We start from the raw sequence: 54917 nt of genomic DNA on the forward strand, positions 1-54917 counted from the left end.
GCGCCGGGTGAAGTGGTCGCCATCATCGGCCCCAGCGGCTCGGGGAAAACCACCCTGTTGCGCTGCCTGAACCTGCTGGAAGAGCCCAGCGGCGGCAGCATTCGCGTCGGCGATATTTTGATCGACGGTAGCCGCCCCCTGACTAAACAGAAGGAGCTGATCCGCGCACTGCGCCAGCATGTGGGCTTCGTCTTCCAAAGCTTCAATCTGTTCCCCCACCGCACAGCACTGGAGAACGTCATAGAAGGCCCCATCGTGGTCAAGAAAGAGTCGCGCAGCGTCGCCGTGGAGCGGGCGCGCAAATTGCTGGCCAAGGTGGGACTGGCGGGCAAGGAGGATGCATACCCCAGGCGGCTCTCCGGCGGCCAGCAACAACGTGTCGCTATCGCCCGCGCCTTGGCAATGGAGCCGGACGTAATCCTCTTCGATGAGCCGACTTCAGCGCTCGATCCGGAGCTGGTCGGAGAGGTGCTGGCCACCATCCGCAGCCTGGCGGAAGAGAAACGCACCATGATCATTGTCACCCACGAAATGGGCTTCGCCCGCGATGTGGCCAACCGGGTGATCTTTATCGACAAGGGTGTAATCGTCGAGCAAGGCGAAGCCAAGGCACTGTTTGCCAACCCGCGCGAAGAGCGCACCAAGCAGTTTCTCAGCAAATTTCTCTCGCAATCAGGATCTCAGCCCCGCGAGCCGGCTAGCCCCTAAGCCACACGGAGCAGGAAGAGCGCGTCGCACCGCTCATGAATATCTGCGATCGGCTCAGACAACGCGTCGGGCCCCACATAGGTTGAGCCTGCCCCAGGCTAAGGGCGGGCCCTAGGCATTAGACTAACGGCAGCACAAAGGCTCGCACTTACCGGGCAAACCGCGTATGGTGTTGCGACTGTGCTGCATGTGTCACCGCGAATCGCAATTGATGTTAGATCTCGATCCAACCATCTCGACTCCTTTTACTCTTTGCACTCAGTCTCGGCTTGGGCTCTTCCAGGACCGTAGTTAACTTTGTTCAAGGAGATACACCATGTCCAATCGCCAAACTGGTACCGTCAAGTGGTTCAACGATGAGAAAGGCTTCGGCTTCATCACTCCACAATCTGGCGGCGACGACCTGTTCGTGCACTTCAAAGCCATCCAGAGCGACGGCTTCAAGAGCCTGAAAGAAGGCCAGACTGTTTCCTTCGTGGCTGCCAAAGGCCAAAAAGGTATGCAAGCTGAAGAAGTTCAGGTGGTCTAACCCCCCCTGTCCTGATCAAAAAGCCCCGCCCCATGGCGGGGCTTTTTTGTGCCCGGACTTTACCAAACAGCCCAAGGACCCAGTATCCGAACGGAGTTTTAGCTCTACCTGACACCTCCGCCCCGTATCCAGAAGCTGACCTATCGGTTACAATGCGCTCGTTAGTACCAAGCTGAAAGTCAATTAGGCCGCTCACCTCCTCCAGCAAATCCGCTCACTAAGAGCGCCCTGCTGACACCAAGGATCCGGCCCCTCGATGGCTCCCAGGTAAAGACTTCTGCCAGCCTCTTTCCAACTCGAAAGACTGCGGCGAAGGCCATTTACTCTGCCCCAGCCAACCTGTCGATTGATCAGGATTGCCACCCAGGATCTCTAACCATCCTGGGTACCGCCTGCCCTCCGAAGTACCTACCTGCCAGCCTAAGCGCCGCGATACTGCGGAACTTTATCTTGCGGCCCTGCTCCGATTAGATTAATTCCGTCTGTCCATTTGGTCAGCGACATCGGAGCTTTTAATTTTCGCGGTCACATAACCGTAATTTGTAGGAAACACCTAATAAATATGTCCACCCAACACCAAGTTCAGGATGCTATTCGCACCCTATCTACCGCCTTCGCCCCATTCGATTGCCAGATCCAAGCTGTTCGCAAGGGCTGCTTCAGTTTCACCATCGTCAACGAACGCGGCATTGCCCGTCATAGCGAACGCTTGTATCCAGAACAGTACTCCTCCGGATCACTGCAGTTGGTAATCGATCGAACACGTCAAGTATTGGCCACCAAGGGCTTTACTGCGTGAACCCAACTGCTCCATGACGGTCACAACTAACCACTCTTGCGATGGAGCGCCGTCATGCAACACATCAATATCGGTCTACTTGAAAAAACGTTTCACCCGCTCCGCGTCTCCCTCGGCAACCGCCGACCTGATGGCGGCATAGTGCTCACCTTGGCGGACACGACCAATGTACCGGTTTATAGCCGTGTTATCAGCTCAAAAGAAGTGAATAGCCCTGATGTATTTGGTCGAGTGATAGAAGATGTTCGCCGCGAGCTTTCCATCCGCTCAGGGTCTTTATCCACAGAAATAAAAAAACAACTGGCAGAGAATGCAGGTGTTATGCCCTACATACCTGCCTGATAGTGAGCAAGCCCAAGCCCCACAAGCTATGGGCCGTCGACTTGCAAGTGCCTTGCCCTCGATAATTCGGCCACTTCGACAAACGGAGCACCAGCACAGACTCTTTAAGTTCCGCTTCTGCGCTTTAAGAAAGGTCGATAACAACTACAGGATTAATAATCCGTGTATTGGCATAACCGGCCGCACAACCTTCCCTCAGCGAAAAACTAAGCAGAACTCGAACCCTAGGCCGCTCCACAGAGCAAAATGCGCTAGACGCTTACTCGAGATACTGCCTTCTACATGCATTCTGTATCTGATTAACAGCCATGCTGTTTTCGACACCAGGTATGTTTTTTAGCAAGCACTCATAATATGCCTTTTCTTTACCCAAGAGAAAAGCGCCCTCTTGATAAGTCTTCCTACATGCATATTCAATCAAGTACGCAGATAGATTTGTTTTTGCATCTTTTTGATACTGCAACAAGCAGGCATTATATTCATCGTCATCAGCGAACGCGCCAGACGAAAAAGCCATCACAAGAAAACATATAGCGCTGACTTTATAACTCATTACTTTCTCGCTAAGAGCATATACTTCTTGTCGTAAAGATATGCGAATTTAAAGCGTGTAGAGCACCCTCAACATCACAGCCTCGGCCCACTAGCACTTCAAACTATAGCGCTGGCGCTGGCGCTGGCCATAGCCACAAGCAGCCAGACTCATTATTCGCCACGCTATCCGCGACACCGCTTACGGGAAATCACTCCGAAACTCTCGACCGCTTCGTTAGCCCTCTCTCGGCGCCGCCACGCCTAAACGTCGAGGGCAAACCTGCCAGATGGATAACGGTAGCGACGAGCGGCAGTAGGCGTGGGACTCTTACGATGAGGTTCTTTCGGCGACCTAGCCCTGGCTTTGCCGGTCCGCTGACCGACAGCAACTGTCTTGCAACCTGACAACCGTCATCATCAACCTAGAGCGATTACTTGCAGATAACGACCAGGTTCCGGTTAGCGAACTTACCCGGCTCAACACCGAGCAGACGGTCAGCCGGGTCGGTATCCGGGCGACCTTTCTTGCCGATAGTCTCATAGCCGCTACCAGCACATACCTGGGTCGCCTTCTCGTAGCAGTGCTGCCACTTTAAAGCCTGACCAGAGCAGTCAATGCTGAGGGCCTCACCGCCATCTTTTGTGGTTGTTTTATTCACCGTCGCGCACCCGCCGATGGTCAGCAGGGTGGTCAGTACGATAAGCCGGATCATGTGTTTACCTGAGCCAATGTGTTGCATCCCGCACCACCTCGAATGTCCCAGCTTAGCGACAGATAACGATCATGTTGCGACTAGAGAAGCCATCCGGGTTTAAACCAAACGGGTAATTTTCCGCATAGTCACCTTCACCGACCCCCGACTTCGCCATGACTTTATAACCCGCTAAGCCGCATGCCATGGCCGCTTCTTCGTCGCACTTTTCCCATGAGGAGGTTAGACCGGAACAGTTGATATGCAGACCCTTTCTGCCGTATTTCTTGTGTGCCGTGGAGGTCGCGGAGCAGCCAGCAATTACCAGAACGGTAAACAACACCAACAGACGCTTCATGCAGTTTCCTTATGCGGCGCCTCTTTTTATGCGGCCAGTCGCAGATTGTCATTACCACTCAGCTGGAACTCGTCAGCAGAGCTGCCCCCGATATGCCAGCCTACTAGAAGCCTTATGTTCATTCGCCGCCACCTAAGCAGTACCCATTATTACCCGAGACTCATGCAAACGAGCGGCAGCTACTCGCGAGATCTGCTCACGCAGCCATCTAGCAGCGAGCACATTGAATGCCGCGCTGAAGAGTGCGTCAAGACTGTCTACCCCCCCCGAGTAGATACGCACCCCATCAAGCAGTTGAGCTGACAGCTGAACGAGAAGAAAGCGTCCTGAGGAAAACACTAGGCACAAATGAAAAAGCCCCGTAAATCCAAACAACAGATTTACGAGGCTTTCTTAATGAGTGGCGGGGAGATAGGGATTCGAACCCTAGGTGCTATCGCTAACACAACGGATTTCGAATCCGTCCCGTTCGGCCACTCCGGCATCTCCCCAGCGGCGCGCATGATAACAGCTCGAAAGCCTTGGGCGAAGCCCCAGGGAAAGACTTTTTCGCATGCTATCAGGCGCTTGCGTTAGCAATGTCCCAGCCACTCGCCAGGTAAGCTCCTACAACGAAAAAGAGAAGCCGTTGGCTCCTCTTTTCATTTCACGCTCAACAGCATTCAAGCCATCAGCTTGGTCAGCGCTTCGCGGTACTTGTCGGCGGTTTTTTGCGCCACTTCAAGCGGTACAGCAGGTGCCGGCGGCTCTTTGTTCCAACCAGTAGACTCCAGCCAATCACGCACGAACTGCTTGTCGAAGCTGGGCGGATTCTGCCCTTCGACATAACTCTCGGTCGGCCAGAAACGGCTGGAGTCCGGCGTCAGCACTTCGTCCATCAAGGTCAGCGTGCCGTCTTCGTCCAGGCCGAATTCGAACTTGGTGTCAGCGATGATGATCCCGCGGGTGGCCGCATATTCGACTGCCGCGCTATACAAGGCGATAGCGGTGTCACGCACCTTCGCCGCCAGTTCTTTACCTATGATCGCCTCGCACTGCTCGAACGCGATATTCTCATCGTGATCGCCCACTGCCGCCTTGGTCGACGGCGTGAAGATCGGCTGCGGCAGCTTGGAGGCTTCTTTCAGCCCGGCCGGCAGTTGGATACCACAGACCGTGCCGCTCTTTTGGTACTCCTTCCAACCCGAACCGGCGATGTAGCCTCGCACAATGGCTTCCACCGCAATCGGCTGCAAACGCTTGGCCACCACTGCACGGCCTTCCACCAACGGTAATTCGGCAGCAGGCACGACGTCTTCCACCTTGTCGCCGGTGAAGTGGTTCGGCACCACGTCCGCGAGCTTATCGAACCAGAAGTTGGAGATGGCGGTGAGGATCTTGCCCTTGTCCGGAATCGGCTCAGCGAGGATCACATCGAACGCCGACAGGCGATCGGTGGCCACCATCAGCATGCGCTTGGCGTCAATTTCGTACAGGTCCCGAACTTTGCCAGAGTAGATTTTCTTCAGGCTCAAGGTGGAGGGAGTGGTCATGTCAGGATTTCCGCCTTTGTTAAACGAAACAGGCGAAACCGAATGGGTTTCGCCTATCGGCTTCTCATAGAACTGCATTTAGGGTTTTGGCTCACTCCAGAGCAGTGTCACCCTAGCAGACAGCTGGCAAGGCCATGGCAGCCGTTTCCACAGCTGCCTACCTACCGCCTAGAACATCGAAGCGTAATTTAGCCAAGGTGTTCCTGGATCAGGCTCAACACGCGACGCGCCACATCAGCCGGCGCGACAGTATTGAGGTCCTTCTCCACGGTCACCTGCACGCCATCGCCAACCTTGGTCAAGCGTACTTGATAGCGCTCAGCGCGCGCGTCGATGTCTTCTTTGCTCGGCGCACTGCCCCACAACGTGCCCCAGAAACCAGGCTCTTTGTTCTTGGTCTCGGCGCCTTCGGCGAGGTTGATGTAATACACGCCCAAGGTGCGATTGAGGTCATCGACCCGCACGTCAGCCGTCTCCAGGGAACGACCAACGCTGGACCAGGCGCGATCGAAATCAGCGCCAAGGTTCAAGATCGGGTTGCCGTTACCATCCTCGGACAGACTGACCCGACTCGGTGCGTCGAAGTCGCGCGCGGCCAGCAGCGAGACGGAGCCGCCCTGCTCGGCGCTGCGCGCCAGGCTGGCGAGCATCTCGTCGAGCAGCGCAGCTTCCAGACTGGCGTTCGCAGACTTGCTGGGGAAATCGACATTGGCGGTGCTGCCAGCCGGCCGTTCAGCGCTCACAACGAAAATCTCGCTGGTATTGCGCTGCACACCGGGCTCGATGCGCACCCGCACACGGGCCTGACTCTCTGGGTCTACCCCCGCCACACGGCTGCTCAGACGCCGCGCCATGGACGCAGAGAGCTCGTCGAAACGCTGCCAGTCAGTGCTAAATTCGCCCGTCTGCGCGCGCTCTTCGGCAATCCGGAAGCCGTTATCTTCGAAAAACTGACGAGCCACCGGCCAGACTTCTGCCGGCGCACGCCGTGCCATCACCCAACGCGCCTCGCCACTTTTTTGCAGGCTGAACTCGCTCGAGTCAGCCTGCACTGGCAAGGCCTGTGGGCGCGGTACTTCGAACTCACCCTTGACGGTCGAGTCAGCCACATTGCGCGGCACCGGCAGCAGCGGGTCGAGGCGCTTGGTATCGACACCCGCTGGAATCTGCATCGGTGCAGTCTGGCGCTCTGTTAGGTAATCACTGCCACGATCGCGGAAATAGCCATCTTCACCCCAGATCCAGCCGCAACCGCTGGTACTAGAGATGATCATGGCAAGTGCGGAGAGTCCGGCCAGTCGCTTCATGCGTAGTATTTCCTCGATTAAACCAATACGCCGGACTGGCGCAAGGCCTGACGCAGCGGTTCATGACAACGCGGACTGAGCCAAGTCAGAGGCAAACGGATACCCTCCTGCATCAGACCCATTTCATGCAGGGCCCATTTCACAGGAATCGGGTTGGACTCGATAAACAGCGACTTGTGCAGCGGCATCAAACGATCGTTAATCGCCCGAGCCGTGACAGCATCACCACGCATGGCCGCAGCGCAAAGCTCGCTCATGGCGCGTGGGGCAACGTTAGCGGTGACGGAGATATTGCCTTTACCGCCCATCAACATCAGCTCGACGGCGGTCGCGTCGTCGCCGGAATACACCAGAAAGTCTTTGCTGACGCGATCCAGCACTTCTTGGCCGCGCTGCAGATCACCCGTAGCTTCCTTGATGCCGATGATGTTCGATACTTTCGACAAACGCTCAACAGTCTCCGGCAGCATGTCGCAAACCGTACGGCCTGGCACGTTGTAGAGGATCTGCGGAATTGCCACCGCCTCGGCGATATGCCGGAAGTGTTGATACAAACCGTCTTGAGTCGGCTTGTTGTAGTACGGCGTGACTAGCAAGCAAGCGTCGGCGCCGGCGCTTTTAGCGTTTGCAGTCAATTCCACCGCTTCCCGCGTGGAGTTGGCGCCAGTACCGGCGATAACCGGAATACGCCCCGCGACCTGATCCACCACACGACGGATCACTTCGATGTGTTCGTTGACGTCTAGCGTGGCCGACTCACCTGTGGTGCCGACCGCGACAATGGCGTTGGTGCCTTCTTGCAGGTGGAAATCCACCAGTTTGCTCAGACTGTCCCAATCCAGACGACCCTGCGCATCCATGGGCGTGACCAGTGCCACCATACTGCCCGCAATCATGCAACCGCTCCTGCCGGAAAAAGAGAGCCGTAATGGTACTGGCGCTACCTGCCTTGCACAAGCGAAGTACCGTGCTATGAGCATTCCCCTCAGCGACGCTTTTCGCTAACCTTCCGGCTTTGATCGGCAGTTTAACTGCCGACCGCTCATCGCTTTAGGAATGCTGCATGTCCACCCCCATAGTCCGCGAACAGTTCCTTGTTATCAGTGCCCTCGGCACCAACCCCATGGAGCTGACTAATGTGCTGTGCCGCACCAGCCATGAGAACCGCTGCGCCGTAATCAGCACCCGTTTGAGCCGCCACGGCGAGTTCAGCGCGCTGGTCTTGCAGGTATCGGGTAGCTGGGACGCGCTAGCACGCCTGGAAGCCGGTCTGCCAACCCTAGCCAAGAAGCACACCTTCACCGTCAGCGTGGTGCGCAGCGCAGCCTCGGAGAACCGCCCGCAAGCATTGCCCTACGTTGCCTATGTCAGCTCGGTGTACCGCCCAGACATTCTCAATGAGCTGTGCCAGTTCTTCATCGATCACAACGTCGAGCTGGAAAACCTCACCTGCGATACCTACCAAGCCCCGCAAACCGGCGGCACCATGCTCAACGCCACGCTCACGGTGACCTTACCGGCCGGCACTCAAATCAGCTGGCTGCGCGACCAGTTTCTCGACTTTGCCGACGCCTTGAATCTGGATGCCCTGATCGAACCTTGGCGCCCACAGACTCCTGCTTAAGGAAAACCCTTCATGGCCATTGCACTCGACCAGCCCGTCGCTAACTTCCACGCTCAGGCCACCAGCGGCCAGCAGATCGAACTGTCCGCTCTCAAGGGTCAGCAAGTGGTGATCTATTTCTATCCGAAGGACAGCACCCCAGGCTGCACCACCGAAGGCCAAGGCTTTCGCGATCAGTACAGCGCGTTCCAGGCCGCCAACACCCAGGTGTTTGGCGTTTCCAGGGACAGCCTGAAGTCGCACGAGAACTTCAAGTGCAAGCAGGAGTTCCCCTTCGAGCTGATTTCCGACAAGGACGAAGCGCTGTGCCAGTTGTTCGAGGTGATCAAGCTAAAGAAGCTTTATGGCAAGGAATACCTGGGCATCGACCGCAGCACCTTTCTCCTCGACAAGGCTGGAGTGCTCCGGCAGGAATGGCGTGGTGTTAAGGTTCCCGGCCATGTCGATGCAGTATTGGCAACTGCACAAGCCTTGAACAAGGGTTGAGCTCAGCCCAATAGAAAGGCCGCTTAATGCGGCCTTTCTATTGCACCCGCATTCTTACATCAACGGCGCCACTACAGGCTCTTGCCGTGGCCAGGCATCTAGCACCGCCTTGAACAGGGTCGCCAGCGGAATCGCAAAGAAGATCCCCCAGAACCCCCAGAGCCCGCCAAACAACAGCACCGCACAGATGATCGCCACTGGATGCAAGTTCACCGCCTCGGCGAATAGCAGCGGTACCAGAACGTTACCGTCCAGCGCCTGGATAACCCCGTACACGACCATCAAGTAGATGAACTGATCACCCCAGCCCCACTGAAACAACGCGATCAGGGCCACCGGCACCGTCACCACCACGGCACCGACATAGGGCACCACCACCGACAGGCCGACCAGCAGGGCGAGCAACGCCGCATAGTTCAGACCGAGCGCGATAAAGGCCACGTAGGTCACGCCACCACAGATGATGATCTCAATCACCTTGCCACGGATGTAATTGGCGATCTGCTGGTTCATCTCCTGAGCCACCCGGGTAATCAACGTGCGCTCACGGGGCAGGTAACCGCGGAACCAGCGACTAATCACCTGGCGATCCTTGAGAAAGAAGAACACCAGGATCGGCACCAGCACCAGATAAATCATGATGTTCACCAGCAGTGGCAAGCTGGATAACGAGAAGGTCAGCGCCAACTGGCCAAACTTACCGATTTCGCTGCCCACCACCTCGATCGCTTGCAGCACTTGCTCATCCGACACCAGATGCGGGTAGCGCTCCGGCAACAGCAAGAGCAAGGACTGCCACTTGCCGAGCATGCCCGGCAATTCGTTGAACAGCGTAATCAGTTGCTGCCACAGCAACGGCACCAACACTAATAAAAACACCCCCAGCAGCCCGATAAACAAGGCGAACACCAGCCACACCGCCCCTATTCGCGGCAGCCGCAGACGCACCAGCATGCGGACCAGCCCCTGCATCAAGAAGGCCAGCACCAGACCCGCCAGTACCGGTGCGAGCATGCCGCCGAGCGTCAGCACTGCGGTAAAGCCGAGCACCAACAAAACCGCCAGCACTACCGCCTCCTCATCGGAGAAATAGCGCTGAACCCAATCGCGTAGCACCTTAAACATCAGATTTCCTTCGATACACCCAACCACTGAGCCAGGTAGAGATACGCGTCAAGCCTTGCGCAGCCAATAGCGGTAGACACCGTCCTCACTCTCTTCATGTAGCAAGGTATGCCCGGCCAAACTTGCGAAGGCGCGAAAATCGCGCTGCGAGCCGGCATCGGTAGCCGTCACCTTGAGCACGGCGCCACTTGGCAGGCGATTCAGCTCGAGTTTGGCCTTCAGCAAAGGTAGCGGGCAATTCAGGCCGCTGGTGTCCAGTTCGGCATCGCAGACGGGAGCCTGCCATCCAGCGTCGGTCATTAATCAGTCTCCAGGGAAGTACGTTAGGATACCGAAGGCGGCACAGCCCTGGCCAGCCGACCGGCATGGCGGCTACAGTAGCTACTTTGCCGCCAAGAGCTTCGTGCATGAATCTTCTGCGCCCTACTCTGCTGACGCTTGCTTGCTTGCTTGCCTCTCCCGCCATCGCCGACGACCTGCCGTCACTGGGCGACTCCAGCTCATCGATCGTTTCGCCGGAACAGGAATATCAACTCGGCCGCGCCTGGCTGAGCATGCTGCGCGGGCAAGTCAGCCAACTGAACGATCCGCAGCTTAAAGACTTCGTCGAAAGCAGCGTCTATCGCCTGGCAGAAACCAGCGACCTGCATGACCACCGGCTGGTGTTCATCCTGATCAGGGACCCACAGATCAACGCCTTCGCCGCCCCTGGGGGGATTATCGGCGTCAACGGCGGCCTGTTCCTCTATGCGCAGAGCGAAGCCGAGTACGCCGGGGTACTCGCACACGAACTTGGCCACTTGACCCAGCGCCACTTCGCCCGCGGCATCGAAGCCCAACAGAAAATGCAGGTGCCGATGATGGCCGCCATGCTCGCCGGGATCATTGCCGCCGCGGCCGGTGCTGGCGACGCCGGCATGGCCACGATCATGAGCACCCAGGCCGCCGCCATCCAGAGCCAGTTGCGCTTCTCCCGACAGAACGAACAGGAAGCCGACCGCGTCGGTGTGGTCAATCTGGAACGCGCCGGTTACGACCCGCGCGCCATGCCGAACATGTTCGAGCGCATGGCCAGGCAATATCGCTACAACAAGCGCCCGCCTGAATTCCTCCTCACGCACCCGGTCACCGAGTCGCGTATCGCCGACACCCGCAACCGCGCCGAACAATTCCCCCAGGGCGGGCGCGTAGACACGCTGCGCTATCAATTGATGCGCGCGCGCGTGCAACTGACCTTCGAGGAAACCCCCGGCATCGCCGGCAAGCGTTTCCGCGCCATGCTCGACGACGACCCCACACTGGACGCCGCCCGTTACGGCCTGGCATTGGCACAGATCAAGAACGGCCAACTCAACGAAGCCCGGACAAGCCTGCAAACGCTACTGGGGAAAGCCCCCAACGACGTCTCCTATAACTTGGCGCAGATCGACCTGGACATCACCTCCAATCGCCTGCCGGACGCGCAACAGCGCGCCCAACGGCTACTCAAGGTTTATCCGGACAACTACCCCCTGAAGCAGAGCCGCATCGACCTGCTCCTCAAGCAGAACCAGGCAGCCGAGGCGCAGAAGGCTCTCGAAGAGCTGCTGAAGAGTCGCCCGAATGATCCGGATGTCTGGTATCAGGTCGCGGAAACCCGCGGCCTGTCCGGCGATATCATCGGCCTGCACCAAGCCCGCGCCGAGTACTTTGCCTTGGTCGCCGATTATGACCAAGCGATCGAACAGCTGGACTTCGCCAAACGTCGTGCCATCAACAATTTCCCTCTAGCCTCACGCATCGATACCCGCCAGAAGGAAATGCTGGAACAGCAGCGCATGCTCAAACAGCTGATGCGCTAAGCCAGACAGAAAAAAGCCCGGTCTCAGCCGGGCTTTTTTCTACCTAACGATTTAAGCGTTACCGGCCACTTTAAGCCGTGCGGCCTGAGTGAAATCCAACATGCGCTTGAGGGGTTGTAACGCCCGCGGGATTAGCGCCGGATCAACGAAGATCTCGTTGCTGCCCTCACGCAGGCATTGCAGCGTGCGCTCCAGGGTGTTCATCGCCATCCACGGGCAATGCGCGCAACTGCGGCAGGTCGCACCATTGCCGGCGGTGGGCGCCTCGATGAAAATCTTGTCCGGACACAGCTGCTGCATCTTGTAGAAGATGCCGCGATCGGTGGCAACGATGAAAGTCTTGTTCGGCAGCGTCTGCGCCGCTTTGATCAACTGACTGGTGGAGCCAACCGCATCTGCCAGGTCGATCACCGCCTCCGGCGACTCCGGATGCACCAGGATCGCCGCCTCCGGATACAGCGCCTTCATGTCTTCCAGTTGCCGGGACTTGAACTCTTCATGAACGATGCAGGCACCATCCCAGAGCAGCATGTCAGCGCCAGTTTCACGCTGGATATAGCGGCCCAGGTGCTTGTCCGGCGCCCAGATGATCTTTTCACCGTTATCCATCAGGCTTTCGACGATCTCCAGTGCACAACTGGACGTCACTACCCAATCAGCCCGCGCCTTAACCGCTGCCGAGGTATTGGCATAGACCACCACGGTACGCTCTGGATGCTGATCGCAAAACGCCGAGAACTCCTCAATCGGACAGCCCAGATCAAGCGAGCAAGTCGCTTCCAGCGTCGGCATCAGCACGCGCTTTTCCGGGTTGAGGATTTTAGCGGTCTCGCCCATGAACTTCACACCCGCCACCAGCACGGTTCGCGCCGGGTGCTGGTTACCAAAACGGGCCATTTCCAGGGAGTCGGAAACGCAGCCGCCGGTTTCTTCAGCCAAAGCCTGAATCAGCGGATCGCAATAGTAATGAGCAACCAGCACGGCATTTTGTGCTTTGAGCTCAGCAGCAATCGCCGCACGATAGTGAGCCTCCTCCGCAGCAGTCAGCGGTTTGGGCTGCTTGGCATCGAGGTGAGCTTGAACCAGAAGGCGTTCGGAAATCTGCGTCATATTCGCTAGACCTGCAGGCGCTTGAGCGCGTAAGTCGAGTATACCACCCGCATCAATTGGATTAGATCGGGTAAGACGGATAACAGGCAGGAGGGGTAAAGCAGGAAAGGATGGTGGGTCGTGCGGGATTCGAACCTGCGACCAATTGGTTAAAAGCCAACTGCTCTACCAACTGAGCTAACGACCCAACGGGTGTGCATAATACTGATTTAATTCACAAAATCAACACCATGCGATAAAAATTTAGAAATATCGAGTCGGGTCCGTTACACCCGCGGCGGCAAAGCCAGCAGCCCGCAGACGGCAGCTGTCGCACTTGCCACACGCCCGACCATCGTCATCGGCCTGATAGCAGGAAACGGTCAAAGCGTAATCGACCCCATGCCGCAGACCAGCCTGCACGATCTCAGCCTTGCTCATGTGCTGCAACGGCGCACAGATGCGAAAACCCTGCCCTTCTACCCCAGCTTTGGTTGCCAGATTAGCCATGCGCTCGAAGGCCTCGACGAACTCCGGACGGCAATCAGGGTAACCGGAATAGTCCACCGCATTGACCCCAATAAAGATATCGCGCGCACCCAACACCTCAGCCCACCCCAGCGCCAACGAGAGGAACACCGTATTGCGTGCCGGCACGTAGGTAACCGGGATGCCTTCGGCCGGGCCTTCCGGCACGGCAATCGAAGTGTCGGTCAACGCCGAACCACCAATACCATTGAGGTTCAGACCAATGACTTTGTGCTCGATCACGCCCAACTGGCGCGCCACACGCTCGGCAGCCTGCAACTCGGAGCGATGGCGCTGGCCATAGTCGAAGCTCATGCTGTAGCAGGCATAACCCTCAGCCCGAGCCAAAGCCACTACCGTGGCGGAGTCGAGGCCGCCGGAAAGCAGGATTACCGCTTTCTTGTCTGTCATATCAGTGCCCCGGCTCGTCATTCCAAAGAATTTTGTGTAGCTGCATTTGCAGTCGGACCGGCAGATTGTCAGCGACGATCCAATCGGCCAGTGCGCGGGCATCCAACTCATGATGGCTGGGCGAAAACAACACCTCACCGGCGCGATCCTGCAGGCGATACTGAATCAGCTTAGAGACCGCCCAGTCGTAGTCTTCGCGCGAGCAGATGACGAATTTCACCTGATCGTTGGCAGTCAGAAACTCGATGTTCTCGTAGCGATTCCGAGCGACTTCAGCCGAACCCGGAGTCTTCAAGTCGACCACCTTGCTCACCCGCGGATCGACCGCCGAGACATCCAGCGCACCACTGGTCTCCAACGAGACCTCATAGCCAGCGTCACACAGACGCTCGAGTAGGGGGATGCAGCTGGGTTGAGCCAACGGCTCACCACCGGTCACGCAGATATAACGCGGCCGAAAGCTGGCGATGCGCTCAAGAATCGCCTCCAGACTCATCAGCTCACCGCCACTGAAGGCATAGGCGGTATCGCAATACTGACAACGCAGGGGGCAGCCGGTCAGGCGGACAAACACAGTCGGCAAGCCGGCGGTGCGCGTCTCGCCCTGCAACGAGTAGAAAATCTCGGTAATGCGCAGGTTTTTTTGCATATCAGCCACGGGCGTGACGGCGAAACAGGCCATCCGCCTCCGTTGCGGGAATTGGGGCGAAGATTCTAACGAAAAAACCCGCGTCAGGCGCGGGTTTTCTTGAACTTCGAATCAGCTTTCAGGGACGCTGCAAATCTCGCTGCGCCAACTGCGCCGCCGAACTGCCAGGGAACTGAGCAATCACTTGCTGCAAAATGCCCTTGGCTTTATCGGCATGGCCTAAGCGCTGCTCGACATCAGCAAGTTTGTACAAGGAGTCAGGCACCTTGGGGTGACTCGGATAAAGCTGGCTGACCTTGGCAAACGCCTGACCGGCACCTTGCAGATCGCCCTTAGCCAAATTCACTTCACCCAACCAGTACTGCGCATTCCCTGCGTATTGACTGTTCGGGTACTTGCGCAGGAAAGCGGTAAAAGCCTGGCTGGCCTTATCGAAGTCCTTAGTCTTGATCAGATCGAAGGCAGCGTCGTAATACAGCTTCTCCTTCGCCGGATCACCCGGTTCGTTACTCGCCGCGGCTTGACCCGCTGGCTGAGTCGGTGCGGCACCGGCATTGATTGCACCGGTTGCAGCAGGATCTTGGGTAGCTGGAGCGCCAGTTGCGCCGCCGGCCAAACGTCGATCGAGGTCTTGATAACGCTCCAGGCCTTCTTGCTTCAGGCGCTGAATCTCGTTTTGCTGCTCCTCGACCATGCCGCGCAGTCGCGCGACCTCTTCTTGCAGTTGTTGCAGCTGCATAAACAGCTCACCCTGCGCCGAGGTCGGGGCCGTAACCCCTCCCCCGGCGTAGGCGCCGGACGTGCCATAACCAGCAGGCGGATAACTACTGCTGCCGTAATTGGCATTGTCATCCACCACAGGAACCTCAGCCCACGCCGCAAGCGGCAAGCTGAGAGCCAAAACAGTTAAAGCACGTCGGCACGTACGCATGGCGAATTACTTACGCAGTTCGACGCGACGGTTTTGAGCCCAGGACTGCTCGTCGTTGCCAGTGGCAACCGCACGCTCTTCGCCGTAGGACACCAGCTCTGCCTGAGCCGGGGAAACGCCTTGCAGTACCAGGTAGCGCTGTACGGCTTTAGCACGACGCTCGCCCAGAGCCATGTTGTACTCGCGGGTGCCGCGCTCGTCGGTGTTGCCTTCCAGAACGACGCGAGCGCCGTTGCCTTTCAGGTCTTTAGCGTGAACGTCCAGAGCGCGCATAGCTTCCGGCTTCAGGTCGGAGCTGTCGTACTCGAAGTAGAAAGTAGTGATAGCGCGCAGAGCAGCTTCTTCGCTCAGGCTGCCATCGACGGCACCGCTGTTAGCGCCATAACCAGCGTTCGGATCAACAGCGCCTTCGCCAGCGGTGTCGCCGCCTTTGGAGGAGCAACCAACAGCCACAGCCATGGCCATGGCCAGCGCAGCAAACTTGCCAAATTTCAACATTTCCATAATAAAACTCCTAATGACCCCAGTTGTGTTAAGTAAAAGGTTTTGCGCCGCATCAGTTCAGGTAGGGCGACCAGGATGGCTCTCGGATTTCGCCTTGCGCGGTTGGAATCGGGAGTTTTACTCGTCCATTGATGGAGGCGAGAATCAAGACTCCACGGCCCTGCTGGCGGGTCGCGTAGATTACCATGGTGCCGTTAGGCGCGACAGTAGGCGACTCGTCCAGGCTGGTATCGGAAAGTATCCGCACATTGCCCCGCTGCAGATCTTGAGCCGCTACTTTGAAGTTGGTGAACCCGTCCTGGCGGTGAATCATCACCAAGGTCTTTTCGTCCGCCGACAACTTCGGATTGGCGTTGTAGTTACCAACGAAGGTCACGCGTTGCGGCTCGCCGCCACCGACGCGGGTCTTGTAGATCTGCGGCTTGCCAGCACGGTCCGAGGTGAAATAGAGGGTCTGGCCATCAGCCCCCCAGTACGGTTCGGTGTCGATGGAGAAATGATTAGTCACTCGCTGCAACTGACGAGAGCCCAGATCCATCACGTAGATCTCCGGGTTGCCGTCCTTGGACAGCACGAAAGCCAGGCGATTGCCATCAGGGGAAAAGGCCGGCGCACCGTTCAAACCTTCGAAGTTGGTGATCTGCTCGCGACGACCGGTATCGATGTGCTGGATGAAGATGCGCGGACGCTTCTGCTCGAACGACACATAAGCGATACGCTTGCCATCATTGGCAAAGCGCGGCGAGAGAATCGGCTCACGCGACTGCAGCAAAGTCACGGCGCGAGCGCCGTCGTAGTCGGAGCGCTGCAGGGTGTAGCGGGTGCTATTCACCGAGAAGCGCTCAGCGGTGACGTATAGCATCCGCGTGGAGAACGCACCCTTGATGCCGGTGAGCTTCTCGAACGACTGGTCAGAGATGTAGTGCGCCATATCGCGCAGTTGATCGGCGCTACCGCCAACGCTACCCGAGAGCACTTGCTGTTCGGTCGCCACGTTGAACAAGGCGTATTGAATCTGTAGGCGACCGCCATTCGGGACGATGCTGCCGACCATCACATACTGAACGCCCAGGGCTTTCCAATCGCGAAAAATCACTTCGCTGGCCTGAGTCGGCAAACTGATCATGTTTTGCCGCGGAATCGGCTCGAAGGTGCCAGAGTTACGTAGATCTTTGCCGATGATGTCGGCCATATCCTCCGGCAGCACGGTTCCACCCTGCCAACCGAAAGGCACGATAGCAACCGGAATGGCCCGATCCGAGCCACTGGTGACCAGAATGTTCTTTTCCTCAGCAGCCGCCATTCCGGCGGCGCAGCAAAGAACCACAAGTATTCCTCGAAGAATTTTGATCACAACGCTAAATCCTCAGGTGTGAAGGTCATCTTGAATGAACGATAGGGATTAAAGTCAGTGGGACTCAGGCCCTGCATTTCTATGAGTCGGCCGATGTTTTTGACCGCTGCAACAGCTGAACTGTCAAAGGGCCCATTACCGCTGGAGCGCGTCACGCCGACACTGGTAATGGTGCCGTCTGGCAACATGGTGATCTGTAGCACCACCGTCATGCCGTTACTGGCGCCTGGCGGTCTTGTCCAGCCTTCCGCCGCACGCATTCTGATCAGATCGTCGAAGTTACCCGAGACCTGGTCGCCGATCTCGTCACCGAGAGCCGCTTGCCGCTCAGTATCCTCGGATAACAACTCCGCCAGTGCCTGGGCTTTCTTCTCTTCTGCCGCCTTGCGTGCTGCTTCAGCAGCTTTTTTCTTGGTCGCTTCGGCAGCCGCTTTCTTCTTCGCGTCCTCTGCCTTTTTCGCGTCTGCCACGGCTTTTTTCTTGGCCGCCTCGGCATCAGCCTTTTTCTTGGCCTCTGCTGCCGCTTTCTTCTTTTCTTCTTCGGTTTTCTTCTTGGCGATATCCGCCAATTGCTTTTCTTCGGCCTTCTTCGCCTCTTCGGCTTTCTTGGCCTCAGTAGCTTTTTTCACTTCCTCGGTCTTTTGTGCTGCTTCGGCCTTTTGAGCTTCTTCAGCTTTCTTTTGTTCCGCCGCCTTGGCCGCTACCTGCTTTTCCTGCTCGACCTTTTTCGCCTCCAACTGCTCGACTTCGTACTGTTTGGCTGCAGTCTTTTTCGCCTCACCAGCAATTTTCTGGTTGGTCTGCACGGTTGCCGGGCTTTTCGACTTGAGCTCGTACAGGGTGGCCTGAACGATCGGTTTAGCGGGTGGCAGCTCTGGCGTGAAAGCAAAACTGACGAAAAGCATGCCAAACATCAGGACGTGCAAACCTATCGCCCAGACGCTAGGCCAGAAGTAGCTTTCCGAAGAGGAGCGCTCGCGCTGCTGCATTACGGCGCCTCTGTAATCAGACCGACATTGCCCACGCCAGCCTGCTGCAGCCCGCCCATTGCAGCCATCACCGCGCCGTAATCAACGGATTTGTCGCCACGAATGAACACCTGGGTCTGCTTACCCTGGCTACGGCTCTGGTTCATGATCGCCGTCACAGCGGTGGTCATTTCAGGCAGGCTCAGGGCTTTCGCCTGCTGCTTGTCGGTATCCACTTCGCTGCCGAGATTCCAGTAATAGGTCTTGTCGGCCTTGATCGAAATAGTCAGCACCTGGGTGTTGTTGTCTTGCGGCAAGGCCTCACTGGAAACCTTGGGCAGATCAACCTTGACGCCCTGGTTGAGCATCGGGGCAGTCACCATAAAGATCACCAGCAGCACCAACATCACGTCGATGTAAGGCACTACGTTCATCTCGGCAACTGGTTTACGTCTCTTACGAATACGGGCCATGGGTTAAAACCTTTCCATCAAAGAAACCTGCGTCTTAGAACCCGTTCAATGTCTGCTGCGCTTGGTCATGCTGCGTTGAAAACAGGCTCGGAATGCTCATTTACAGCTCGTAAACTCCGCTTCCTCGCCTGTGTTCGCCTTGCCTGACCTGCGCTCGCGACGACCTTGAACAGGTTCTTAGTCGTCGCTGGTGTGCACTTTACGGTGCAGGATGGCTTGGAATTCGTCGGCAAAGGTGTAGTAACGGCCAATCAGCGTCTCACCGCGCGCGGCGAAGCGGTTGTAAGCGATTACCGCCGGAATGGCCGCAAATAGGCCAATTGCCGTAGCGATCAGTGCCTCGGCAATGCCCGGTGCAACTGTGGCGAGGGTCGCTTGCTGCGCCGAAGCCAGTCCGCGGAAGGAGTTCATGATCCCCCAGACGGTACCAAACAGGCCGATATAGGGGCTGGTGGAGCCCACGGTGGCGAGGAATGGCAGGCTTTGCTCAAGCTTTTCTTCTTCACGGGAAATCGCCACGCGCATCGCACGGTTCACCCCGTCCATCACCGCATCCGGATCGACACCTGGTTGCTGACGCAGGCGGGAGAACTCCTTGAAGCCGCCACGGAAGATCTGCTCGACGCCGGAATCCGGATCAGGGTTGCTGCCGGCCTGGCGGTACAGCTTGGACAGGTCGATGCCCGACCAGAAACGCTCCTCGAAGCTTTCCAGCGAACGGCGCGCCGCACGAATCATCGTGCTGCGCTGGAAAATCATGATCCATGAGGTAACCGATGCGGCTACCAGGATGAGCATTACCAGCTGCACCACGATGCTGGCATTGCTGATCAGGCTCCACATGGAGGTATGGTCGACGACGTTGGCTTCCACGTTTAATCTCCTGCTTTAGATGTACCCGCGCCGCTCAGGCCGGCAAAGGCCGCGCGCAAAGCTTCGGGAAAGGCCCGGGGTTTCAAACTGTCGGCGCGCACACAGGCCACCAGGAACTGCCCTTCACAGAGCAGCGCATCATCCGTTGCCCGCCGAACCTGTTGACGAAAGCGCAGGCTGGCACGGTTTAATTCGATTACTTCGGCGCTGACCAGCAGCTCATCATCCAGCCGCGCCGGCGCGTGATAGCGCGCTTCGCTGGAATGCACGACGAACAACAGGTTCTCCCCCGCCAGCGCAGACTGGGCAAAGCCCAAATCGCGCAGCCGCTCGGTACGAGCCCGCTCCATAAACTTAAGGTAATTGACGTAGTAAACGATGCCGCCGGCATCGGTGTCCTCGTAATAAACGCGACAACGATGTGCGAACGACTCAAGCTCATTTTGCGCGCGCATACTCTAGTGCTTACTCCCCGGGTTGCCAATCAGGCTAAACAACTGTTTTGCAACCATCTATCTCATTCGTCCTGAATGAATCGGTTGAATTTTGCAGCCTTGAGGCTACTCATCAACGGCAAACAGATCAGCCGTCGGCAGCTCCCCCATACGCTTGGGTACATTCAAACCAAAATGCAGATACGCATGCCGGGTCACCACCCGGCCACGGGGGGTGCGCATGATGTAGCCCTGCTGGATCAAGTAAGGCTCCAGCACGTCTTCAATGGTATGCCGCTCCTCGCTGATTGCTGCTGCCAGGCTGTCGACACCCACCGGGCCGCCATCGAATTTCTCGATCATGGTCAACAGTAGCCGGCGATCCTGATGATCGAAGCCGTGCTCATCGACATCCAACAAGTTCAGCGCCAGATCGGCAATTGGCCGGGTGATATGCCCCTTGGCGCGCACTTCGGCGAAATCTCGCACGCGCCGCAGCAAACGGTTGGCGATCCGCGGCGTACCACGGGCACGCCGCGCAATTTCGTAAGCACCCTCAGGATCGAGCGGCAAACCGAGGATACCGGCCGAACGCCCGACAATCGTGGCCAAGTCAGGGATGCTGTAGAACTCCAGGCGCTGCACGATACCGAAGCGATCGCGCAACGGATTGGTCAGCATGCCGGCACGCGTCGTAGCGCCGATCAGGGTAAAGGGTGGCAGATCGAGCTTGATCGACCGGGCCGCTGGGCCCTCACCAATCATGATGTCGAGCTGAAAATCCTCCATTGCCGGATATAGCACTTCTTCGACAATCGGCGAGAGGCGGTGAATTTCATCGATAAATAACACATCGCCCGGCTCCAGATTGGTCAGCATCGCCGCCAAATCACCAGGGCGCTCGAGCACGGGGCCAGAGGTGCTCTTGATCGAGACACCCATTTCCTGCGCAACGATATTGGCCAAGGTGGTTTTACCCAAGCCTGGCGGACCAAAAATCAACGTGTGATCGAGCGCTTCGCTGCGCCCCTTAGCGGCCTGAATAAACAGTTCCATCTGCTCGCGCACTTTCGGCTGACCGATATATTCAGCCAGCCGCAACGGACGAATAGCCCGGTCCAACTGCTCATCGCGGTCGCGGCCGGAAGCGGTAATCAGGCGGTCGGCGTCTATCACTTAAACCATTCCTTTCAATGAACGACGGATCAACTCTTCACTGCTTAAACCGTCTTCCTGCACTGCAGACACCGCACGACTTGCCTCCTGGGGTTTGAAACCGAGGGAGATCAGCGCGCTCACCGCGTCATTCTCTGCGCTTGAGACTGCGGCACCGGTCCGAGGTTCAACCACCAGCGTGGCAATGCCCGGCATGGTTTCCCAGGCCTTGAAACGGTCTTTCAACTCGACCAGTAGGCGCTCGGCCGTTTTCTTGCCGACGCCCGGAATCTTCACCAGGACGGAGGTATCTTGCGCCTGAACGCAGCGTACCAGTTCATCCACTTCCAGGCCGGACATCAACGCCAGCGCCAACTTGGGGCCAACACCATTGAGCCGGATCAGCTCGCGAAACAGCTCACGCTCGCGCTTCTCGCTGAATCCATAGAGCAAATGCGCGTCCTCACGCACCACCAGATGGGTGTGCAGGGTCACCGGCTCACCGACGGACGGCAGACGGTAAAGCGTGGTCATCGGCACTTCCAGCTCATAACCGAGGCCATCCACATCCACAATTAAATGCGGCGGCTGCTTTTCCACCAAGGTGCCGCGTAGGCGTCCAATCACAATCCTATTTCCTTGAGTAGGCTGGGCAGAGGCTCTAGCCGAAACCCAGCTTTGTAACGGTTGTGCTGGGTTTCGCTGCGCTCTACCCAGCCTACAGAACTTACAGCCTGAGCCGGCCGCCGCGACTACGCGCGCCAGCCAGGCCGTGGGGAATCAGACTTGAGCGGGTATGCGCATGACACAGGGCAATCGCCAGCGCATCGGAGGCATCGATCTGCGGTTTCTGCGTCAACTTCAATAGGTGCATCACCATCATCTGCACCTGCTGTTTATCCGCACCACCGGTCCCGGCAATCGCCTGCTTGACCTGGGTCGCCGTGTACTCGGCGATCTCCAAGCCCTCCTCCACCGCCGCCACTATTGCCGCGCCACGCGCCTGCCCCAGCTTCAGCGCCGAGTCGGCATTCTTGGCCATGAACACCTGCTCGATGCCCATGGTCACCGGGCCGTATGTCTGAATGACCTCACGCACCCCACGAAAAACGATCTGCAGCCGCTCATGCAACGCACCACTGCCCGTACGAATACAGCCCGAGGCAACATATTCACAGCCACGACCAAGGTCGCGCACCACGCCGTAGCCGGTGATACGTGAACCAGGGTCGATGCCAAGAATAAGAGTCATAGCGCCTGCAGCTTGAAAATGATGCTTAGTGCCAAACAGTCAGTGTCCGGCAGCTTAAAGGCAGAAGCCGGGGGCGCAAAGTCGCGTGGTGATCACGCCCTTGCGCCTCCGGCTTCAGGGATACCGCAGCAGTTCGGTTTAGCCAAGCTGCTCCATGATTTCATCCGGAATTTCGGCATTGAAGTAGACGTTCTGCACGTCATCCAAATCTTCAAGCATGTCGATCAGCTTGAGCACCTTCTGCGCGGTTTCCAGGTCCGTCAGCTCGACCATGATCGAGGGAATCATGCTGATCTCTGCCTCATCGCCCTTGAAACCGGCAGCGACCAAGGCCTCATTCACCGAGATGAAGTCAGCGAAGGTGGTGAAAACGTCGATGGAGCCATCCTCATTGGTCACTACATCATCGGCACCAGCTTCCAGCGCAGCATTCATCAGGGCGTCTTCATCCACACCCGGGGCGAAGCTGATCTGGCCTTTGCGATCGAACATGTAGGCAACCGAGCCGTCGGTACCCAGGTTGCCGCCGCACTTGCTGAAGGCATGCCGCACTTCGGCCGCAGTACGATTGCGATTGTCGGTCATCGCCTCGACGATCACCGCCACGCCGTTAGGCGCATAACCTTCATAGCTCAGCTCTTCGACGTTATCGTCATCGCTGGAGCCCACGCCGCGGGCGATCGCCCGGTCGATGGTGTCGCGGGTCATGTTGGCGCCGAGCGCCTTGTCCACCGCCAAACGCAGACGCGGGTTATCCGCCGGCAGGCCGCCACCCTGACTCGCGGCGATGGTCAGCTCGCGGATCAGCTTGGTGAAAATCTTGCCTTTCTTGGCGTCCTGACGCCCTTTGCGATGCTTGATGTTGGCCCACTTGGAATGACCAGCCATAACGCACTCCGAATTCTTGTCCTGTTGGACGGCCCACCAACCTGGGCCGCCCGGGGTTTAAACCGAACTATTCCGCTTTCGGCTGTTCGCGCAGACGAATGTGCAGTTCACGCAGCGCTTTAGCATCCACCGCACCCGGCGCCTGGGTCATGACACAGGCCGCGCTCTGGGTTTTCGGGAAGGCAATCACTTCACGGATCGACTGGGCGCCAGTCATCAGCATCACCAGACGGTCCAGACCGAAGGCCAGACCACCGTGCGGCGGCGCACCGTATTTCAGGGCGTCGAGCAGGAAGCCGAACTTCTCCTGCTGCTCGTCTTCACCGATGCCGAGTAGACGGAATACCGCTTGCTGCATCTCTTTGCGGTGAATACGAATCGAACCGCCACCCAGCTCGGTGCCGTTCAGCACCATGTCGTAGGCGCGCGACAGCGCCGCGTGCGGATTGGCTTCCAATTCTTGCGGCGAGCACTTGGGGGCGGTGAACGGGTGGTGCAGTGGGGTGAGGCTGCCGTCGTCGGTCTCTTCGAACATCGGAAAGTCGACGACCCACAACGGCGCCCACTCGCAGGTGTGCAGCTTGAGGTCGTGACCGACTTTGATCCGCAGCGCGCCAAGGGCGTCGCTGACAATCTTGGCCTTGTCGGCGCCGAAGAACACGATGTCGCCGTCCTGGGCGCCGACGCGATCGAGGATCACCTGGAGGTTTTCCTCAGGGATGAACTTGACGATCGGCGACTGCAGACCCTCGACGCCCTTGGCGCGCTCATTGACCTTGATGTAGGCCAGGCCTTTGGCGCCGAAGTTGCCGACGAACTTGGTGTAGTCGTCGATCTGGCTACGCGGCATGCTCGCGGCACCCGGTACGCGCAAGGCGGCAACGCGGCCTTTCGGATCGTTGGCCGGACCACTGAACACCTTGAAATCCACGGCGTTCAGCTGATCGGCAACATCGACCAGTTCCAGCGGGATGCGCAGATCCGGCTTGTCGGAACCGTAGCGACGCATGGCCTCTTCGAAGGTCATGTGCGGGAACTCGCCGAATTCCAGATCCAGCACTTCCTTGAACAGCTTGCGAATCATGCCTTCGGTCAGACCGATGATGTCCCCTTCATTGAGGAAACTGGTCTCGATGTCGATCTGTGTGAATTCCGGCTGGCGATCGGCCCGCAGGTCTTCGTCGCGGAAGCACTTAGCTATCTGGTAGTAACGATCGAAGCCCGCCACCATCAACAACTGTTTGAACAACTGCGGTGACTGCGGCAGAGCAAAGAAGCTGCCGGCGTGGGTACGGCTCGGCACCAGGTAGTCACGCGCGCCTTCCGGCGTGGCGCGGGTCAGGATCGGCGTTTCGACATCGAGGAAGCCATTCTCGTCGAGGTAACGACGGATGCTGGTGGTGATGCGCGAACGCAGACGCAGCTTATCGGCCATTTCCGGGCGACGCAGGTCGATAAAGCGATAACGCAGGCGGGTTTCTTCGCCCACGTCGGAGTACTCGTTCAGCGGGAACGGCGGAGTCTCCGCCTCGTTCAACACTTCCAACTCGTAACCGAGCACTTCGATAGCGCCGGATGCCATGTTGGCATTGACCGCACCCGCCGGACGCAAACGTACCTTGCCGGTGATCTTGACCACATACTCGCCGCGCACACGGTCAGCGGCGGCGAAGGTATCGGCACGATCGGGGTCAAACACCACCTGGGCCAGGCCTTCACGGTCACGGATGTCGAGGAAGATCACCCCGCCATGATCACGGCGGCGATGGACCCAGCCGCACAGGGTGATTTCTTGACCGTCAAGGCTCTCGTTCAGTTGGCCGCAATAATGGCTGCGCATCATGATGGTGGTTTCGCTTCTCGTAATTCGACTAGTCGGTGTGCTGTTTAAGAATCTGTTCAATATCTGCTGCGCTTGGCCATGCAGCGTTGAAAACAGGCTCGGAATGCTCATTTACCACTCGTAAACTCCGCCTCCTCGCCTATTTTCGCCTTGCCTGACCTGCGCTCGCGACGATCTTGAACAGGTTCTAATCGGCTTTATCGCCGCCAGCCAGATTCTTTTTCGCGCCGGTTTTGAAGTCGGTTTCATACCAGCCGCTGCCTTTAAGGCGAAAACCGGGCATAGACAGCAACTTCTTCAACTCGGGCGCCTTGCAGGTCGGACAATCGACCAACGGCGCATCGCTGAACTTCTGAATGGCTTCCATTTGATGGCCACAGGAAGCGCATTGGTAATCGTAAATAGGCATTGGCTCATCTCGGCAATCGAAAAAACAGCACCGCGAGCCCGCGCCCAGCGGCAAGGGGCGGCATTATATATGGTTAATCGGTCACGTGCAGCCGCCAGGCTGACCCGCACCCACCAAGGCTTTCTATCGCTAGGAAAACCTCAGCTCGCTAGCGCTGCGTCGCGAGCAACGCCTGCTGCCCGCCGCTAGCCGAGACTCCAGGCCAAACCACTGCAGAAGGTTGCACCCCAAGACCAGAACAAGCACTCACATGACTTTTATTGACACAGGCCAAGGCTAAGCTCGGGGGGCACCCTATGCTAGGCTCTAGCCGTCACCGAGCCTCTACAGCCCCGAGTCGATCAAAGGAGAAACGCCATGGAAATCAACATCGGAATCGCCGAACAGGACCGCGCAGCCATTGCTGAAGGCCTGTCGCGCCTGCTGGCGGACACCTACACCCTGTACCTGAAGACCCACAACTTTCACTGGAACGTCACCGGCCCGATGTTCAACACCCTGCACCTGATGTTCGAGGGGCAATACACCGAACTGGCCCTGGCCGTTGACTCCATCGCCGAGCGCATCCGCGCCCTCGGCTTTCCGGCGCCCGGCACTTACGCCGCTTACGCCCGCCTATCCTCGATCAAAGAGGAAGAAGGCGTACCGAATGCCCAGGACATGATCAAGCAACTGGTACAGGGCCAGGAAGCCGTGGTGCGCACTGCGCGCGGCATCTTTCCACTGCTGGACAAGGTCAGCGACGAACCGACTGCCGACCTGCTGACCCAACGCATGCAAGTGCATGAAAAGACCGCCTGGATGTTGCGCAGCCTACTTGCCGGTTAAGGCAGCGATTCACAGGCATATATAAAGGCCCGGTTCAACTGCAATGCTGTTCACTTAAGCGATGTGCGCCTGAGCTCCCCTCTCCCGTTTACGGGAGAGGGGCTGGGGGAGAGGGTAAATAGCGGGCAAAAGTGAATTCATCTGGCATGCACCCCTCTCCCTAACCCTCTCCCCAGAGGGGCGAGGGGATAAAAGGCGAAGACGTATGCTTAAGTGAACAGCATTGCCGGTTCAACTGGGCCTTTTGCTAGGCATCCGCCCCCAGGCTGCTCTATGCTCTGGCAACCCAGAATTCGCCCCCGTGACGTGCATGAGCCAGCCCTCGAAAACCCCCAGCATTCTGAGCCTGTACCCCGAAGAGAGCCGCGAAGCGGCTGACCTCCTCAAACAAGCTGTACCGCTCATGATGCGTCATAACATCCCACCAAACCCCATGCACTATGCCCTCTGGTACACCTACAGCAAGGGCCTGGAACCCGAACTGAACCGCCGCCTGGACAAGGCCATCAAGGATTTCGACAGCTTTCCGCCGGAAACTGCCGCCAAGCTGTTTCGCGACTACATCATTCGTGGCGAACTGGAAGAAGCGCGTGCGGGCCAGCAGCAGGTGATTGAGCTGGTCGACGATATCGAAGGCGACGTGTCACACAGCGTCGTCAGCAGCCAGGCCTATCAAGCAAGCCTGATTCAGGGTCTGAACGCCCTGCATGAACCGCTGATCGATGATTTGCCCAATGTGCTGAATGAGCTGCAACAGAGCACTCAACTGATGCAGGACCAGCAGGAGAAATTCCTCTATCGCCTGCGCAGCGCCCAAGAGGAAATTCAGCACTTGCGCGGCCAGCTGGAGCGTGCCCACATAGCCGCCACCCTGGACAGCCTGACCAATGTGTTCAACCGCCATGCCTTTACACGCCTGTTGGAGCAGGCACTGAGCGTCGACCATCAGGGCGTAGCCCTGGTGATGCTGGATATCGATCACTTCAAACAGTTTAACGATCAATACGGCCACCCCCTGGGCGACCGGGTATTGCAGCACGTTGGCCAGTTACTCCGCGAACTGTTACCGCCGCGAGCCATGGCCGCTCGCTATGGCGGCGAAGAGTTCTGCGTGATCCTGCGCGACTGTCTCGATCTAGAAACCGCCTTCGCCTTCGCCGAACAGATGCGCCTGAAAATCCAAGCACTGCGGGTCAAGGTACGGCGCACCGACCAGATCCTGGACACTATCACCGCCTCCTTCGGCCTGGCCCTAGCCGAAACCGGCGACAACCTGGAAAGCCTGCTAACCCGTGCAGACGACGCGCTGTACCAGGCCAAACGCAATGGCCGCAATCAAGTTCACCCAGCCACCCCGACGCCCGCACTAAGCGCCTGATTTGAGTAGCCCTGCGCTTTGCTGTTAAATACGCCCTGTGCCGCCGCCCCCGACCATTCAAGGAGTGGCGCATAGGCTGACACTGTGCGCGTATCGACCGCCCGCCATTTATCAGGGGCAAACCGCGCCGAGCCAGCTCTCCTCGTGATCGTTCTTATATAAGTGAGCTCATTGCATATGTTGAAAATCGTCCATCTACTCACGGGCGCAGCTGCCCTGCTGCTGTCCCTTATTCCCAGCCTACACGCCGAAGCCCTACCTTATTTGCAGCAGCCCGACGCCCTCTACCTGGCCTTGTTCGGCTTACTCAACCTACTACTGGCACCATTGCTGCCAATCTGGCACATGGGCGCTCGCCACCAACTGCAAAGCCTGGTTTCAGCGCTGTTAGTGTTGGCCGTAGTGCTGCAGACCCTGATTCTATTGGCACCACTACCCATCATTGGCGGTCAACCGGCCATACTGCTCAGCCTGGCGATAGTCTTCACCGCGGTATTGCTGCACCTGGCCACCAACCTGCGCATGAGCAAACGCAGCACTTCACCAGCACAAGACATGACCGATCGCGAGACCGGCACCGTCAAGTGGTTCAACACCTCAAAAGGCTTCGGCTTTATCTCTCGCGACTCCGGCGACGATATCTTCGTGCACTTTCGCGCCATTCGCGGTGAAGGCCACCGCGTACTGGTCGAAGGCCAGCGTGTAGAGTTCTCTGTCATGCAGCGCGACAAAGGCCTACAAGCGGAAGACGTGATCGCCGCACTGCCGCTACGCCGCTAAAGCCAACCCAATAAAAAACCCGCCTTGAGCGGGTTTTTTATTGCTTCCTAGAAGCCCATTAATAGTGCGGTGGCGGCACGTCCTCTTCAGACACTTCGAACTGCCCCTGCATATCCTCTTGGCGCTTAGCCAGCGCCGCGACTTGCAGCTGCAGCCGCTCCAGTACACGCTGCTGAGCCACCAGCACATCGTTCAACGCCTGAATCGTGTCATCCTGAAAGGCCAAGCGGCTTTCCAGATCGGTAATACGCATTTCCAGGCTCATGGCTTATTCCTCGACAAAACGAAAATCCTCGGTCAACACCAGCCGCAGCTTGGCGCGAATCGCGGCAAGCTGCTCGGCACTGTATGCCTCGGCCGGGAACTTACCCCACACTGGCGCCGGCCAAGCGGCATCCTCTCGGCGACGCACAATCACATGCATATGCAGTTGATTGACCACATTGCCCAAGGTCGCGACGTTCATCTTGTCCGCCGCAAAGGTGTCTTTGAGCGTTTCCGCCAGCACCGTGGTTTCCTGCCATAACGCCCGCTGATCATCGGCGTCGAGCTGAAACAGCTCACTGAGCTCCTCCCGACGCGGCACTAAAATGAACCAGGGGTAGTGCGCATCGTTCATCAAGAGCAAACGACACAGGGGGAAATCACCAATCGGTACAGTGTCCTGCTGCAGACGTGAATCCAAGGCGAACATACTGGCCTCTCCTGTTCGGCTGGTTAGGATTTCAGTTTAGCGACCCACATAGAGTTCGGTGCGCTGGGTGACAGTCGCGCAGGATACTCGGGAAGCCCACCTCAATTCATCCCACCGCAAAGCCGCACGGCAACTCCAGACGACCGAAAGGTGAAGCACGGAGAGCAATCTGCCAGCCCTACAGGACGTATCTGCACAAATAGCAACACTGCCGTAGCACGTCATCCACACCTCTGAACTGAGGCCACACCCCCTGATCACACTGAACAGACATCCAGGCCCCCACTTGGCGCAAGCCCGGGGCACGCGCACTCAACCTGCGCACCATCTAGTCGCGCCTGCTCTCAGCCAACACAGAAACACCAACCTGCATAACTCAGTCACAAATGACGCGCCTGCCCGCACAAGACACACAAACAAGTACGCCTACCCCACTTTGGTTATCTCATTGGTGTGTTACCCGACAGTAATCTCGCGCACTAAGCCTTTACCCAATGGCACCCCAGGTAACGCTCCGGAGCAGACGAGTCGTTAAGCCGCACCCTGCAGCGGCCGAAACAGCCCTCACAACCCGGCACACACGACACAAATGTTGCTTTTTCGCAGCACAATGCTCGAAAAAACACACACAAGTTACACTTTCCGGATCAGCCGAACGTTTTGTGCATGGATTTTGCTTTATCAAAATCAAGATCAGAGCCCGCTTGCGCCAATAAGCGCCGGTGAGTCCTTCTAGACCAGCCGCATCAACTCCATTGGATGGAGCTAATCGGAAGGTCTTTAAAGGGATTTCGGCAGGCAGTCTTAACAGTTGATTAAAGCGTCAGAAATCACGGGAAAGTTAAAAGGACATGGAAGCAAGAGCAAAACTACGAATTTGCGACATGCTCCATCTAATTTTGCGACATTGCCGTGAAGAATCTGTAAGGATTAGACTGCACCTGTCGCCAATAATGTCGGCGTGATATAAGTTACCGTCGACACAAAAAGAAAGAGCTGTCCATACAATAAGAAGATGGATAGCGCAACTCTTCTAAACCAAAGGAGCAATCACGATGCAAGTGATGAAGTGGAGCTTAATCGCCCTAGCTGTAACCGCGGGCACTTCTCAAATGGCCGCAGCCAGCCAACAGTCCGACTCCAAGGGCTTTGTTGAAGACAGCAGCCTGACTCTTCTGAACAAGAACTTCTTCTTCTACCGCGACTTCCGCAACAACCCCTCGACCAACCAGAACTACCGCAAAGAGTGGGCTCACGGCATCAGTGCCATGTACGAGTCCGGCTTTACCCAGGGCACCGTCGGCTTCGGCGTTGACGCCCACGCCATGCTGGGGCTGAAACTGGACAGCGGCAACGGCACCAACGGTACCGGTCTGCTGCCCACTGGAAGCGATGGCCGCTCCCAGGACGAATACTCCTACGCTGGTGGCGCCGTCAAAGCGCAGATTTCCAACACCGTACTGAAGTACGGCAACCTGTTCCCGACCGCCCCGGTATTCGCCACCGGCACCGCTCGCCTGTTCCCGGCAAGCGCCGAAGGCTTCCAACTGCTGAGCAGCGAAATCGAAGGCCTGAACATCGACGCCGGCCACTTCACCTCTGCTCGTGACGGCAGCGCCTCCACCGAACGTCACGCCGAAATCACCACCACCTACACCGGCATCGCCACCCGCAGCGCCGACTACGTGGGCGGCACCTATGCCTTCGGTGACAACGTCAGCGCCAGCCTGTACGGCGCCGAGTTTGAAGACATCTGGCGCCAGTACTACGGCAACCTGAACTGGAACATTCCGTTCAGCGACGCCCAGGCCCTGAACTTCGACTTCAACGTCTACCGCACCCTGGACGAAGGCAAGGCCCTGGCCGGTGACCTCGACACCACCGCCTTTTCGCTGGCTGCCGCCTACACCATTGGCGCCCACAAGTTCACCCTGGCCCACCAGCGCGTGAACGGCGACGAGCCCTTCGACTACATGGCGATGGGCGGCCCGAACTCCGGTGACTCCATCTTCCTGGCCAACTCCGTCCAGTACTCCGACTTCAACGGCCCGAACGAGAAGTCCTGGCAGGCTCGCTACGACCTGAACATGGCCGAGTATGGCGTACCCGGCCTGAGCTTTATGGCTCGTTACCTCACCGGTGACGACGTCGATGGCACCAAGGCCGACCCGAACGGCGCGTTCGCTGGCGCGATCGGCAGCGACGGCAAGGAATGGGAACGCAACCTGGAAGCCAAGTACGTAGTACAGGAAGGCCCGGCCAAAGACCTGTCCATCCGTCTTCGTCACGCCACTTGGCGCGCCAACAGCGACATGGCCTTCTTCGGCTCCGCTGGCGGCACCGCCAACGACGAAATTCGTGTAATCACCGAGTACCCGCTGGACATCCTGTAAGTCCTGCGGTAGTTCGACACCCAATGAAAAAGCCCGGCATCTGCCGGGCTTTTTCTTTTGTGGCTACATGATCAAAAAACAATCAACTACTGGTCAAAATTCAACCAGCTTAATTCAAAGTGGTAATGCGTAAGTTCCCGTCACATGCGCCACCAACTCCTCTTCATTCCCAGCCGAATAAAGAGAAACTTCGCAAACCGCCTGCCGGCGACTCAAGCGCAAAATCCGCGCCTGCGCCAACAAATCCACCGGCTTGGGTTTGGCCAGAAAGTTAATGTTCAAGTTGGCCGTCACCGCCATCTCTACCCGCCCCAATCGCCCCAATACCACCGCATACATTGCCGCATCGGCCAGGGACATGATGGTCGGCCCGGACAACGTACCGCCCGGACGCACCAATTTGGCCTGAAAAGGCACCCGCGCCAGGGCGCAATCCGCATCCAGCCGGTCGATCCGTAGATCAATATCCTCAGCCATCGGCACGCCCATCCGAATCAGCGCCTGCACCTGCTCTGCGGTTAATGCTGTCACCTTATATCCCCTGTTCCGGCGGCCTGAATCCTGTACGCGACTGTACAGGCACCGTACAATGCCGAGCTATTCCCTGCCTCCGCAACCGATATAACGGCCAAACATGCGTACCAGTCAGTATCTGCTCTCGACCCAGAAAGAAACCCCTGCCGACGCCGTAGTAATCAGCCATCAGTTGATGCTGCGCGCCGGCATGATCCGCAAACTGGCGTCAGGCCTCTACACCTGGCTGCCGATGGGCCTGCGCGTGCTGCGCAAGGTGGAGGCCGTGGTGCGTGAAGAAATGAATGCCGCTGGCGCTCTGGAAGTGCTGATGCCGGCCATTCAACCAGCCGAGCTGTGGCAGGAATCCGGTCGCTGGGAGCAATACGGCCCAGAACTCTTGCGTTTGAAAGACCGTCACGCGCGTGATTTTTGTGTCGGCCCGACTCACGAAGAAGTCATCACCGATCTGATGCGCAACGAATTGAGCAGCTACAAACAGCTGCCGATCAATCTGTACCAAATCCAGACCAAATTCCGTGATGAAATTCGCCCGCGCTTCGGCTTGATGCGCGGTCGCGAGTTCACCATGAAGGATGCGTACTCCTTCCATATCGATCAGGCATCGCTGCAAGAAACCTACGACCGCATGCACCAGGCCTACTGCAATGTCTTCACCCGCCTGGGCTTGAATTTCCGCCCGGTACAGGCGGATACCGGCTCGATCGGTGGCACCGGTTCCCACGAGTTCCACGTACTGGCAGAGTCTGGCGAAGACGATATCGCCTTCAGCGACAGCTCTGACTACGCCGCCAACATCGAGAAGGCCGAGGCAATTCCACGCGAGCAAACGCGTGGTGCCGCCACTGAAGAACTGCGCCTGATCGATACGCCGAACGCTAAAACCATTGCCGAACTGGTGGAAGGCTTCAACCTGCCGATCGAAAAAACCATCAAGACCTTGGTCGTGCACGGCGCTGAAGAAGGCACCTTGATCGCCCTGATCATCCGTGGCGACCACGAGCTGAACGAAATCAAAGCCGCCAACCTGGCACAAGTCGCCAGCCCTCTGGTGTTTGCCTCGGACGCGGAGCTGCGCCACGCCATCGGCGCCGGCGCTGGCTCGCTCGGCCCGCTCAATCTGCCACTGCTGTGCATCGTCGACCGTTCGGTCGCCTTGATGAGCGATTTCGCCATCGGCGCCAACATCGATGACAAGCATTACTTCGGCGTCAACTGGGAGCGCGACCTGCCGCTGCCAGAAATAGCTGACCTGCGTAACGTCGTGGCTGGCGATCCGAGCCCGGATGGCCAGGGCACCCTGGTGATCAAGCGCGGCATCGAAGTCGGGCATATCTTCCAGCTCGGCAGCAAATACAGCGAAGCGATGAACTGCACGGTGATGGGTGAAAACGGTAAGCCCGCCATCCTGACCATGGGCTGCTATGGCATTGGTGTCTCCCGCGTGGTCGCGGCGGCCATCGAGCAAAACAACGATGAGCGCGGCATTCTCTGGAACGATGCACTGGCTCCCTTCCAGATAGCCCTGGTACCACTGCGCTATGAAAACGAAGCGGTGCGCGAAGCGACCGATAAGCTCTACGCTGAATTGACTGCTGCGGGCTTCGAGGTTCTGCTCGACGACCGTGACAAAAAGACCAGTCCGGGCATCAAATTCGCCGACATGGAGCTGATCGGCATTCCACACCGCATTGTGGTCAGCGAACGCGGCCTAGCCGAAGGCAATCTGGAGTACAAGAGCCGCAGCGAAACCGAGGCTCAAGCCGTTCCAGTGGCCGAAACCCTGTCCTATATCCAGGCCCGTATCCGTCGCTGACCCCAGCCGTTTTCAAGAGCAGTCGCTCACCAAGAGAAGTCATGTTCAAGCGAAACACCTTATGCCTCATTGGCGCCGCACTCTGCGGCGCCCTTTTTCTCAGCGGCTGCGCCAACCACCTGCCACAACGCAGCGAGCATGAGGAACGAGTCGAGCGCAAACTGCTCAACCACAGCCTGCAAATAGACGTAGGCGAGCCCGGCGTCCTCGAGCTGCCGCAACGACGCGTGCGGGTGCTGGAGCAGAAAACCTTCGAGGTTACCGATTTCGAGGTGACTCGCCGCTATGATCGCTATACCCCCTACCAGCCCTGGCGCGAGCTTTATGAAGTGCCGCTGGGCGCGGTCGCGGTGGTCGCCGGTGTCGGGGCCAACGTGCTTAACGTGGTTATGCTCGGCAGCCTGCCGGAAACAGCCACCAAAGACTGGATCAGCTATGGTTTTGCTGGCCTCAACCCATTTATGAACACCCAGTCCAATGGCCGCTCACAGCAGAACCTGGCCAGCATCGACGAAAAGCAGCAGGACAAACGCATGGAGTACTCCAGCCTGCCGTGGGCCGAACGCCCCGTGCTGATCAAAGCTGGCACGCAAACCCATGAGCTGACCACCGACCGCAATGGTGTGCTGCGTCTGAACTTGCTCGATGGCCCCTTCGCCGACCAGGACGTCAGCCGCGTTGGCAAACTGCTACTGAGCACTGAAGACGGACAGGACCATACCCGCGCAGATGCCACCTTACTGGTCAGCCGCACGCTACGCGGCAAACTGCTGGAAGCCCACGCACTGATCTACGACGACCTGGAAGACGACGAGGTTGGGCAGTGGGTGCACAGAGTCAAGCGTCTCTCGGAGCTGGGCCTGGAAGAGGAAGCCAGTGAGCTGGAACAAAGCCTGATCGAACTGACGCGTAACGATCCGGAGTTGCAGCAGGACCTTCTCAAATCGCTGATGAAGGATGCTGACCGCCTGGCTGCCGATCCTGGCACCAACAACTAAGGCAGAAGATGGCGCCGCATTTTCGCCTCGCGCTGTTCTGCCTACTGCTGTTAGCGCTGCCTGCTGGCGCCAACCTGCGTCAGGCCCCGGAACCGGAACTACGCAGTTTGCTGCAGCGCACAGTGGCCGAGGCGGACAGTTTTGAAGATCGCTTCGATGCTGAAGTCTGGCTGCTGGATATGTCCACGCGCCTCACGCGCTACCTGCCAGACGCCGAGGAGCGCCTGACGCTGCTTAAACAGGTGCATCGCGAAGCCAGTAAAGCCGGCCTGAAACCCGATTTGGTCATCGCCCTGATCCACGCGGAAAGCCATTTCAATCGCTTCGCGATCTCCTCGGTTGGCGCCCAAGGCATGATGCAAGTGATGCCCTTCTGGAAAGGCGAACTGGGTCGCCCGCAAGATAACCTCACCGACAATGCCACAAACCTGCGCTACGGCTGCACCATCCTCAGTTACTACCTGAAAAAAGAGCACGGCAACCTCAGCCGCGCCCTCGCCCGCTATAACGGCAGCCTAGGGCAGAACACCTATCCGGCGAAGGTCATCGGGCTCTGGCAAGATTTCTGGTACGTCAAACCCTGAGAGCCTGTTCATGATCTGCTGCGCGTCGGCCATGCGGCGTTGAAATCGGGCTCAAAATGCTCATTTACAACTCGTAAACTGCGCTTTTGACTCGCTTCGCTCGCCCTGCGGGCCTGCCTTTGGCTGTTACTCCGCTCCGCTGCGTTGCGCCCGATTTCGCCTTGCCTGACCTTAGCTCGCGAGATCGTGAGCAGGCTCTGAGCGTTTTGGCCGCAGCTTTTAACCACGCACAATAAAGCCGGCAATGCCTTGCAAGGCTTGCTCTTGCAGCTCGACTGCATCGACCTTAGCCTGCTTCGGCCCCTTTTCCAGCCAAGCGGCCAGTTCACGCACTGCAGCCTCCTCACCCTCCAGCAGCACCTCGACCCGACCATCGGCGAGGTTGCGCACCCAGCCATCGAGCTCAAGACGCTCTGCCTGCTCTTCGGTGTGCTGACGATAGCTCACACCCTGTACCCGACCGCTGACATAACCATGCAGACAAATGCGCGCCATTGCCTTACTCCTTACCTTGCAACTCGGATAACCGTTTACTCAACCCTACCGCGGTCTGCTCGCCGAGCAGACGCTCACGTAGTTGGCCCTGGGCATCGACGATATAGGTCACCGGCAGCGCTTCGCTGCGCGGCAGTTGGAAGCGCGTGGCCGGGTCCTGTGCCAGCACCGTGAAACGAATCCCCAGCGCCTCCGAGGCCTTATTCAGCTCCTCCCCCTGCAAGCCATCAAAGTTCACCCCAAGCACGCTGACGGGCTTGCCCTTGAGCTGTTCAGCCAACGCATTCAATTCTGGAATCTCGGTACGGCAAGGCCCGCACCATTCGGCCCAGTAATTAATCACCAACCACTGGCCTTCCAGACGCTCAGCCGCTACCTTTCGTCCATTCTGATCGACACCCAAGTCCTCGGCACAGCCGGCCAGCAGAAGCCCGGCGAGAATAGTTATGACAATCCGTCCTATGACCAGTTGGAGTCGCGTTCCCATGCAGTCGATCCTCGTGCACGCAGGGTTGATATGACGCTGGATGCTTTGCGCCTAGAAGTGCCTGACATCCTCCAAGAGGACGCGGCGTCCCTCGCCGATCTCAATGAGCAACTCGCCGAAGCGCGCTTGCAGCCGCAGGAGCACGCACTGCAGCAGGTGCTGAGCCTGCTATTTCGGCTTAATCGCAGCGCCATGACCTTACTCGAAAGGCAGCGCGCGCTGCAAAGCTTCAGCGAAGAATACCGCCACTATGCCGCGGCCTACTGTGCCGGCGTGGCACCACCAATCCTCTTCGTGCGCTTTTGCGCCGAGATCGCCACAGGTTTCAAACGCCTGCTACTGCAGATTTTGCAGGGCCGCCAACCCTCGCGCCCGCATCTGGCGTGGTGCCTGTATATGGCTCAGCACTTCCTCGCCCAAAGCCTGTTGCGACACTACCAACTGTACCAAGAACCACCGGCCAGCTTATGGCGTGATAGCCACCTGCTGTATTGGCTTGGCGAACATCAGGAGTGTCTGGATGAGCCCGTCGCCGCTGCCTTCCAACCGCAGCCAGCCAATACCTTGCGTGGCCTTTATCAGCAGATGCTGCTGTTGGCCTTGAGCAATCCCTTCCACTTGGCTGAAGGCGAAAGCCCGCTGCTGTTTAGCGCCCTCGCCCCACTGGCCAGCCTCGCTCGCCTGCTGCCCTGGGATGTGGACGATGATGCCGAAGGCCAAACCGTCGACCTCACCGAATCGCAGCCTTGCCTGGCCTACGATCAGGCGCCAGAAGGCGACAGTCACTACCTGCGCCGCTTCGAACTCGGTGCATTGCTGGTCGCCCTGCATGAGCCGGCGCCCTTGCAAAGCGCGCTTGAGCGCCAGTTGCTGGAACGCGTCCGCCACCATTGGCTAGGTCGTCAACAACGCCGCCATGCGCGCTCAGACCACGCTGGGGACTGCAGCTTGGTCGTCGGCCTGACGGCCATCCACGCCCAACTCCTTGAACATCGTCCAGGCCACTGCGCCGCGCAGATGCTCGATACCAGCCCGGGCGGCGCACGGCTGTTGTGCCATGCCGATCAAGGCAGACTACTGCCAGTCGGGCAACTGGTTTTGCTGCTCAGTAGCAGTGCTACACCGACCCTGGCTCTGGTCCGGTGGCGGCACCTGAATGTCGAGGGTCTGCACCTCGGTCTGCGTTACTTGAAAGGGCTGCCCCGCCCAGTTTGGCTACGCCGCGCACCCAGCGCGCAAACCCACCCCGGCGTCCTGCAAAGTACCCCGGTGCAGGGCGGTGGTTGGCATCATGGTTTGTGGTTGCCGAACGAGCAGTTCGTGGAGGAGGAGAATCTTTGGCTGCAATTGCCCAATGTGCATAACCAGGCGGCCCTACCGCTGCCCGCCCCCAACCTCGCCACCCCCTTGGTCGCCCGCCATCCTCTGAAGCTGGCGTAAAGGTTGAAACTGCGAGACAGGTCACGCCACCCAGCGGCCAAGCGCACAGTTTGACTGGAACTGTGGTGCTTATACTTTCGCGTACGACTCGTACCTCATTCGATCCGCTATCAGCCTGGAAGCCCGCCATGTCCCAAGCCCACGACAAGCTGATCGGCCCAGTGCCATCCCGAATCGCCGATGCCGCCCGCATGCAAGTCACGCCTTACGAAGGGCGGGTAGCCGAATACAACATCGCCGCGTGGCTGCAGCTACCGGGCCTGGCCAATCTGCCGGTGTCGTTGTTGGTCAGCTACCGCGATGGCGACAGCCGTCGCGAGGTACTGGTGGATCACGGCAAGGTCAACATTCACCACAAAATCCTGCTGTCCGGCATCGCTCGCCTACCGGTCAAACAGAAGATCCAAGACATGCAGATTTGCCTGCGTTCGGCAGTGCCGGCGCCCAGTTTGATCGTCGAAGAATTATTCGTACAGGCCGTGGAACTGGCGAGCGCCGAGAGCCGCCAAGCCCAGGCCTGATGACAGCTGTGCAGACCAAAACCCCGCGCCCAGCCGCGGGGTTTTGCTTTCAGCGCTGCACAACGCTTGAACTGGTTGGAATTGGTACGGCGAAGTCATTGGCGCCCTGCCCAGCGGCGGCCTGTAGCGGCTGTTGCACCAGAGACTCCGGCCACTGCGCGAAGCGCAGGCCGGTAAGCCGATTAAGACGCTCCAATGCCTGCTGAGGATCCCACTGCTGCAAGTGGATCACGTTGTCCTTAGTCCTGCTCATAGCACCCATCGTTCCTCGGCTAGTCCGTGCCCCGCTGGCAGTTTGATAGCAATCTCTACTGAGAGAGCCAAAAGCGTGCCAACCTCCCAATCATCTACCTTGCGGCCCCACCGCCAGCCTTGAACCTGCGCAGCAGGAGCTATACGCCGCAAACTGACGTTTTTCGTCATCCGTTGGCTTCTACACGTCATCCGTTGGCTTCTACACAGTGACCGCGTTTACTTAGTCGCTTGTAGCCATTGCGCCAAGCTACCGCCAAATAGTGCCGCCTGCTCCTCATGCAGCATTTCCAACGCCGCGCGCAGCCCCGGATACCAAGCCTCATTCAGCTGCGCCGGCAGTAGCCCCAGGCGCGGCAATGGCCAGGGGCTGTGGCTGAGCAGTTGATGCAGGCTGTACTGCGTTAGATCGCGACACAGCACCCAGCCACCCCCGCTGGCTCGACAGATCAGTTGCTCGCGTTCAAGGAAATCGAGGATCTCGTCCCACTCATCCTCCGGCAGCTGCCAACCCTGACTCTGCACATCGCTATGCCGCACCAGTTGACCGCGCAACTGGCAATCATGGAACACCCGCAGAATGCCCAGCACCACCAATAGCCTGGGCACCGCACGACGCCGCCAATGCCGCGATGACGACAGGTTGCATACCAACTCGGCACCAAACAGCACGATCAGCCATGACAGGTAGATCCACAGCAGAAACAGCGGTACGGTCGCGAAGGCACCGTAGATCAACTGGTAGCCGGGAAACAAGCGGACATACAGGCCGAACAGCATCTTCGCCACTTCGAACAACACCGCGGTAAACAACCCACCAAGCAGCGCATGTTTGAGCGGCACCCGAGCGTTGGGCACTGCGGCATAAATCAGTGTGAACGCCGCCACACTGGACAGCAGCGGCATGAAGCGCAACAAGGTCTTGGCCCCGATCACCGCATCCGGCCCGGAAATCAAGGACAGCGAAGTGATGTAGGTGCTCACCGCAAAACCGGCGCCTAACAACAGCGGGCCGAGACTGAGAATTGCCCAATACAGCAAGAAGCTGGATACGCCACGCCGCGGCTGGCGCACGCGCCAGATGGTGTTGAGCGCCTTCTCAACCGTCACCAGCATGGCAAAGGCGGTCACCGCGAGTAAAACCACACCGATCCAGGTCAGTTGCCGCGCCTGCGAGGTGAAGTTTTTCAGATACTCCTGCACCGTTTCACCGGAGGACGGCAAAAAGTTGCGAAAGATGAAGTTCTGAATTTCCTCGCCAACGCCCTGAAAGGCAGGAATCGCGGAAAGCATGGCGAAGGTCACCGTCATCATCGGCACCACCGCAAACAGAGTGGTGTAAGTCAGCGCCGCAGCGCTATTGGGCCCATGGTCGGCGAGAAAGCGCCGCAGCAGAAAGCGCCAGAATTCCACGACATCATTGAAGCGTTGGCGCATGCCCTCTCCTTAGCGATTGACGAACGCGACCTAACAGACCGCAAACCTTGCGCCCTGTTCAGACAGAGGCACCGACGCGGTTAGAATAGCCGCCACCTAATGCAAGATGCGACCCGCACATGACCGATCTGACGCTCTATCACAACCCGCGCTGCACAAAATCCCGCGGCGCGCTGGAACTGCTTGAAGCCCGCGGCCTCGCGCCGACCATAGTGCTCTATCTGGAAACCCCGCTGAGCGCCGTCGAACTGCAGGGCCTGCTGGGCAAGCTCAAGCTGTCCGCACGTCAGTTACTGCGCAGCGCCGAGGACGAATACAAAACCCTGAACCTGGCGGATGCCAGCCTCAGCGAAGAACAACTGATCGCCGCCATGGTCGCCCACCCCAAGCTGATCGAACGGCCGATTCTGGTCGTGGGTAGCAAGGCCATCATCGGCCGCCCACCGGAGAAAGTGCTGGAGATTCTGCCGTGAGCCAGCCCTATATCCTGGTGCTCTATTACAGCCGCAACGGCGCCACCGCCGAGATGGCCCGGCAGATCGCCCGCGGCGTCGAACGCGGCGGCCTGGAAGCTCGCCTGCGCACCGTGCCGGCGGTCTCCACCGAGTGCGAAGCCGTAGCCCCCGCCATTCCTGCCGAAGGTGCGCTCTACGCCAGCCTGGATGATCTGAAAAACTGCGCCGGCCTGCTCTTAGGCAGCCCGACCCGCTTCGGCAATATGGCCGCACCGCTGAAATACTTCCTCGACGGCACCAGCAGTCTCTGGCTGACTGGCGGGCTGGTCGGCAAACCGGCCGGCGTCTTCACCTCCACCGCCAGCCTGCACGGTGGCCAGGAGACTACCCAGCTGTCCATGCTGCTGCCGCTGCTGCACCACGGCATGCTGGTCTGCGGCTTGCCCTACAGTGAGCAGGCACTGTTCGAAACCCGCGGCGGCGGCACGCCCTACGGCGCCAGCCACCATGCCGGTACCGATGGCAAGCGCCCGCTGGACGAACACGAGATCACCCTTTGCCGCGCCCTCGGCCAACGCCTGGCACAGATCGCACAGCGTTTGGAGAACAACCGTGGCTAAAACCCCGAAGCCCCTGCCGGCACTGAGTTGGCTAGCGCCACGCTTAGCCCTGAGCCGAGCGCTCAGCTTACTCAGCTTTGTCGGCTTGGCGCTGTTACTGCTGATCTGGAACCTGGTCTACGCCGACCTGCATGGCGCGCGACCGTGGGTGATCTTGAGCATCGAACTGGCGCCCTTGCTGATACTCGCCCCCGGTTTACTGCTCGGCAGCGCACGGGCCCATGCCTGGACCTGCTTTGTGGTCAACCTGTACTTCATCAAAGGCGTGCTCGCCGCCTTCGACCCCAGTCGCAGCCGGCTCGGCTGGATCGAAGCACTGCTCAGCCTGACACTGTTCTGCGCTGCGCTGCTCTATACGCGCTGGCGCTTCCAGTACGACCGTAAGTTGGCGGGCGAATAGTGGAGCGACCTCGCCGCAAAGTCGCAGCCCGCCAGTTCGATAGTCGCAAACGCCCACCCTCTCCCCAACCCTCTCCCGGAGGGAGAGGGGGCGGATCGAAGTATGGTTATTCCCCGCGTACATCCGTCATTCCCGCGAATGCGGGAACCCAGGTAGGGGCGGCCTCACCGCGAAGCGGCAGCCCGCAGATCAACTACCAAAATTGGATTTTAAAGCGTCGCGAACGAAGATCAGGACCGCACTCGCTCCTTACGGGCAGCGGCATTCCCCACATCCATACGGGTCACAAGGCGCAACGCAGCATGATTGAGCGCAGCAGCTTGAAGCCAGATTTTTACCAGCCGAGGATTTCCTTCAGGAAAGGAATGGTCAGCTTGCGCTGCGCCTGCAGGGAGGCCTGATCCAGGCGTTCCAGCAGCTCGAACAGCGCGCTCATGCTGCGCGTGCCTCGCGTGAGGATAAAGCGGCCGACTTCGTCGGTCAGGTGCAGGCCACGACGTGAGGCACGCAGTTGCAGGGCCCGCAATTTGTCTTCGTCAGACAGCGCCTGCAACTGGAAGACCAGCGCCAGGGTCAGGCGTGACTGCAGGTCTGCTAACTGCACCGGCAACTCCCGGGGCGAAGCGGCGGCGGCCAGCAGCAACCTGCGGCCACTGTCACGCAGACGGTTGAACAGGTGGAACAGTGCCTCTTCCCAGTCGGCACGACCGGCCACCGCATCCAGATCATCCAGACAGACCAGCTCGCACTGCTCAAGGTTGTCCAGCAACTCCGGGCCGTAGTCCGCCACCTCCGCCAACGGCAGATACACGGCCTGCTCGCCACGCTGCTCGAAGCGCAAGCACGCGGCCTGCAGCAGATGGCTACGGCCGACGCCGTCACCACCCCAGAGGTAGATCAGACTTTCCGCCCAGCCGGCTTCGGCCTCGCAGAGGCGCTCGACATAGCCGAGCGCCGCGGCATTTGCGCCTGGATAGTAGTTAGCGAAGGTGGCGTCATCGCGCAGGCGCACACCAAGAGGGAGCTGAATCGGTTTCATGCAGGACTGGGCGGCTCGTCAGAACCGCCGGGGGACTCTCGATAAAGAGCGGAAAGTTTATAGAAATCATGAGCATGACGCAGCAATACCATGATCACTGCGGCAACCGGCAGCGCTAACAGTACGCCAGTGAAGCCAAATAACTGGCCGCCAGCGAGAATTGCAAAGATTACCGCCACCGGATGCAGGCCAATGCGATCCCCCACCAACAACGGCGTTAGTAGCATACCTTCGAGCAATTGCCCGACCATAAAGACCGCTGCAATTCCCAGTAAGGGATAAAGCTCACCACCAAACTGAAACAGCCCGGCAGTGACCGCTGCGCCAATGCCAACGACAAAGCCCATGTAGGGCACGATGCTGGCCAAGCCGGCGAGCAGGCCAATCAGCAGACCCAATTCCAGGCCCACCAGCATCAAGCCGCTGGCGTAGATCACCCCCAGCGCCAGCATCACCAGTAACTGGCCACGCAGGAAGGCGCCCAATACTTCATGACACTCGCCGACCAACTGCACGACAAAACCTTCGCGGTTACGTGGCAGCAGGCTACGCATCTTAGCCACCATCACGTCCCAGTCCCGCAGCAGATAAAAGCTCACCACCGGAATCAGCAGAAAATTGCCCAGCCAACCGAGCAACGCCAAACTCGAAGCGGTGGCCTGCGCCAGCACCGCCCCAACAATGTCGGTGGTCTTGCCCAGATGCTCGGAAAAAGCCGCCTTGAGCTGATCGAAACGCCAGAAACCATCCGCCAGACCCAGTTGCGCCTGCGCCCAAGGCAGGGCCGTATGCTGCAACCAGTCGAGCATCTGCGGCGCCAACTCATAGAGGCGTACCAACTGCCTGCCCAGCATCGGCAGCAGCACCAATAGCAACACCAGTAACACCAGGCTGAACAAGCCGAACACCACGACAACCGCCCAGGTGCGCGAGAGCTTCCAACGCTCCAACTGATCCACCAGCGGATCGCCTATGTAGGCCAGCAACACGCCAATCAGAAAAGGCGAAAGAATCGGGTGCAGCAGGTATAGCAACCAACCGAGCAGAAACAGCCCGGCAATCCATAGCCAGTGACGTGAATCAGTCATGCCCAAAGCCTCGCAACGGGAAATTTACCCAGCCAAACCGGATGACTACCACCGGTAACGCAGTACATCCGCGCGCGGCCGTTGCACAGGTGCCGCAACAGACGTCGGGGTCTGTCCGGCCGCCACCGGTGCAGCCTCGGCCGGCATTTCCTGTAGATGCGCCAGGGCCAATTGCGCCCGCAACTGCTCGGCGCTGGCCGTGACCTCATAGGTCAGACGCTCACCTTCAACCTTCTGCAGCCGCGCGCCGAACGGCTCAAGCAAGCGTTGCAGCTCGGCGTAGCGGACCAGATTGGCGCCCTGCACTTCCAGCGTCAGACGCTCGGCCGCACCCGGAGCAGCGACAAAGTGCGGCGCCAAACGCTCGCTGACGGCCAAAAAGACCGCATCCGTCAGGGCATCTGCGTCGGCGCCCTGGGCGGTACCTTGCTCGCGGCTATCGCCCAGCCATAGGCGCCACTGTGCCTGCCACTGTCCAGACTCCTCTTGGGCATTGACCGCCAGCAAGGCATCCGCCGCATAGCGCTCGGAGGCCGGACGCAGTGCCGCAGGCTGGGTGGCAGTGAGGTTTTCCACCGTAGCGACCAGTTGCTCATTCAAATCAGCCAGTGGCAGGCGCAGCGGCAAACCACGGTGCTGGGCGGCACGGCGCAACGGCGCGGCGCTGGCTTGACCGTCACCGACCAGACTGGCGCCTTCACTGGCGTTATTCAGCCACCACGTCAGGATCGCCGGGCGGTTGGAACCCCATAACGACAAGCCGGCTTGACGCAAGCTGCGGTCGCTGCTGATCGGGTCAAAGTCGACCACCAGCAACTGTGGCGGACCACTTTCGTAGCCGTACTGGCTGATCAACTGTTGTGGATCCTTGCGCAATTCGGCCAGGGCCGGGCTGCGTGACGCCTTGCTATCACCGGTAAGACGCAACACCAGCGTGTCCAACGCGCGGCTCAGCGCCGCGGCACGCTCCTCGGGTTGCTGGCTGGCGACTGGCTCGCGCACCTGATACAGGTCAGCGACCGTTTCCGCCCACGAAGGCAGGCTGAGCAGCGACAGACAGAGGACAAACAGGCGGGCAATGGCGCGCATTGGACTCTCTCAAGGCTTAAGGGCGAAGGAAAGGCTCTACCTTAAACAGCCACCTCGACCCCGGCAACACTTGCCGGGGCCAGAAATAATCAGGGCCGGGCAGAAACAGGCCTAAATAACTGTTTAAAGCAGTCGATAACTCACTCGAACAAACAAACCCCAGTACCAGCTCCACTTAGCTAACCAGGCACATGCCTAAAGGGGAAACTTAGTATGTCGATAAAACTACGCCTGCTATTGCTGACGGGCACCGGCCTGCTCACCGCCCTGATCATGAGCCTGGTCAGTTACCTGGGGAATACCCAGATGGCTGAAGCAGTGAATGACAATGAGGTCAGTCTGACTGCACTGCGCAATCACCTTGAAGCCGACATGATGCACGACGCGCTGCGCGCCGATGTGCTCTCCGCCATGCTGGTAGGGCTGGGCAAAAGCACCACCAGCAAAGAAGAAGCGCGCAGTTCTGTCGCTGAGCACGCGGCGCGCTTTCGTGAATTACTCGGCGACAACCTCAAACTGCCGCTCAACGACACCATCAAGGCCGGCCTGAACAAAGTCAGGCCCAGCCTCGATACCTACATCAGCGCTGGCGAACGCATCGTCGGGCTGGCGCTCAACGACCCGGATGCCGCGCAGCAAGACCTGACCACTTTCAATAACGCGTTCAGTCGACTGGAAGACGAGTTGGCCGCCCTCAGCGAACTGATCGAAACCAACACCCAACTCACCAGCAAAGGCACCCAGCAAGTCATCAGCAGCGCCAACTTCACCCTCGCCAGCGTGCTCATCGCCAGCTTGCTACTGCTGCTCATCCAAGGGCGATGGATCATTCGCAGCATCATGGGCCCGTTGCAGTCCGCGAGCCGGATCGCCGACGGCATTGCTCAGGGCAACCTCAGCGAGCGCATAGCCGAGCCCGAGCCCGAACAGCAGGATGAAGCCAGCACACTGACTCGCAGCCTGGCGACCATGCAGCGCGACCTGCGCAGCATGATCGAGGTGGTCCGCAGCAATGCCCAGGGTGTCAGTGGCATGAGCCAGCAATTGAGCAGCGGCTGCCATCAGGTGGCCGGCAGCAGCCAGCAACAAAGCGAGGCCGCCAGCACCATGGCTGCCGCCGCCAGCGAAATGACCGCGAGCATCGAGGAAATCACCCGCCACGCCGAACGCGCACTGAATATGGCCAGCCAGGCCGAGCAACTGGCCAAGGATGGCGGCCAGGTGATCCATCAGGTGGTCAACGACATGGATGGCATTGCCCGCTCGGTGCAGCAGTCGGCGCACGTGATCCGCACCCTGGACAAAGAGTCCGAGCAGATTTTCAGCATCATTCAGGTGATCAAGGGCATCGCCGACCAAACCAACCTGCTGGCGCTGAACGCCGCCATCGAGGCCGCCCGTGCCGGCGAGCAAGGCCGTGGCTTTGCCGTGGTTGCCGACGAGGTGCGCAGCCTGGCCGGCCGGACCAGCGTCTCCACTCAGGAAATCGCCAGCATGGTCGAGCGCATCCAGCAAAGCACGCGCGAGGCCGTCAGCAGCATGGAGGCCGGCGTCGCGCAGGTCGACAAAGGCATGGCGGTGACCGCCGACGTCGAACGCGCCATCCGCGAAATCCTCGAGGCGACCCTGAATACGACTCAGTTGGTCAATGACATTACCCGGACTATCGGCGAGCAGAGCCTGGCCAGTAACGAAATCGCCCACCAGGTGGAAATGATTGCCAACATGTCCGAAGGCAATAGCCGGGTGATTGGCCAGAACGCCGCGACCACCGATGAACTGTCCAGCCTGGCGGGTAAGCTCTCGCAGTCGGTCGATCGGTTCCGCCTCTGACAGATTAACTGGCGGCTGTTCGTCGGATCAGCCGCCGCCAGCGCCTTGCCACTGGCACCGGCCGACAGGCTCTGATGGCCGCCTGCCGGTAAGCCTGATAAAATCGCGCGCCTTCGCAGACCGGCTTCGGCAGTACCTCAAGTCCAGTGAAACCTCGCGAGCGCAGCAGAGAAAGGCGAAAACAGGCAAACGGTGCTTTTCAGCCGGTTTTCAACTGATATCTCGCGCGCAACCCGCAGCAGTGTTCACTTAACTTGACCCGGTCGATCCCCGAACATCCCTTTTAAAAGGCCTGGATCTATGAGCAAGCAACCCTCCATTAGCTACAAGGACGCCGGTGTAGATATCGATGCGGGCGAAGCCCTGGTCGAGCGCATCAAAAGCGTGGCCAAGCGCACCGCACGTCCGGAAGTGATGGGCGGCCTGGGCGGCTTCGGCGCTCTCTGCGAGATCCCGGCCGGTTACAAGCAGCCGGTACTGGTCTCTGGCACCGACGGCGTCGGCACCAAGCTGCGTCTGGCGCTGAACCTGAACAAGCACGACAGTATCGGCATCGACCTGGTCGCCATGTGCGTCAATGACTTGGTGGTGTGTGGCGCCGAGCCGCTGTTCTTCCTCGACTACTACGCCACCGGCAAACTCAACGTCGACACCGCCGCGCAAGTGGTCACCGGCATTGGCGCCGGCTGTGAGCTGGCCGGCTGCTCCCTGGTCGGCGGTGAAACTGCCGAGATGCCGGGCATGTACGAAGGCGAAGACTACGACCTGGCCGGCTTCTGCGTCGGCGTGGTGGAGAAGGCCGAGATCATCGACGGCTCCAAGGTGCAGGCCGGCGACGCCCTCATCGCCCTGCCCTCCTCCGGCCCGCACTCCAACGGTTATTCGCTGATCCGCAAGATCATCGAAGTCGCCGGCGCCGACATCGAGAACATCCAGCTCGACGGCAAGCCGCTGACCGAGCTGCTGATGGCACCGACCCGGATCTACGTCAAACCGCTGCTCAAGCTGATCAAAGACACCGGCGCAGTCAAAGCCATGGCCCATATCACCGGTGGCGGCCTGCTGGATAACATCCCGCGCGTGCTGCCTGAAGGCGCGCAAGCGGTGGTCGATGTGGCCAGCTGGAAACGCCCGGCGGTGTTCGACTGGCTGCAAGAGCAAGGCAACGTCAACGAAGTGGAAATGCACCGCGTCCTCAACTGCGGCGTGGGCATGGTCATCTGCGTGGCTCAAGAGCACGTCGAAACGGCACTGCAAACCCTGCGCGAGGCCGGCGAACAGCCTTGGCTGATCGGCCAGATCGCCGCCAGCGCTCAAGGCGCAGAGCGTGTGGTACTGAACAACCTGAAAGGTCACTGATGCCGGCACGCTGCGATGTAGTCGTGCTGATCTCTGGCTCCGGCAGTAACCTGCAAGCGCTGATCGACGCTACCCAGGCCGGTGAAAATCCGGCCCGGATTCGCGCGGTGATCGCCAACCGCGCCGACGCCTACGGCCTGGAGCGGGCGAAAGCCGCCGGTATCGACACCCAAGTCCTCGATCACAAAGCCTTCGTCGGCCGTGAGGCCTTCGATGCGGCGCTGATTGAGCTGATCGACACTTTCACCCCTCAACTGGTAGTGCTGGCTGGCTTTATGCGCATCCTCAGCCCAGACTTTGTGCGTCACTACCAAGGTCGCCTGCTGAATATCCATCCCTCGCTGCTGCCCAAATACAAAGGCCTGCACACCCATCAACGGGTGTTGGAGGCTGGCGACAACGAACACGGTTGCAGCGTGCACTTCGTCACCGAGGAACTCGATGGGGGCCCTCTGGTCGTACAAGCTGTAATCCCGGTACAGTCGGATGACTCACCGGAAAGCCTGGCCAAACGCGTGCATGTGCAGGAACACTACATTTACCCATTGGCCGTGCGTTGGTTTGCCGAAGGCCGCTTGCGTCTTGGCCCACACGTCGCAATGCTGGATGGCCAGCCCCTACCGGCCACCGGCCACCTGATTCGAACCTAGGAGACTCTATGCGTCGCGCCCTGCTGTTCGTCCTCGCCGTGCTTACCCTGCCGGTGCAGGCCCTGGAGCTCAAACCCTTCTCCGCCAGCTACACCGCGGACTGGAAACAGCTGCCCATAAGCGGTACCGCTGAGCGCAGCCTCAAGCGCCAAGATGACGGGCGCTGGCTGCTCAACTTTGAAGCCTCCATGCTGGTCGCCAGCGTCACCGAGGAAAGCACCTTCCGCATCGAGAATGACAGCTTCCTGCCGCTGACCTACAACTACGACCGTAGCGGTCTGGGCAAAGGTAAACAGGTTGAGTTCGATTTCGACTGGACCGCGAAGCAAATCATCGGCACCGACCGCGGCCAGCAAGTTTCTCAGCCACTCAACCGTGGCCTGCAGGACAAGTCGACCTATCAACTGGTGCTCCAGCATGATGTGGCGGCCGGCAAAAAGAGCATGAGCTACCAAGTGATCGACGGCGACGAGATCGAAACCTACGACTTCCGCGTGCTGGGCGAAGAGACCGTCAGCACCAAGGCCGGCTTGGTCGATGCGATCAAGGTCGAGCGCGTGCGTGACCCGACGCAGAGCAGCCGCAAAACCGTGCTCTGGTTCGCCAAGGATTGGGACTTCCTGCTGGTGCGCCTGCATCAAGTCGAGAAGGACGGCAAGGAATACCAGATCATGCTTAAGGATGGCTCGGTGGACGGCCAGCCCGTCAAAGGCCGCGGCGAATAATCCTCAAGGCATAAAAAAGCCGGGCCAAGCCCGGCTTTATTATTGTCCGAAATAATCCTAACTCTTCCAGATATCCTCCTGATAGCCTAGCTATTCCGAGGGCTTAAGGCATTCTCCTGTCCGATTGTGTTCAACGTCATTTGACCTCATCCGACAATGAAGTGGGGGGGGGGGACAACTGGGGGGATAAAAGGTAACGACAGGGGAAAATAAATGGGTAAACTGAATCCGAAACAAGTCGAAAACCTGACTGAAGCCGGCACCTATGAAGATGATGATGGGCTTCGCTTGGTCGTCAACCTACCGGGCGTAAATCCTGGCTTCTTCGCTTCCAACTGGCAGGTCGTCGTAGGGAGATGGCCTGGGCTCCTTTCCTGAAGTCAGTCTCAAGAAAGCTAGACAAGAAGCCAGCGCCAAACGCAGCCAATTGAGCGATGGTGTAGATCCTCTAGCCGCTCGCGACATCGAACGCGCAGCCCAACGCGAGGCTCAACGCGCCAGCGAGGCAAAACAACTAAAGTTTGAAACGCTCGCCACCGAGTATTGCGAAGCACACGGGGGCACCTGGTCAGATAAGTGGCGCAAAGGCTGGCTACGAAAGCTGGAGCTGTATGCGTTTGACCACATCGGCAAACTGTCAGCCGAGGAGATTGGCACTCCCCAGATACTCAAGGTGCTGCAACCGATCTGGGCCACCAAAACGAGAACCGCCGACGAGTACGCGGGCAGATTGAACAGATCCTGGACGCACGCTTCAATCACGGTTCCACCATGACTGGTGGAGTCGCCAAGTCGGATGACGTCCATATCTGCTCCTTATCCGTTGCACGATCAGATACGTCTCCTTCGGTGGGCACAATGCCCACCGAAGGATGAGTGCTCATGCGTGATAATCGATCATCCAGAGGCAAGCAGCCTCCCGTCACAACAAGTATTGATGTCTACGGGGCTTTACAGCTCATCCATCCAGTTGCTGTTCGGCTTCAGGTCAGCCAGAAACTCCTCCAAGGCATAGTCCGTTTGCACAACTGGCGGCTTAGGAGTTGGTGACACGATAGGGTTACCCACCGGCTGTATTTTGGGAGCCGGGTCATCGCTGCTGGCGGTCTGCGGCATCAGGTTGACCCCGAAAGGGTTACTGACAGGTTTCTTGCCCGGCGTGGCCGAGGTGATCGAGATGATCGTCGCCTGGTCCTGACGGCGCATTGGCATGACTACGCTGGTATCGGCATTCAGGTAACTGGCCATGGTGGCCAGCGCGATTCCTACAAAAGGCGAAGCCGCCCCTGTGTCACCCAGTCGTTGGGTGAGATCGTAGCTCTCCCGTGATTCAAGCAGGTCAAGCGGGCTGTGAGCGGCCTTCAGGGCGGGCAGCAGTTCAGCGAGAGGGGCCGCATTCAAACCGCCATCGTAGAACAACCGAGCAGGCTTCGGAGTGAGCCCATCTATAGCTTTTTGCCAGCCAGCAGCTAACTGGGCGGTCAGGGCCTCGCGCTTCAGACGCTCGCCAGTATCGGGGCGTTGCAGCGACACCATGACAGGGCGGTGAATTTTGGCCAGTACCGGCAGCGCATCCCATTGCTCGAAAGCGCGTTGGGTCCAGGGCTGTGGAATGAACTCCGATGGCTGGAATTCCACCGCGGGTTTACGCAAGCCCCAGCCTCTGAATTCGGGGTCAATTTTATTGTCGTTGACCTTGGCGAACTGGGCGTAGTAACGCAACCATTCGACACGTTCGGGACGACCGACGACCATGGCGACTATTGAGTCCGTGAGTTCACCAGGTTGCCGAGGTCCGGTCCCAAGCCCTATGGGCTTATTACCCTTGGTCGTCAATGACAAGGCCATGTTGAACCCCTCGTTAACGTATACCAGCAACGCAGGAAGGTCCGGATTACGCTCGAATATCTGGAACAGAGATTCCACCACCCCTTCGGGGGTGTCATTGCAGACTATGCCGTCCTGTAAATTACGAATGCGGTGCCAATGCAATCCCGCCGGGCTCCGCATATCGTTGACCATGACAGACAGGCTTTCCTGCGTTCTTTCAGGAGTGAAACGCAGATTCGGTGTTTTGGGACTCCAACCACGAACCACTGTGATGGTAGGGATCGGCCACTTTTCCATGAAGTTTCGCAACCCTAGCTCCAGCGCATCCGTTTCCCGTTTTTCAGAGGCCATATCCTTGTCATCGGCAGTCACTGGGTACTTCTTCGGGTCCATAGGCAGAATACTGCCAACATGTAGAGCCTCTGGCTGTTTTGCATTCTGCTCTTGCAACGTCTGCCAGGCCTGACCTTGACGAAATACATCCAGGCTCATGCCGATGCTGAGCACATCCAGGGTTTCCAGGCGAGATGAAGTGGTCGGAGCACGATAACGAGCGTCAGCAGACATGGCAGAGGCCTTATGGGAAGAGGGATAGGCAGCCACAGGCGTGGCCTGGCTGGCAAAGCAGCGCATGGTCGTCAAAGGAGGCTCGGCAGCCTGAACCAGATGGCTGGTCAACAGCAGGCCGGAGAGTGCACCGCACGCAAGCAAACGGCGCATCAGACAGTCTCTCCAAAACTAACGGATTTGCCCGCTATACGTCCCGCCCGAGACTGGCTAGCCACCAGAGTCGGCATGTTGTCGTTTACGATGGCCGGCAGCGCACCACTCGTGCGGTACCTTGCCGTAGAGTCAATCAGGTCACGACTCTTGGGCTCCTCTTGAAGATAGAGTTTCTCTACCTCTTCGTCTGGTAGATCATTATCGATATCTGAATCAAGTTGTGCTCTTCCGTTGGTACGTGTGCTTTTCCAATTCAGGCGCCAATCGGCCACTCGGCAGAGATAGGCATAGAAGGTCGTGTCATCAACGCTCTCCCCCGCGCCGATGGCCACGTCATACGCCAGCACCTGCCGGCTGTGCTCCGGGTTATTCGGAATCGCGGAGTGAAACGACAAAGCCTCTTGATAACCCTCGCCCTGCAATCGCAGACGCGCCTCGTAAGGGGTTTCTCCACGAGTGACCAATACCTGACCATTGCCTAACGCCCGGAATGTAAAGACGTGGGCGGTTTGTGCCGTCTCCTTGCCTTCATTGAGGGACTTCTCGACACTGCCAGCATCACGCCCATACTTGAACGCCGTTTGCTCATCCAGGGTCTCCTGCCGGGCATGACGAGTGTCCTTGGCCTTCCAACCTTTATTACTCACACCGATGGCGGCATCGATAGGGTCGAGTTTATCCTTGGCCTGGTACACGCCACTGTTTGAGTTCTCCCCCGGCTCGGCAACGGAACCGTCAGCGGAAAAGTCCGCCTTGGCCGGCACTGGTAATTGGGCGGCGGTCAGCATCACGCTGTCACCTTTTTTGAACTTGGCGTTTTGTATGTTCCTGTCCTTCCATCCCAAACCGGTGTCCTCCCAAGAAGACTCCCCCTCAATCATCAAGGGGTAAACATAGGGAGGAGCGTGTTTACCGATTTCTTCCTTCTGGCCATTGCGCTTACGCAGGGTGAATACGCGCTGATGGAAACGCAGTGGCAGCGCCGTGCGCGCGGGCAATCCATTGACGGTATCCCCAACACCTCGCCATCCGATTCCCTGGACGTTGCTAAGACCTACAGTTTGATCTTGGGGAGTGAAATACAGGTAGGTGCAACCACGGTTATCCCGCTCGTTAAACGATATGGGCTCTCCACGGATGTTGGCTTGAGACGCTGCGCCGCCGCTCCAGCCGGGCCCGCCAATGGCGCCGTAACCTTGGCAATTTTTCAGCGCAATACTCGATAACGCTGGAACAGGGTTTGGGGTTCCCGCAATGAACTGAAGAATGCCGTTGAGAGTGGCAATGCGCGCCTGGGTCGTCTGCTGATAATTCGTCTGAAGTGACTCGGTAAATGGCTCAAACAGGCTATAGGGTGAGTTGAGCATGATCACCCCATCAGCCGGTTTTATCTCGTCATCCTTGAGGAATGCATGGGCCAACAGGGTGAGCAGCGTGCCCTGACTGTGACCAACCACGTTGATGGTGTCATTCGGATAACGCTTGCGAATGATCCTGACCAGCACGGCCAGGCGCATGGCGGCGAGCACCATATAACGACGGCTAGGGGCAGAGAACAGCGGATGGGTCGTGGTACCGCCCAGCGCGTCGATGGGAATGAAGCCGAACAGCATGCCGTTGAAACCCTTACCCCACATATCCGGCAAGTTAGTGGTGGCATTGACGAACTGCCCACCCTCCTTGGTACCGGCCTTATCCAGACGGTTATTGTTACGATCCAACCATTCCCCATGGGGCTCGGTCTTTTTGATCTGCTCCTCTTCCTCGCGGAACCCCCAATAGAAAGGGATAACCACACTACGGGTTGAACCACCGTCGCTGGAAGCACTGAACTTGCGCCGGTAGTACACAGCATCGGGGTTGCTCGCTTTACCGTCATCGTCAGTGGGCAGGCTGTATCCAGCCGACATCAGGTAACCAGGGTTACTGGCGCCGTTAGGCAGGGTCTGCGGCATATCCAGGCGTTCGTTCAGCCCTTGGCACAGGCCACGCTCGATACGCTCGTAACAACCGGCAAGATCGTTGACCCCATGCACGACGATGGTCACGCAAGGTTTGGGCGGAGTTGCAATCAGATGTACGTCACCACCGCCAGGCAGAGTGATGGCCTTGCCTGAACTGATTGTTCTCATCCGAACCGCATCATTCATTGGTGCTCTCCTTGCTTCTGCCTGGTTATCCTTCTGTCCAGGCAGCTGTCTGAATTTGGGGGCCGCTACGAATCCGCTGTGCCCACCCGCTCTGGATTTTTATACGCCAGCCTTTGAAAGCATCATGCGCACACTGGCGATGTTCATCGCATCTTTCTGCAGTAACTGAGTGGCCCCTGTTGCATCAGTGGTGCCTTCGACAATCTCACCATTGGCCATGGTGATTTTGTAGGGCACATTAGGCATCGCTGATTGGCCATCGATCTGCTTGAGCATGAAACGCCGTTGGGTATCCCCCACCTTGAACTTCGGCAGCTCGGTATCGAGACTCGCGCCACCCAGCATGCTGTGTTTAGCCGCCTTGACGGTAAAGTTGCCCGGCATGCCCAGCTCGATGTTGCCCCCTTTGAGGGTGAGGTAAGCGCCACCGCACATCAGGGTGATGTGCTCCTTGGCGGAGACCAATACATGCTGGTTGCTCGCACTGACCTCCATACTCTGGTCCGCCTCCAGGCGGATGTTGTTCTTCTGCGCCTGCAATAGCATCAGCCCCTGGTGGGTGATGTGGCGCATCTCACCACTTTGCGCGAACAACCCGAGGTCGGTGCCGGCGTTGACCACGAACTTCTGCCCTGAAGTCAGTTGCTGGTTCTGCTGGGCCACGCTGTCGATATGCTCGCC

60 protein-coding genes, 2 tRNA genes and 4 pseudogenes (2 of these 66 running past the window's edge) are annotated in these 54917 nt (G+C 58.6%); 26 read left to right on the forward strand and 40 right to left on the reverse strand.

Translation table 11 applies throughout. The features are described 5' to 3' along the window. From tcyN to D3879_RS18500, 4 genes are all read left to right on the forward strand, one after another. A protein-coding gene (tcyN, locus tag D3879_RS18485; RefSeq protein ID WP_119955719.1) for an L-cystine ABC transporter ATP-binding protein TcyN crosses the window boundary here: on the forward strand, positions 1-708 show its 3' portion. Its footprint begins 72 nt before the window's first position; only the last 708 of its 780 coding nucleotides appear in the window; the start codon falls outside the window, past its left edge; its stop codon occupies positions 706-708. Between the two features lie 316 nt (positions 709-1024). Continuing rightward, on the forward strand, positions 1025-1237 hold the full coding sequence (locus tag D3879_RS18490; protein WP_119955720.1) for a cold-shock protein: 213 nt from the start codon (positions 1025-1027) through the stop codon (positions 1235-1237). Between the two features lie 562 nt (positions 1238-1799). Beyond that, a complete protein-coding gene (locus D3879_RS18495; protein ID WP_119955721.1) occupies positions 1800-2036 on the forward strand; it encodes a hypothetical protein in 237 nt (78 codons plus the stop codon). A 54-nt stretch (positions 2037-2090) separates the two neighbouring features. Then, positions 2091-2378: a DUF3509 domain-containing protein gene (locus tag D3879_RS18500; RefSeq protein WP_119955722.1), complete on the forward strand. Its 288-nt coding sequence runs from the start codon at positions 2091-2093 to the stop codon at positions 2376-2378. Positions 2379-2637: 259 nt separating this feature from the next. On the opposite strand, the gene D3879_RS27655 is transcribed toward D3879_RS18500, so the two are convergent. The 7 genes from D3879_RS27655 to dapA all read right to left on the reverse strand — a co-directional run bounded on the left by D3879_RS27655 (position 2638) and on the right by dapA (position 7697). Beyond that, positions 2638-2931, reverse strand: a complete 294-nt coding sequence (locus D3879_RS27655) for a VF_A0006 family four-cysteine protein (protein ID WP_338014893.1) — start codon at positions 2929-2931, stop codon at positions 2638-2640. Positions 2932-3343: 412 nt separating this feature from the next. Then, positions 3344-3652 (reverse strand): hypothetical protein, encoded by a 309-nt coding sequence (locus D3879_RS18510; RefSeq protein WP_147411184.1) that lies wholly within the window; start codon positions 3650-3652, stop codon positions 3344-3346. A 25-nt stretch (positions 3653-3677) separates the two neighbouring features. Continuing rightward, the gene (locus tag D3879_RS18515) at positions 3678-3962 is read right to left on the reverse strand and encodes a hypothetical protein (RefSeq protein ID WP_119955724.1); all 285 of its coding nucleotides are present in this window, start codon (positions 3960-3962) and stop codon (positions 3678-3680) included. A 401-nt stretch (positions 3963-4363) separates the two neighbouring features. After that, a tRNA-Ser gene (locus tag D3879_RS18520) sits at positions 4364-4453 on the reverse strand. 171 nt (positions 4454-4624) lie between these two features. Continuing rightward, positions 4625-5494, reverse strand: a complete 870-nt coding sequence (locus tag D3879_RS18525; protein WP_119955725.1) for a phosphoribosylaminoimidazolesuccinocarboxamide synthase — start codon at positions 5492-5494, stop codon at positions 4625-4627. Between the two features lie 188 nt (positions 5495-5682). Further along, positions 5683-6801: an outer membrane protein assembly factor BamC gene (gene bamC / locus D3879_RS18530; protein ID WP_119955726.1), complete on the reverse strand. Its 1119-nt coding sequence runs from the start codon at positions 6799-6801 to the stop codon at positions 5683-5685. Between the two features lie 17 nt (positions 6802-6818). Beyond that, positions 6819-7697, reverse strand: a complete 879-nt coding sequence (gene dapA / locus D3879_RS18535) for a 4-hydroxy-tetrahydrodipicolinate synthase (RefSeq protein ID WP_119955727.1) — start codon at positions 7695-7697, stop codon at positions 6819-6821. 167 nt (positions 7698-7864) lie between these two features. Between dapA and D3879_RS18540 the strand changes: the two genes are divergently transcribed. After that, positions 7865-8425 (forward strand): glycine cleavage system transcriptional repressor, encoded by a 561-nt coding sequence (locus D3879_RS18540; RefSeq protein WP_119955728.1) that lies wholly within the window; start codon positions 7865-7867, stop codon positions 8423-8425. Positions 8426-8437: 12 nt separating this feature from the next. Then, a complete protein-coding gene (locus D3879_RS18545) occupies positions 8438-8911 on the forward strand; it encodes a peroxiredoxin (protein ID WP_119955729.1) in 474 nt (157 codons plus the stop codon). Between the two features lie 54 nt (positions 8912-8965). On the opposite strand, the gene D3879_RS18550 is transcribed toward D3879_RS18545, so the two are convergent. Continuing rightward, on the reverse strand, positions 8966-10036 hold the full coding sequence (locus tag D3879_RS18550; RefSeq protein ID WP_119955730.1) for an AI-2E family transporter: 1071 nt from the start codon (positions 10034-10036) through the stop codon (positions 8966-8968). Positions 10037-10084: 48 nt separating this feature from the next. After that, positions 10085-10336: a sulfurtransferase TusA family protein gene (locus D3879_RS18555; RefSeq protein ID WP_119955731.1), complete on the reverse strand. Its 252-nt coding sequence runs from the start codon at positions 10334-10336 to the stop codon at positions 10085-10087. 107 nt (positions 10337-10443) lie between these two features. Between D3879_RS18555 and D3879_RS18560 the strand changes: the two genes are divergently transcribed. Beyond that, entirely contained in the window at positions 10444-11877 is a 1434-nt protein-coding gene (locus D3879_RS18560; protein WP_119955732.1) for a M48 family metalloprotease, read from the forward strand. 51 nt (positions 11878-11928) lie between these two features. Here D3879_RS18560 and nadA read toward each other — a convergent pair whose 3' ends face one another. The 17 genes from nadA to D3879_RS18645 form a co-directional block, all read right to left on the reverse strand. Further along, positions 11929-12987, reverse strand: a complete 1059-nt coding sequence (gene nadA, locus D3879_RS18565) for a quinolinate synthase NadA (protein WP_119955733.1) — start codon at positions 12985-12987, stop codon at positions 11929-11931. A 111-nt stretch (positions 12988-13098) separates the two neighbouring features. Then, positions 13099-13174: transfer RNA gene (locus D3879_RS18570), tRNA-Lys, on the reverse strand. A 56-nt stretch (positions 13175-13230) separates the two neighbouring features. Further along, the gene (gene queC, locus D3879_RS18575) at positions 13231-13905 is read right to left on the reverse strand and encodes a 7-cyano-7-deazaguanine synthase QueC (RefSeq protein WP_119955734.1); all 675 of its coding nucleotides are present in this window, start codon (positions 13903-13905) and stop codon (positions 13231-13233) included. A 1-nt stretch (position 13906) separates the two neighbouring features. Beyond that, the gene (queE, locus tag D3879_RS18580) at positions 13907-14554 is read right to left on the reverse strand and encodes a 7-carboxy-7-deazaguanine synthase QueE (RefSeq protein ID WP_119956350.1); all 648 of its coding nucleotides are present in this window, start codon (positions 14552-14554) and stop codon (positions 13907-13909) included. A 118-nt stretch (positions 14555-14672) separates the two neighbouring features. Then, a complete protein-coding gene (gene ybgF, locus D3879_RS18585; protein WP_119955735.1) occupies positions 14673-15485 on the reverse strand; it encodes a tol-pal system protein YbgF in 813 nt (270 codons plus the stop codon). 6 nt (positions 15486-15491) lie between these two features. Beyond that, positions 15492-15989 (reverse strand): peptidoglycan-associated lipoprotein Pal, encoded by a 498-nt coding sequence (pal, locus tag D3879_RS18590; protein ID WP_119955736.1) that lies wholly within the window; start codon positions 15987-15989, stop codon positions 15492-15494. Between the two features lie 52 nt (positions 15990-16041). Continuing rightward, the gene (gene tolB, locus D3879_RS18595) at positions 16042-17292 is read right to left on the reverse strand and encodes a Tol-Pal system beta propeller repeat protein TolB (protein WP_218567853.1); all 1251 of its coding nucleotides are present in this window, start codon (positions 17290-17292) and stop codon (positions 16042-16044) included. Positions 17293-17339: 47 nt separating this feature from the next. After that, on the reverse strand, positions 17340-18332 hold the full coding sequence (tolA, locus tag D3879_RS18600; RefSeq protein ID WP_119955738.1) for a cell envelope integrity protein TolA: 993 nt from the start codon (positions 18330-18332) through the stop codon (positions 17340-17342). Further along, a complete protein-coding gene (gene tolR / locus D3879_RS18605; RefSeq protein WP_119955739.1) occupies positions 18332-18784 on the reverse strand; it encodes a protein TolR in 453 nt (150 codons plus the stop codon). Before tolR ends, tolA begins: the two co-directional genes overlap by 1 nt. A 177-nt stretch (positions 18785-18961) precedes the next feature. Beyond that, positions 18962-19657, reverse strand: a complete 696-nt coding sequence (tolQ, locus tag D3879_RS18610) for a protein TolQ (protein WP_119955740.1) — start codon at positions 19655-19657, stop codon at positions 18962-18964. Positions 19658-19659: 2 nt separating this feature from the next. Then, positions 19660-20112, reverse strand: coding sequence for a tol-pal system-associated acyl-CoA thioesterase (gene ybgC / locus D3879_RS18615; protein WP_119955741.1), 453 nt, complete (start codon positions 20110-20112; stop codon positions 19660-19662). A gap of 105 nt (positions 20113-20217) precedes the next feature. Further along, positions 20218-21267, reverse strand: a complete 1050-nt coding sequence (ruvB, locus tag D3879_RS18620) for a Holliday junction branch migration DNA helicase RuvB (protein ID WP_119955742.1) — start codon at positions 21265-21267, stop codon at positions 20218-20220. Then, entirely contained in the window at positions 21268-21873 is a 606-nt protein-coding gene (gene ruvA, locus D3879_RS18625) for a Holliday junction branch migration protein RuvA (protein ID WP_119955743.1), read from the reverse strand. A gap of 100 nt (positions 21874-21973) precedes the next feature. Next, the gene (gene ruvC / locus D3879_RS18630) at positions 21974-22498 is read right to left on the reverse strand and encodes a crossover junction endodeoxyribonuclease RuvC (RefSeq protein WP_119955744.1); all 525 of its coding nucleotides are present in this window, start codon (positions 22496-22498) and stop codon (positions 21974-21976) included. A 138-nt stretch (positions 22499-22636) separates the two neighbouring features. Continuing rightward, entirely contained in the window at positions 22637-23386 is a 750-nt protein-coding gene (locus D3879_RS18635) for a YebC/PmpR family DNA-binding transcriptional regulator (RefSeq protein ID WP_119955745.1), read from the reverse strand. Positions 23387-23453: 67 nt separating this feature from the next. Beyond that, on the reverse strand, positions 23454-25229 hold the full coding sequence (gene aspS / locus D3879_RS18640; RefSeq protein WP_119955746.1) for an aspartate--tRNA ligase: 1776 nt from the start codon (positions 25227-25229) through the stop codon (positions 23454-23456). A 187-nt stretch (positions 25230-25416) separates the two neighbouring features. Continuing rightward, the gene (locus tag D3879_RS18645; RefSeq protein ID WP_119955747.1) at positions 25417-25638 is read right to left on the reverse strand and encodes an FmdB family zinc ribbon protein; all 222 of its coding nucleotides are present in this window, start codon (positions 25636-25638) and stop codon (positions 25417-25419) included. A 357-nt stretch (positions 25639-25995) separates the two neighbouring features. Here D3879_RS18645 and D3879_RS18650 point away from each other — a divergent pair, with 357 nt between their 5' ends. The 4 genes and pseudogenes from D3879_RS18650 to D3879_RS26715 all read left to right on the forward strand — a co-directional run bounded on the left by D3879_RS18650 (position 25996) and on the right by D3879_RS26715 (position 28624). After that, positions 25996-26466 carry a Dps family protein gene (locus D3879_RS18650; RefSeq protein WP_119955748.1) on the forward strand — a complete coding sequence of 157 codons (471 nt, stop codon included), beginning with the start codon at positions 25996-25998 and terminating at the stop codon, positions 26464-26466. A 310-nt stretch (positions 26467-26776) separates the two neighbouring features. Continuing rightward, positions 26777-27844, forward strand: a complete 1068-nt coding sequence (locus D3879_RS18655) for a GGDEF domain-containing protein (RefSeq protein ID WP_119955749.1) — start codon at positions 26777-26779, stop codon at positions 27842-27844. 177 nt (positions 27845-28021) lie between these two features. After that, a pseudogene (locus D3879_RS27660) lies at positions 28022-28294 on the forward strand (cold shock domain-containing protein membrane protein); the annotation flags it as partial. A gap of 105 nt (positions 28295-28399) precedes the next feature. Beyond that, complete coding sequence (locus D3879_RS26715) at positions 28400-28624, forward strand: cold-shock protein (protein ID WP_177412473.1); 225 nt, start codon at positions 28400-28402, stop codon at positions 28622-28624. Positions 28625-28682: 58 nt separating this feature from the next. Here the strand turns inward: D3879_RS26715 and D3879_RS18665 are convergent, their stop codons facing one another. Then, positions 28683-28889, reverse strand: a complete 207-nt coding sequence (locus D3879_RS18665; protein WP_119955751.1) for a SlyX family protein — start codon at positions 28887-28889, stop codon at positions 28683-28685. A 3-nt stretch (positions 28890-28892) separates the two neighbouring features. Further along, on the reverse strand, positions 28893-29318 hold the full coding sequence (locus D3879_RS18670) for an HIT family protein (protein ID WP_119955752.1): 426 nt from the start codon (positions 29316-29318) through the stop codon (positions 28893-28895). Positions 29319-30373: 1055 nt separating this feature from the next. On the opposite strand from D3879_RS18670, the gene D3879_RS18675 reads away from it, so the two are divergent. Next, a complete protein-coding gene (locus D3879_RS18675; protein ID WP_119955753.1) occupies positions 30374-31711 on the forward strand; it encodes an OprD family porin in 1338 nt (445 codons plus the stop codon). A gap of 114 nt (positions 31712-31825) precedes the next feature. On the opposite strand, the gene D3879_RS18680 is transcribed toward D3879_RS18675, so the two are convergent. Then, positions 31826-32200, reverse strand: coding sequence for a PaaI family thioesterase (locus D3879_RS18680; protein ID WP_119956351.1), 375 nt, complete (start codon positions 32198-32200; stop codon positions 31826-31828). Between the two features lie 145 nt (positions 32201-32345). Between D3879_RS18680 and D3879_RS18685 the strand changes: the two genes are divergently transcribed. From D3879_RS18685 to D3879_RS18695, 3 genes are read left to right on the forward strand one after another with little or no spacing between them, the layout of a single operon-like run. Further along, on the forward strand, positions 32346-34061 hold the full coding sequence (locus D3879_RS18685; protein ID WP_119955754.1) for a proline--tRNA ligase: 1716 nt from the start codon (positions 32346-32348) through the stop codon (positions 34059-34061). 41 nt (positions 34062-34102) lie between these two features. Continuing rightward, positions 34103-35059 carry a hypothetical protein gene (locus D3879_RS18690; RefSeq protein ID WP_119955755.1) on the forward strand — a complete coding sequence of 319 codons (957 nt, stop codon included), beginning with the start codon at positions 34103-34105 and terminating at the stop codon, positions 35057-35059. Between the two features lie 8 nt (positions 35060-35067). Further along, positions 35068-35643: a transglycosylase SLT domain-containing protein gene (locus D3879_RS18695; RefSeq protein ID WP_119955756.1), complete on the forward strand. Its 576-nt coding sequence runs from the start codon at positions 35068-35070 to the stop codon at positions 35641-35643. Positions 35644-35862: 219 nt separating this feature from the next. Here D3879_RS18695 and D3879_RS18700 read toward each other — a convergent pair whose 3' ends face one another. Then, positions 35863-36138 (reverse strand): acylphosphatase, encoded by a 276-nt coding sequence (locus D3879_RS18700; protein WP_119955757.1) that lies wholly within the window; start codon positions 36136-36138, stop codon positions 35863-35865. Between the two features lie 4 nt (positions 36139-36142). Further along, positions 36143-36625, reverse strand: coding sequence for a TlpA disulfide reductase family protein (locus tag D3879_RS18705; RefSeq protein WP_119955758.1), 483 nt, complete (start codon positions 36623-36625; stop codon positions 36143-36145). A gap of 30 nt (positions 36626-36655) precedes the next feature. Here D3879_RS18705 and D3879_RS18710 point away from each other — a divergent pair, with 30 nt between their 5' ends. Both D3879_RS18710 and D3879_RS18715 read left to right on the forward strand, forming a co-directional pair. Next, on the forward strand, positions 36656-38065 hold the full coding sequence (locus D3879_RS18710) for a PilZ domain-containing protein (RefSeq protein WP_119955759.1): 1410 nt from the start codon (positions 36656-36658) through the stop codon (positions 38063-38065). A gap of 128 nt (positions 38066-38193) precedes the next feature. Continuing rightward, positions 38194-38586, forward strand: a complete 393-nt coding sequence (locus D3879_RS18715) for a hypothetical protein (protein WP_119955760.1) — start codon at positions 38194-38196, stop codon at positions 38584-38586. A gap of 49 nt (positions 38587-38635) precedes the next feature. Here the strand turns inward: D3879_RS18715 and D3879_RS18720 are convergent, their stop codons facing one another. Then, complete coding sequence (locus tag D3879_RS18720; RefSeq protein ID WP_119955761.1) at positions 38636-38839, reverse strand: hypothetical protein; 204 nt, start codon at positions 38837-38839, stop codon at positions 38636-38638. 218 nt (positions 38840-39057) lie between these two features. Continuing rightward, positions 39058-40275, reverse strand: coding sequence for a virulence factor BrkB family protein (locus tag D3879_RS18725; protein ID WP_119955762.1), 1218 nt, complete (start codon positions 40273-40275; stop codon positions 39058-39060). A 119-nt stretch (positions 40276-40394) separates the two neighbouring features. Between D3879_RS18725 and arsC the strand changes: the two genes are divergently transcribed. The 3 genes from arsC to D3879_RS18740 are packed head-to-tail and all read left to right on the forward strand — an operon-like array spanning position 40395 to position 41750. After that, a complete protein-coding gene (arsC, locus tag D3879_RS18730; protein ID WP_119955763.1) occupies positions 40395-40748 on the forward strand; it encodes an arsenate reductase (glutaredoxin) in 354 nt (117 codons plus the stop codon). Continuing rightward, positions 40745-41350, forward strand: a complete 606-nt coding sequence (gene wrbA, locus D3879_RS18735; protein ID WP_119955764.1) for an NAD(P)H:quinone oxidoreductase — start codon at positions 40745-40747, stop codon at positions 41348-41350. Before arsC ends, wrbA begins: the two co-directional genes overlap by 4 nt. Next, positions 41343-41750 (forward strand): DUF2069 domain-containing protein, encoded by a 408-nt coding sequence (locus D3879_RS18740; RefSeq protein WP_119955765.1) that lies wholly within the window; start codon positions 41343-41345, stop codon positions 41748-41750. The genes wrbA and D3879_RS18740 overlap by 8 nt, the downstream gene beginning before the upstream one ends. A gap of 334 nt (positions 41751-42084) precedes the next feature. Here the strand turns inward: D3879_RS18740 and hda are convergent, their stop codons facing one another. The 3 genes from hda to D3879_RS18755 are packed head-to-tail and all read right to left on the reverse strand — an operon-like array spanning position 42085 to position 44966. Continuing rightward, positions 42085-42789 carry a DnaA regulatory inactivator Hda gene (gene hda, locus D3879_RS18745; RefSeq protein ID WP_119955766.1) on the reverse strand — a complete coding sequence of 235 codons (705 nt, stop codon included), beginning with the start codon at positions 42787-42789 and terminating at the stop codon, positions 42085-42087. After that, on the reverse strand, positions 42786-43877 hold the full coding sequence (locus D3879_RS18750; RefSeq protein ID WP_119955767.1) for an AI-2E family transporter: 1092 nt from the start codon (positions 43875-43877) through the stop codon (positions 42786-42788). The genes hda and D3879_RS18750 overlap by 4 nt, the downstream gene beginning before the upstream one ends. Before the next feature lie 45 nt (positions 43878-43922). Then, the gene (locus tag D3879_RS18755; RefSeq protein WP_119955768.1) at positions 43923-44966 is read right to left on the reverse strand and encodes a DUF2066 domain-containing protein; all 1044 of its coding nucleotides are present in this window, start codon (positions 44964-44966) and stop codon (positions 43923-43925) included. Positions 44967-45179: 213 nt separating this feature from the next. Between D3879_RS18755 and D3879_RS27910 the strand changes: the two are divergent. The 6 genes and pseudogenes from D3879_RS27910 to D3879_RS18780 all read left to right on the forward strand — a co-directional run. Further along, positions 45180-45941: pseudogene (locus D3879_RS27910) on the forward strand (MCP four helix bundle domain-containing protein); the annotation flags it as partial. A gap of 132 nt (positions 45942-46073) precedes the next feature. Further along, positions 46074-46799, forward strand: a complete 726-nt coding sequence (locus tag D3879_RS27915; protein WP_420800943.1) for a methyl-accepting chemotaxis protein — start codon at positions 46074-46076, stop codon at positions 46797-46799. Between the two features lie 300 nt (positions 46800-47099). After that, positions 47100-48158, forward strand: a complete 1059-nt coding sequence (gene purM, locus D3879_RS18765; RefSeq protein ID WP_119955770.1) for a phosphoribosylformylglycinamidine cyclo-ligase — start codon at positions 47100-47102, stop codon at positions 48156-48158. After that, positions 48158-48808, forward strand: a complete 651-nt coding sequence (gene purN / locus D3879_RS18770; RefSeq protein WP_119955771.1) for a phosphoribosylglycinamide formyltransferase — start codon at positions 48158-48160, stop codon at positions 48806-48808. The genes purM and purN overlap by 1 nt, the downstream gene beginning before the upstream one ends. Before the next feature lie 8 nt (positions 48809-48816). After that, positions 48817-49533: a DUF3108 domain-containing protein gene (locus D3879_RS18775; protein WP_119955772.1), complete on the forward strand. Its 717-nt coding sequence runs from the start codon at positions 48817-48819 to the stop codon at positions 49531-49533. A 213-nt stretch (positions 49534-49746) separates the two neighbouring features. Further along, positions 49747-50283, forward strand: a pseudogene (locus D3879_RS18780) (tyrosine-type recombinase/integrase); the annotation flags it as partial. Here D3879_RS18780 and D3879_RS27920 read toward each other — a convergent pair. The 4 genes and pseudogenes from D3879_RS27920 to D3879_RS18795 all read right to left on the reverse strand — a co-directional run. Next, positions 50262-50340: pseudogene (locus D3879_RS27920) on the reverse strand (PAAR domain-containing protein); the annotation flags it as partial. The pseudogenes D3879_RS18780 and D3879_RS27920 overlap by 22 nt on opposite strands. 144 nt (positions 50341-50484) lie before the next feature. Continuing rightward, the gene (locus D3879_RS18785) at positions 50485-52083 is read right to left on the reverse strand and encodes a type VI lipase adapter Tla3 domain-containing protein (RefSeq protein WP_338014894.1); all 1599 of its coding nucleotides are present in this window, start codon (positions 52081-52083) and stop codon (positions 50485-50487) included. After that, positions 52083-54236 (reverse strand): T6SS effector phospholipase Tle3 domain-containing protein, encoded by a 2154-nt coding sequence (locus tag D3879_RS18790; RefSeq protein WP_119955773.1) that lies wholly within the window; start codon positions 54234-54236, stop codon positions 52083-52085. The genes D3879_RS18785 and D3879_RS18790 overlap by 1 nt, the downstream gene beginning before the upstream one ends. A 99-nt stretch (positions 54237-54335) precedes the next feature. Continuing rightward, a protein-coding gene (locus tag D3879_RS18795) for a type VI secretion system Vgr family protein (RefSeq protein ID WP_119955774.1) crosses the window boundary here: on the reverse strand, positions 54336-54917 show its end. Its footprint extends 1926 nt past the window's final position; only the last 582 of its 2508 coding nucleotides appear in the window; its start codon lies beyond the right edge, outside the window — the gene reads right to left on this strand; its stop codon occupies positions 54336-54338.

The sequence above is a fragment of the Pseudomonas cavernicola genome, from assembly GCF_003596405.1.
In the GTDB taxonomy this organism is placed as follows: Bacteria; Pseudomonadota; Gammaproteobacteria; order Pseudomonadales; family Pseudomonadaceae; genus Aquipseudomonas; species Aquipseudomonas cavernicola.

What these genes read in the sequence shown, in the direction of transcription:
- D3879_RS18490 (WP_119955720.1), top strand. Translation starts at nt 1,025, where the DNA reads ATGTCCAATCGCCAAACTGGTACCGTCAAGTGGTTCAACGATGAGAAA.
- D3879_RS18495 (WP_119955721.1), top strand. Translation starts at nt 1,800, where the DNA reads ATGTCCACCCAACACCAAGTTCAGGATGCTATTCGCACCCTATCTACC.
- D3879_RS18500 (WP_119955722.1), top strand. Translation starts at nt 2,091, where the DNA reads ATGCAACACATCAATATCGGTCTACTTGAAAAAACGTTTCACCCGCTC.
- D3879_RS27655 (WP_338014893.1), bottom strand. Translation starts at nt 2,931, where the DNA reads ATGAGTTATAAAGTCAGCGCTATATGTTTTCTTGTGATGGCTTTTTCG.
- D3879_RS18510 (WP_147411184.1), bottom strand. Translation starts at nt 3,652, where the DNA reads ATGCAACACATTGGCTCAGGTAAACACATGATCCGGCTTATCGTACTG.
- D3879_RS18515 (WP_119955724.1), bottom strand. Translation starts at nt 3,962, where the DNA reads ATGAAGCGTCTGTTGGTGTTGTTTACCGTTCTGGTAATTGCTGGCTGC.
- D3879_RS18525 (WP_119955725.1), bottom strand. Translation starts at nt 5,494, where the DNA reads ATGACCACTCCCTCCACCTTGAGCCTGAAGAAAATCTACTCTGGCAAA.
- bamC (WP_119955726.1), bottom strand. Translation starts at nt 6,801, where the DNA reads ATGAAGCGACTGGCCGGACTCTCCGCACTTGCCATGATCATCTCTAGT.
- dapA (WP_119955727.1), bottom strand. Translation starts at nt 7,697, where the DNA reads ATGATTGCGGGCAGTATGGTGGCACTGGTCACGCCCATGGATGCGCAG.
- D3879_RS18540 (WP_119955728.1), top strand. Translation starts at nt 7,865, where the DNA reads ATGTCCACCCCCATAGTCCGCGAACAGTTCCTTGTTATCAGTGCCCTC.
- D3879_RS18545 (WP_119955729.1), top strand. Translation starts at nt 8,438, where the DNA reads ATGGCCATTGCACTCGACCAGCCCGTCGCTAACTTCCACGCTCAGGCC.
- D3879_RS18550 (WP_119955730.1), bottom strand. Translation starts at nt 10,036, where the DNA reads ATGTTTAAGGTGCTACGCGATTGGGTTCAGCGCTATTTCTCCGATGAG.
- D3879_RS18555 (WP_119955731.1), bottom strand. Translation starts at nt 10,336, where the DNA reads ATGACCGACGCTGGATGGCAGGCTCCCGTCTGCGATGCCGAACTGGAC.
- D3879_RS18560 (WP_119955732.1), top strand. Translation starts at nt 10,444, where the DNA reads ATGAATCTTCTGCGCCCTACTCTGCTGACGCTTGCTTGCTTGCTTGCC.
- nadA (WP_119955733.1), bottom strand. Translation starts at nt 12,987, where the DNA reads ATGACGCAGATTTCCGAACGCCTTCTGGTTCAAGCTCACCTCGATGCC.
- queC (WP_119955734.1), bottom strand. Translation starts at nt 13,905, where the DNA reads ATGACAGACAAGAAAGCGGTAATCCTGCTTTCCGGCGGCCTCGACTCC.
- queE (WP_119956350.1), bottom strand. Translation starts at nt 14,554, where the DNA reads ATGCAAAAAAACCTGCGCATTACCGAGATTTTCTACTCGTTGCAGGGC.
- ybgF (WP_119955735.1), bottom strand. Translation starts at nt 15,485, where the DNA reads ATGCGTACGTGCCGACGTGCTTTAACTGTTTTGGCTCTCAGCTTGCCG.
- pal (WP_119955736.1), bottom strand. Translation starts at nt 15,989, where the DNA reads ATGGAAATGTTGAAATTTGGCAAGTTTGCTGCGCTGGCCATGGCCATG.
- tolB (WP_218567853.1), bottom strand. Translation starts at nt 17,292, where the DNA reads ATGGCGGCTGCTGAGGAAAAGAACATTCTGGTCACCAGTGGCTCGGAT.
- tolA (WP_119955738.1), bottom strand. Translation starts at nt 18,332, where the DNA reads ATGCAGCAGCGCGAGCGCTCCTCTTCGGAAAGCTACTTCTGGCCTAGC.
- tolR (WP_119955739.1), bottom strand. Translation starts at nt 18,784, where the DNA reads ATGGCCCGTATTCGTAAGAGACGTAAACCAGTTGCCGAGATGAACGTA.
- ybgC (WP_119955741.1), bottom strand. Translation starts at nt 20,112, where the DNA reads ATGCGCGCGCAAAATGAGCTTGAGTCGTTCGCACATCGTTGTCGCGTT.
- ruvC (WP_119955744.1), bottom strand. Translation starts at nt 22,498, where the DNA reads ATGACTCTTATTCTTGGCATCGACCCTGGTTCACGTATCACCGGCTAC.
- D3879_RS18635 (WP_119955745.1), bottom strand. Translation starts at nt 23,386, where the DNA reads ATGGCTGGTCATTCCAAGTGGGCCAACATCAAGCATCGCAAAGGGCGT.
- aspS (WP_119955746.1), bottom strand. Translation starts at nt 25,229, where the DNA reads ATGATGCGCAGCCATTATTGCGGCCAACTGAACGAGAGCCTTGACGGT.
- D3879_RS18645 (WP_119955747.1), bottom strand. Translation starts at nt 25,638, where the DNA reads ATGCCTATTTACGATTACCAATGCGCTTCCTGTGGCCATCAAATGGAA.
- D3879_RS18650 (WP_119955748.1), top strand. Translation starts at nt 25,996, where the DNA reads ATGGAAATCAACATCGGAATCGCCGAACAGGACCGCGCAGCCATTGCT.
- D3879_RS18655 (WP_119955749.1), top strand. Translation starts at nt 26,777, where the DNA reads ATGAGCCAGCCCTCGAAAACCCCCAGCATTCTGAGCCTGTACCCCGAA.
- D3879_RS26715 (WP_177412473.1), top strand. Translation starts at nt 28,400, where the DNA reads ATGACCGATCGCGAGACCGGCACCGTCAAGTGGTTCAACACCTCAAAA.
- D3879_RS18665 (WP_119955751.1), bottom strand. Translation starts at nt 28,889, where the DNA reads ATGAGCCTGGAAATGCGTATTACCGATCTGGAAAGCCGCTTGGCCTTT.
- D3879_RS18670 (WP_119955752.1), bottom strand. Translation starts at nt 29,318, where the DNA reads ATGTTCGCCTTGGATTCACGTCTGCAGCAGGACACTGTACCGATTGGT.
- D3879_RS18675 (WP_119955753.1), top strand. Translation starts at nt 30,374, where the DNA reads ATGCAAGTGATGAAGTGGAGCTTAATCGCCCTAGCTGTAACCGCGGGC.
- D3879_RS18680 (WP_119956351.1), bottom strand. Translation starts at nt 32,200, where the DNA reads ATGGGCGTGCCGATGGCTGAGGATATTGATCTACGGATCGACCGGCTG.
- D3879_RS18685 (WP_119955754.1), top strand. Translation starts at nt 32,346, where the DNA reads ATGCGTACCAGTCAGTATCTGCTCTCGACCCAGAAAGAAACCCCTGCC.
- D3879_RS18690 (WP_119955755.1), top strand. Translation starts at nt 34,103, where the DNA reads ATGTTCAAGCGAAACACCTTATGCCTCATTGGCGCCGCACTCTGCGGC.
- D3879_RS18695 (WP_119955756.1), top strand. Translation starts at nt 35,068, where the DNA reads ATGGCGCCGCATTTTCGCCTCGCGCTGTTCTGCCTACTGCTGTTAGCG.
- D3879_RS18700 (WP_119955757.1), bottom strand. Translation starts at nt 36,138, where the DNA reads ATGGCGCGCATTTGTCTGCATGGTTATGTCAGCGGTCGGGTACAGGGT.
- D3879_RS18705 (WP_119955758.1), bottom strand. Translation starts at nt 36,625, where the DNA reads ATGGGAACGCGACTCCAACTGGTCATAGGACGGATTGTCATAACTATT.
- D3879_RS18710 (WP_119955759.1), top strand. Translation starts at nt 36,656, where the DNA reads ATGACGCTGGATGCTTTGCGCCTAGAAGTGCCTGACATCCTCCAAGAG.
- D3879_RS18715 (WP_119955760.1), top strand. Translation starts at nt 38,194, where the DNA reads ATGTCCCAAGCCCACGACAAGCTGATCGGCCCAGTGCCATCCCGAATC.
- D3879_RS18720 (WP_119955761.1), bottom strand. Translation starts at nt 38,839, where the DNA reads ATGAGCAGGACTAAGGACAACGTGATCCACTTGCAGCAGTGGGATCCT.
- D3879_RS18725 (WP_119955762.1), bottom strand. Translation starts at nt 40,275, where the DNA reads ATGCGCCAACGCTTCAATGATGTCGTGGAATTCTGGCGCTTTCTGCTG.
- arsC (WP_119955763.1), top strand. Translation starts at nt 40,395, where the DNA reads ATGACCGATCTGACGCTCTATCACAACCCGCGCTGCACAAAATCCCGC.
- hda (WP_119955766.1), bottom strand. Translation starts at nt 42,789, where the DNA reads ATGAAACCGATTCAGCTCCCTCTTGGTGTGCGCCTGCGCGATGACGCC.
- D3879_RS18750 (WP_119955767.1), bottom strand. Translation starts at nt 43,877, where the DNA reads ATGACTGATTCACGTCACTGGCTATGGATTGCCGGGCTGTTTCTGCTC.
- D3879_RS18755 (WP_119955768.1), bottom strand. Translation starts at nt 44,966, where the DNA reads ATGCGCGCCATTGCCCGCCTGTTTGTCCTCTGTCTGTCGCTGCTCAGC.
- D3879_RS27915 (WP_420800943.1), top strand. Translation starts at nt 46,074, where the DNA reads ATGGCTGCCGCCGCCAGCGAAATGACCGCGAGCATCGAGGAAATCACC.
- purM (WP_119955770.1), top strand. Translation starts at nt 47,100, where the DNA reads ATGAGCAAGCAACCCTCCATTAGCTACAAGGACGCCGGTGTAGATATC.
- purN (WP_119955771.1), top strand. Translation starts at nt 48,158, where the DNA reads ATGCCGGCACGCTGCGATGTAGTCGTGCTGATCTCTGGCTCCGGCAGT.
- D3879_RS18775 (WP_119955772.1), top strand. Translation starts at nt 48,817, where the DNA reads ATGCGTCGCGCCCTGCTGTTCGTCCTCGCCGTGCTTACCCTGCCGGTG.
- D3879_RS18785 (WP_338014894.1), bottom strand. Translation starts at nt 52,083, where the DNA reads ATGCGCCGTTTGCTTGCGTGCGGTGCACTCTCCGGCCTGCTGTTGACC.
- D3879_RS18790 (WP_119955773.1), bottom strand. Translation starts at nt 54,236, where the DNA reads ATGAATGATGCGGTTCGGATGAGAACAATCAGTTCAGGCAAGGCCATC.